This window comes from Enterobacter cloacae complex sp. ECL72, assembly GCF_019056635.1.
GTDB lineage: Bacteria > Pseudomonadota > Gammaproteobacteria > Enterobacterales > Enterobacteriaceae > Enterobacter > Enterobacter hormaechei_C.
Genome location: NZ_CP077659.1, coordinates 1,153,432 through 1,207,975, shown reverse-complemented (window position 1 = coordinate 1,207,975; position 54,544 = coordinate 1,153,432). Strand labels below are relative to the sequence as shown.

Annotated in this window: 56 protein-coding genes, 4 tRNA genes, 1 pseudogene and 1 riboswitch (2 of these 62 running past the window's edge); of the genes and pseudogenes, 35 read left to right on the top strand and 26 right to left on the bottom strand. The window is 56.4% G+C overall.

Features of this window, described 5'->3' with window-relative positions; all coding sequences use genetic code 11:
* The 4 genes in view from csgD to csgG are tightly spaced (at most 26 nt apart) and all read left to right on the top strand, a layout consistent with a single transcriptional unit that may run on beyond the window.
* On the top strand, window positions 1-403 hold the 3' portion of the coding sequence (csgD, locus tag KTH07_RS05655) for a biofilm master transcriptional regulator CsgD (RefSeq protein ID WP_017384754.1). 248 nt of this gene lie to the left of the window's left edge; the window shows 403 of its 651 coding nt (coding positions 249-651); its start codon lies off the left edge, out of view; it ends in the stop codon at window positions 401-403.
* A gap of 4 nt (window positions 404-407) precedes the next feature.
* Complete coding sequence (csgE, locus tag KTH07_RS05650; protein WP_032619945.1) at window positions 408-797, top strand: curli production assembly/transport protein CsgE; 390 nt, start codon at window positions 408-410, stop codon at window positions 795-797.
* Between the two features lie 26 nt (window positions 798-823).
* Window positions 824-1,240, top strand: coding sequence for a curli production assembly/transport protein CsgF (csgF, locus tag KTH07_RS05645; protein WP_003858054.1), 417 nt, complete (start codon window positions 824-826; stop codon window positions 1,238-1,240).
* Between the two features lie 26 nt (window positions 1,241-1,266).
* On the top strand, window positions 1,267-2,100 hold the full coding sequence (gene csgG / locus KTH07_RS05640; protein ID WP_003858055.1) for a curli production assembly/transport protein CsgG: 834 nt from the start codon (window positions 1,267-1,269) through the stop codon (window positions 2,098-2,100).
* Between the two features lie 43 nt (window positions 2,101-2,143).
* Here the strand turns inward: csgG and KTH07_RS05635 are convergent, their stop codons facing one another.
* From KTH07_RS05635 to ghrA, 4 genes are all read right to left on the bottom strand, one after another.
* Window positions 2,144-2,626, bottom strand: coding sequence for a DUF1097 domain-containing protein (locus tag KTH07_RS05635; protein ID WP_072159654.1), 483 nt, complete (start codon window positions 2,624-2,626; stop codon window positions 2,144-2,146).
* A 96-nt stretch (window positions 2,627-2,722) separates the two neighbouring features.
* Complete coding sequence (locus KTH07_RS05630) at window positions 2,723-3,277, bottom strand: molecular chaperone (RefSeq protein ID WP_023303414.1); 555 nt, start codon at window positions 3,275-3,277, stop codon at window positions 2,723-2,725.
* Between the two features lie 19 nt (window positions 3,278-3,296).
* On the bottom strand, window positions 3,297-4,034 hold the full coding sequence (locus KTH07_RS05625; RefSeq protein WP_003858061.1) for a phosphatase: 738 nt from the start codon (window positions 4,032-4,034) through the stop codon (window positions 3,297-3,299).
* 84 nt (window positions 4,035-4,118) lie between these two features.
* On the bottom strand, window positions 4,119-5,057 hold the full coding sequence (gene ghrA / locus KTH07_RS05620) for a glyoxylate/hydroxypyruvate reductase GhrA (RefSeq protein WP_017384758.1): 939 nt from the start codon (window positions 5,055-5,057) through the stop codon (window positions 4,119-4,121).
* Window positions 5,058-5,286: 229 nt separating this feature from the next.
* On the opposite strand from ghrA, the gene KTH07_RS05615 reads away from it, so the two are divergent.
* Window positions 5,287-5,374: transfer RNA gene (locus KTH07_RS05615), tRNA-Ser, on the top strand.
* Window positions 5,375-5,505: 131 nt separating this feature from the next.
* On the opposite strand, the gene KTH07_RS05610 is transcribed toward KTH07_RS05615, so the two are convergent.
* Window positions 5,506-6,411 carry a LysR family transcriptional regulator gene (locus tag KTH07_RS05610; RefSeq protein ID WP_017384759.1) on the bottom strand — a complete coding sequence of 302 codons (906 nt, stop codon included), beginning with the start codon at window positions 6,409-6,411 and terminating at the stop codon, window positions 5,506-5,508.
* 109 nt (window positions 6,412-6,520) lie between these two features.
* On the opposite strand from KTH07_RS05610, the gene KTH07_RS05605 reads away from it, so the two are divergent.
* The 3 genes from KTH07_RS05605 (at window position 6,521) to KTH07_RS05595 (ending at window position 8,303) form a co-directional block, all read left to right on the top strand.
* Entirely contained in the window at window positions 6,521-7,381 is an 861-nt protein-coding gene (locus KTH07_RS05605; RefSeq protein WP_015570855.1) for a pirin family protein, read from the top strand.
* 19 nt (window positions 7,382-7,400) lie between these two features.
* On the top strand, window positions 7,401-8,078 hold the full coding sequence (locus KTH07_RS05600; RefSeq protein ID WP_003858068.1) for an isochorismatase family protein: 678 nt from the start codon (window positions 7,401-7,403) through the stop codon (window positions 8,076-8,078).
* Between the two features lie 137 nt (window positions 8,079-8,215).
* Window positions 8,216-8,303, top strand: a tRNA-Ser gene (locus tag KTH07_RS05595).
* 244 nt (window positions 8,304-8,547) lie between these two features.
* Here KTH07_RS05595 and KTH07_RS05590 read toward each other — a convergent pair.
* From KTH07_RS05590 to efeU, 5 genes are all read right to left on the bottom strand, one after another.
* Window positions 8,548-10,053 carry a sodium:alanine symporter family protein gene (locus tag KTH07_RS05590; RefSeq protein ID WP_017384761.1) on the bottom strand — a complete coding sequence of 502 codons (1,506 nt, stop codon included), beginning with the start codon at window positions 10,051-10,053 and terminating at the stop codon, window positions 8,548-8,550.
* A 418-nt stretch (window positions 10,054-10,471) separates the two neighbouring features.
* Window positions 10,472-11,263 (bottom strand): phosphate starvation-inducible protein PhoH, encoded by a 792-nt coding sequence (gene phoH, locus KTH07_RS05585; RefSeq protein ID WP_017384762.1) that lies wholly within the window; start codon window positions 11,261-11,263, stop codon window positions 10,472-10,474.
* A 500-nt stretch (window positions 11,264-11,763) separates the two neighbouring features.
* The gene (gene efeB / locus KTH07_RS05580; RefSeq protein ID WP_032619947.1) at window positions 11,764-13,047 is read right to left on the bottom strand and encodes an iron uptake transporter deferrochelatase/peroxidase subunit; all 1,284 of its coding nucleotides are present in this window, start codon (window positions 13,045-13,047) and stop codon (window positions 11,764-11,766) included.
* Between the two features lie 3 nt (window positions 13,048-13,050).
* Window positions 13,051-14,178 carry an iron uptake system protein EfeO gene (gene efeO, locus KTH07_RS05575; protein WP_023303411.1) on the bottom strand — a complete coding sequence of 376 codons (1,128 nt, stop codon included), beginning with the start codon at window positions 14,176-14,178 and terminating at the stop codon, window positions 13,051-13,053.
* 40 nt (window positions 14,179-14,218) lie between these two features.
* Window positions 14,219-15,052 (bottom strand): iron uptake transporter permease EfeU, encoded by an 834-nt coding sequence (gene efeU, locus KTH07_RS05570; protein WP_023303410.1) that lies wholly within the window; start codon window positions 15,050-15,052, stop codon window positions 14,219-14,221.
* A 251-nt stretch (window positions 15,053-15,303) separates the two neighbouring features.
* On the opposite strand from efeU, the gene KTH07_RS05565 reads away from it, so the two are divergent.
* Entirely contained in the window at window positions 15,304-16,488 is a 1,185-nt protein-coding gene (locus tag KTH07_RS05565; RefSeq protein WP_017384766.1) for a NupC/NupG family nucleoside CNT transporter, read from the top strand.
* A gap of 72 nt (window positions 16,489-16,560) precedes the next feature.
* Here the strand turns inward: KTH07_RS05565 and KTH07_RS05560 are convergent, their stop codons facing one another.
* Together KTH07_RS05560 and putP are read right to left on the bottom strand one after the other, a co-directional pair.
* Window positions 16,561-16,980, bottom strand: coding sequence for a DUF3574 domain-containing protein (locus KTH07_RS05560; protein WP_023296292.1), 420 nt, complete (start codon window positions 16,978-16,980; stop codon window positions 16,561-16,563).
* A gap of 72 nt (window positions 16,981-17,052) precedes the next feature.
* On the bottom strand, window positions 17,053-18,561 hold the full coding sequence (gene putP, locus KTH07_RS05555; RefSeq protein WP_017384768.1) for a sodium/proline symporter PutP: 1,509 nt from the start codon (window positions 18,559-18,561) through the stop codon (window positions 17,053-17,055).
* Window positions 18,562-18,983: 422 nt separating this feature from the next.
* On the opposite strand from putP, the gene putA reads away from it, so the two are divergent.
* A complete protein-coding gene (putA, locus tag KTH07_RS05550; RefSeq protein WP_032619949.1) occupies window positions 18,984-22,946 on the top strand; it encodes a trifunctional transcriptional regulator/proline dehydrogenase/L-glutamate gamma-semialdehyde dehydrogenase in 3,963 nt (1,320 codons plus the stop codon).
* 100 nt (window positions 22,947-23,046) lie between these two features.
* Window positions 23,047-23,442 carry a lysozyme inhibitor LprI family protein gene (locus KTH07_RS05545; RefSeq protein WP_017384770.1) on the top strand — a complete coding sequence of 132 codons (396 nt, stop codon included), beginning with the start codon at window positions 23,047-23,049 and terminating at the stop codon, window positions 23,440-23,442.
* Here the strand turns inward: KTH07_RS05545 and rutR are convergent.
* On the bottom strand, window positions 23,439-24,077 hold the full coding sequence (gene rutR / locus KTH07_RS05540; protein ID WP_003858090.1) for an HTH-type transcriptional regulator RutR: 639 nt from the start codon (window positions 24,075-24,077) through the stop codon (window positions 23,439-23,441). The genes KTH07_RS05545 and rutR overlap by 4 nt on opposite strands.
* Window positions 24,078-24,322: 245 nt before the next feature.
* On the opposite strand from rutR, the gene rutA reads away from it, so the two are divergent.
* From rutA to rutG, 7 genes are read left to right on the top strand one after another with little or no spacing between them, the layout of a single operon-like run.
* The gene (gene rutA / locus KTH07_RS05535; protein ID WP_003858092.1) at window positions 24,323-25,414 is read left to right on the top strand and encodes a pyrimidine utilization protein A; all 1,092 of its coding nucleotides are present in this window, start codon (window positions 24,323-24,325) and stop codon (window positions 25,412-25,414) included.
* Entirely contained in the window at window positions 25,414-26,103 is a 690-nt protein-coding gene (rutB, locus tag KTH07_RS05530) for a pyrimidine utilization protein B (RefSeq protein ID WP_032619950.1), read from the top strand. Before rutA ends, rutB begins: the two co-directional genes overlap by 1 nt.
* Before the next feature lie 11 nt (window positions 26,104-26,114).
* Window positions 26,115-26,501 (top strand): pyrimidine utilization protein C, encoded by a 387-nt coding sequence (rutC, locus tag KTH07_RS05525; protein WP_015570870.1) that lies wholly within the window; start codon window positions 26,115-26,117, stop codon window positions 26,499-26,501.
* A 7-nt stretch (window positions 26,502-26,508) separates the two neighbouring features.
* A complete protein-coding gene (gene rutD / locus KTH07_RS05520; RefSeq protein ID WP_217310895.1) occupies window positions 26,509-27,309 on the top strand; it encodes a pyrimidine utilization protein D in 801 nt (266 codons plus the stop codon).
* A 9-nt stretch (window positions 27,310-27,318) separates the two neighbouring features.
* The gene (locus KTH07_RS05515) at window positions 27,319-27,909 is read left to right on the top strand and encodes a malonic semialdehyde reductase (RefSeq protein WP_032619952.1); all 591 of its coding nucleotides are present in this window, start codon (window positions 27,319-27,321) and stop codon (window positions 27,907-27,909) included.
* 13 nt (window positions 27,910-27,922) lie between these two features.
* Window positions 27,923-28,417 (top strand): NADH-dependent FMN reductase RutF, encoded by a 495-nt coding sequence (gene rutF, locus KTH07_RS05510; protein WP_032619953.1) that lies wholly within the window; start codon window positions 27,923-27,925, stop codon window positions 28,415-28,417.
* 21 nt (window positions 28,418-28,438) lie between these two features.
* Window positions 28,439-29,761 (top strand): pyrimidine utilization transport protein G, encoded by a 1,323-nt coding sequence (rutG, locus tag KTH07_RS05505; protein WP_017384776.1) that lies wholly within the window; start codon window positions 28,439-28,441, stop codon window positions 29,759-29,761.
* Window positions 29,762-29,871: 110 nt separating this feature from the next.
* Here rutG and KTH07_RS05500 read toward each other — a convergent pair whose 3' ends face one another.
* On the bottom strand, window positions 29,872-30,792 hold the full coding sequence (locus KTH07_RS05500) for a DMT family transporter (protein WP_075606868.1): 921 nt from the start codon (window positions 30,790-30,792) through the stop codon (window positions 29,872-29,874).
* Between the two features lie 116 nt (window positions 30,793-30,908).
* Window positions 30,909-31,079: a general stress protein gene (locus KTH07_RS05495; RefSeq protein WP_001273664.1), complete on the bottom strand. Its 171-nt coding sequence runs from the start codon at window positions 31,077-31,079 to the stop codon at window positions 30,909-30,911.
* A 391-nt stretch (window positions 31,080-31,470) separates the two neighbouring features.
* Between KTH07_RS05495 and wrbA the strand changes: the two genes are divergently transcribed.
* Both wrbA and KTH07_RS05485 read left to right on the top strand, forming a co-directional pair.
* Window positions 31,471-32,067 carry an NAD(P)H:quinone oxidoreductase gene (gene wrbA / locus KTH07_RS05490; RefSeq protein ID WP_006809323.1) on the top strand — a complete coding sequence of 199 codons (597 nt, stop codon included), beginning with the start codon at window positions 31,471-31,473 and terminating at the stop codon, window positions 32,065-32,067.
* An 18-nt stretch (window positions 32,068-32,085) separates the two neighbouring features.
* Complete coding sequence (locus KTH07_RS05485; protein WP_032634012.1) at window positions 32,086-32,313, top strand: YccJ family protein; 228 nt, start codon at window positions 32,086-32,088, stop codon at window positions 32,311-32,313.
* Between the two features lie 32 nt (window positions 32,314-32,345).
* On the opposite strand, the gene agp is transcribed toward KTH07_RS05485, so the two are convergent.
* Window positions 32,346-33,587: a bifunctional glucose-1-phosphatase/inositol phosphatase gene (agp, locus tag KTH07_RS05480; RefSeq protein WP_017384778.1), complete on the bottom strand. Its 1,242-nt coding sequence runs from the start codon at window positions 33,585-33,587 to the stop codon at window positions 32,346-32,348.
* 152 nt (window positions 33,588-33,739) lie between these two features.
* Here agp and KTH07_RS05475 point away from each other — a divergent pair.
* Window positions 33,740-33,847 (top strand): annotated as a pseudogene (locus KTH07_RS05475) (winged helix-turn-helix transcriptional regulator); the annotation flags it as partial.
* A 66-nt stretch (window positions 33,848-33,913) separates the two neighbouring features.
* Here KTH07_RS05475 and KTH07_RS05470 read toward each other — a convergent pair.
* Window positions 33,914-34,273 carry a helix-turn-helix domain-containing protein gene (locus KTH07_RS05470; RefSeq protein WP_017384779.1) on the bottom strand — a complete coding sequence of 120 codons (360 nt, stop codon included), beginning with the start codon at window positions 34,271-34,273 and terminating at the stop codon, window positions 33,914-33,916.
* 100 nt (window positions 34,274-34,373) lie between these two features.
* On the opposite strand from KTH07_RS05470, the gene KTH07_RS05465 reads away from it, so the two are divergent.
* The gene (locus KTH07_RS05465; RefSeq protein ID WP_017384780.1) at window positions 34,374-35,123 is read left to right on the top strand and encodes an SDR family oxidoreductase; all 750 of its coding nucleotides are present in this window, start codon (window positions 34,374-34,376) and stop codon (window positions 35,121-35,123) included.
* 1 nt (window position 35,124) lies between these two features.
* Here KTH07_RS05465 and KTH07_RS05460 read toward each other — a convergent pair whose 3' ends face one another.
* Window positions 35,125-35,628, bottom strand: coding sequence for a DedA family protein (locus tag KTH07_RS05460; RefSeq protein ID WP_017384781.1), 504 nt, complete (start codon window positions 35,626-35,628; stop codon window positions 35,125-35,127).
* A gap of 159 nt (window positions 35,629-35,787) precedes the next feature.
* Window positions 35,788-35,957, top strand: a riboswitch (M-box (ykoK) riboswitch).
* A 60-nt stretch (window positions 35,958-36,017) separates the two neighbouring features.
* On the opposite strand from KTH07_RS05460, the gene KTH07_RS05455 reads away from it, so the two are divergent.
* The gene (locus KTH07_RS05455) at window positions 36,018-37,019 is read left to right on the top strand and encodes a magnesium transporter (protein ID WP_015570882.1); all 1,002 of its coding nucleotides are present in this window, start codon (window positions 36,018-36,020) and stop codon (window positions 37,017-37,019) included.
* Window positions 37,020-37,061: 42 nt separating this feature from the next.
* Here KTH07_RS05455 and KTH07_RS05450 read toward each other — a convergent pair.
* Window positions 37,062-37,149: transfer RNA gene (locus KTH07_RS05450), tRNA-Ser, on the bottom strand.
* Window positions 37,150-37,403: 254 nt separating this feature from the next.
* Here KTH07_RS05450 and KTH07_RS05445 point away from each other — a divergent pair.
* Complete coding sequence (locus KTH07_RS05445; protein WP_023303404.1) at window positions 37,404-37,922, top strand: LuxR C-terminal-related transcriptional regulator; 519 nt, start codon at window positions 37,404-37,406, stop codon at window positions 37,920-37,922.
* A gap of 40 nt (window positions 37,923-37,962) precedes the next feature.
* On the opposite strand, the gene KTH07_RS05440 is transcribed toward KTH07_RS05445, so the two are convergent.
* Window positions 37,963-39,576, bottom strand: a complete 1,614-nt coding sequence (locus KTH07_RS05440; RefSeq protein WP_017384783.1) for a mechanosensitive ion channel family protein — start codon at window positions 39,574-39,576, stop codon at window positions 37,963-37,965.
* A 173-nt stretch (window positions 39,577-39,749) separates the two neighbouring features.
* On the opposite strand from KTH07_RS05440, the gene KTH07_RS05435 reads away from it, so the two are divergent.
* Genes KTH07_RS05435 through KTH07_RS05425 form a run of 3 tightly spaced genes read left to right on the top strand, consistent with a single transcriptional unit; the run spans window position 39,750 to window position 42,543 of the window.
* Entirely contained in the window at window positions 39,750-40,757 is a 1,008-nt protein-coding gene (locus tag KTH07_RS05435) for an ABC transporter substrate-binding protein (protein ID WP_063161984.1), read from the top strand.
* Window positions 40,754-41,785, top strand: coding sequence for an iron ABC transporter permease (locus tag KTH07_RS05430; RefSeq protein WP_063161983.1), 1,032 nt, complete (start codon window positions 40,754-40,756; stop codon window positions 41,783-41,785). The genes KTH07_RS05435 and KTH07_RS05430 overlap by 4 nt, the downstream gene beginning before the upstream one ends.
* Window positions 41,782-42,543 (top strand): ABC transporter ATP-binding protein, encoded by a 762-nt coding sequence (locus tag KTH07_RS05425; RefSeq protein WP_015570887.1) that lies wholly within the window; start codon window positions 41,782-41,784, stop codon window positions 42,541-42,543. The genes KTH07_RS05430 and KTH07_RS05425 overlap by 4 nt, the downstream gene beginning before the upstream one ends.
* Window positions 42,544-42,603: 60 nt before the next feature.
* Here KTH07_RS05425 and KTH07_RS05420 read toward each other — a convergent pair.
* A tRNA-Ser gene (locus tag KTH07_RS05420) sits at window positions 42,604-42,691 on the bottom strand.
* 144 nt (window positions 42,692-42,835) lie between these two features.
* Window positions 42,836-44,464, bottom strand: coding sequence for an ABC transporter substrate-binding protein (locus KTH07_RS05415; protein ID WP_017384786.1), 1,629 nt, complete (start codon window positions 44,462-44,464; stop codon window positions 42,836-42,838).
* 270 nt (window positions 44,465-44,734) lie between these two features.
* Here KTH07_RS05415 and yccA point away from each other — a divergent pair, with 270 nt between their 5' ends.
* Both yccA and tusE read left to right on the top strand, forming a co-directional pair.
* The gene (yccA, locus tag KTH07_RS05410; RefSeq protein WP_003858127.1) at window positions 44,735-45,394 is read left to right on the top strand and encodes an FtsH protease modulator YccA; all 660 of its coding nucleotides are present in this window, start codon (window positions 44,735-44,737) and stop codon (window positions 45,392-45,394) included.
* Between the two features lie 88 nt (window positions 45,395-45,482).
* Window positions 45,483-45,812 (top strand): sulfurtransferase TusE, encoded by a 330-nt coding sequence (tusE, locus tag KTH07_RS05405; protein WP_003858129.1) that lies wholly within the window; start codon window positions 45,483-45,485, stop codon window positions 45,810-45,812.
* On the opposite strand, the gene yccX is transcribed toward tusE, so the two are convergent.
* Window positions 45,809-46,090, bottom strand: a complete 282-nt coding sequence (gene yccX, locus KTH07_RS05400; RefSeq protein WP_017693676.1) for an acylphosphatase — start codon at window positions 46,088-46,090, stop codon at window positions 45,809-45,811. The genes tusE and yccX overlap by 4 nt on opposite strands.
* Window positions 46,091-46,183: 93 nt before the next feature.
* Here yccX and rlmI point away from each other — a divergent pair, with 93 nt between their 5' ends.
* A complete protein-coding gene (rlmI, locus tag KTH07_RS05395) occupies window positions 46,184-47,374 on the top strand; it encodes a 23S rRNA (cytosine(1962)-C(5))-methyltransferase RlmI (RefSeq protein WP_015570890.1) in 1,191 nt (396 codons plus the stop codon).
* A 60-nt stretch (window positions 47,375-47,434) separates the two neighbouring features.
* Window positions 47,435-47,752, top strand: a complete 318-nt coding sequence (gene hspQ, locus KTH07_RS05390; protein WP_003858136.1) for a heat shock protein HspQ — start codon at window positions 47,435-47,437, stop codon at window positions 47,750-47,752.
* A 32-nt stretch (window positions 47,753-47,784) separates the two neighbouring features.
* Here hspQ and KTH07_RS05385 read toward each other — a convergent pair whose 3' ends face one another.
* Window positions 47,785-48,198, bottom strand: a complete 414-nt coding sequence (locus tag KTH07_RS05385; protein WP_006809337.1) for a CoA-binding protein — start codon at window positions 48,196-48,198, stop codon at window positions 47,785-47,787.
* A gap of 171 nt (window positions 48,199-48,369) precedes the next feature.
* Here KTH07_RS05385 and KTH07_RS05380 point away from each other — a divergent pair, with 171 nt between their 5' ends.
* Both KTH07_RS05380 and mgsA read left to right on the top strand, forming a co-directional pair.
* Complete coding sequence (locus KTH07_RS05380) at window positions 48,370-49,032, top strand: DUF2057 family protein (protein WP_075606867.1); 663 nt, start codon at window positions 48,370-48,372, stop codon at window positions 49,030-49,032.
* An 80-nt stretch (window positions 49,033-49,112) separates the two neighbouring features.
* A complete protein-coding gene (gene mgsA, locus KTH07_RS05375; RefSeq protein WP_003858146.1) occupies window positions 49,113-49,571 on the top strand; it encodes a methylglyoxal synthase in 459 nt (152 codons plus the stop codon).
* A 53-nt stretch (window positions 49,572-49,624) separates the two neighbouring features.
* On the opposite strand, the gene helD is transcribed toward mgsA, so the two are convergent.
* Entirely contained in the window at window positions 49,625-51,679 is a 2,055-nt protein-coding gene (helD, locus tag KTH07_RS05370; RefSeq protein WP_032619959.1) for a DNA helicase IV, read from the bottom strand.
* A 122-nt stretch (window positions 51,680-51,801) separates the two neighbouring features.
* On the opposite strand from helD, the gene KTH07_RS05365 reads away from it, so the two are divergent.
* Together KTH07_RS05365 and yccS are read left to right on the top strand one after the other, a co-directional pair.
* The gene (locus tag KTH07_RS05365) at window positions 51,802-52,248 is read left to right on the top strand and encodes a YccF domain-containing protein (RefSeq protein WP_003858149.1); all 447 of its coding nucleotides are present in this window, start codon (window positions 51,802-51,804) and stop codon (window positions 52,246-52,248) included.
* Between the two features lie 18 nt (window positions 52,249-52,266).
* On the top strand, window positions 52,267-54,429 hold the full coding sequence (gene yccS, locus KTH07_RS05360; RefSeq protein WP_015570895.1) for a YccS family putative transporter: 2,163 nt from the start codon (window positions 52,267-52,269) through the stop codon (window positions 54,427-54,429).
* On the opposite strand, the gene KTH07_RS05355 is transcribed toward yccS, so the two are convergent.
* Window positions 54,386-54,544, bottom strand: partial view of a TfoX/Sxy family DNA transformation protein gene (locus KTH07_RS05355; protein WP_017384804.1) — the 3' end only. 468 nt of this gene lie beyond the right edge of the window; only the last 159 of its 627 coding nucleotides appear in the window; its start codon lies off the right edge, out of view; it ends in the stop codon at window positions 54,386-54,388. The two genes, yccS and KTH07_RS05355, sit on opposite strands and share 44 nt — an antisense overlap.

Below are 54,544 nucleotides of genomic sequence, written 5' to 3'. Positions count from 1 at the left end.
CGTATTGTTATTAAATACGCCTGATGAGTATCCTTTCCGCGATATTGAGAGCTGGCCGCATATTAACGGCGTGTTTTACGTCACTGAAGAAGAAAACCGTGTCGTGGAGGGTTTGCAGGGCATATTGCGGGGGGAGTGTTATTTCTCGCAAAAACTGGCCAGCTACCTCATTACCCACTCCGGAAATTATCGCTATAACAGTTCAGAATCTGCACTTTTGACGCACCGTGAGAAAGAGATCCTGAACAAACTGCGTATTGGTGCTTCAAATATTGAAATCGCCCGTTCGTTATTTATCAGCGAAAATACGGTTAAGACGCATCTTTATAATCTTTTCAAAAAGATAGCTGTTAAAAATCGCACGCAGGCGGTGTCGTGGGCAAACGATAACCTCAGGCGTTAATAGCATGAAACGCACCCTAAGTTGGATTGCCGCAGCAGGCATTATGCTTGCTGCCGGAAACCTTCAGGCTGTTGAGGTGGAAGTTCCCGGACTGTTGACCGACCACACCGTCACCTCTGTCGGACACGATTTTTATCGTGCCTTCAGCGATAAGTGGGAAAGCGATTATCCGGGTAACTTAACCATCAACGAACGGCCCAGTGCGCGGTGGGGAAGCTGGATCACAATAACCGCTAATCAGGACGTTATTTACCAGACTTTTTTATTCCCAACGAAAAGAGACTTCGATCAGAACGTCGCTTTCGCGCTGGCACAAACAGAAGAAGCTATTAACCGCCTACAGTTAAACAAAGCCCTTTTGAGCACAGGCGATTTAGCAAAAGATGAGTTCTAGCAACGACACCTATTTCGGAGGCTGTAATGCGTCTCGCACACACAGTGATTTCGTTAATGCTCATTGCGCCGTTGAGCTGGGCCGGAAATATGACATTCCAGTTCCGCAACCCTAATTTTGGCGGCAACCCGAATAACGGAGCCTTTATGCTTAACCAGGCTCAGGCTCAAAACTCCTATAAAGACCCCAGCTATGACGATGATTTCGGTATCGAGACCCCGTCGGCCCTGGATAATTTCACTCAGGCCATCCAGTCGCAAATATTAGGTGGCTTATTAACCAACATTAATACCGGAAAACCCGGCCGGATGGTCACTAACGACTTTATCGTCGATATTGCCAATAAAGACGGGCAGCTTCAGCTAAATGTGACAGACCGAAAAACCGGTAAAACGTCGACAATCCAGGTTTCCGGTTTGCAGACCAGTTCAACTGATTTCTAAACAACCCCGAAATAAGGACAATTATTATGCAGCGCTTTTTTATTTTAGTTGCAGTGTGCTTATTAAGCGGTTGTTTAACTGCCCCGCCAAAAGAAGCCGCTAAACCCACCCTAATGCCTCGTGCCCAGAGCTACCGGGATCTGACGCATCTGCCGGTCCCTACCGGGAAGATATTCGTCTCGGTCTATAACATTCAGGATGAGACGGGCCAGTTCAAACCGTATCCGGCCAGTAACTTCTCGACGGCCGTACCGCAGAGCGCCACCGCGATGCTGGTCACCGCCCTGAAAGATTCTCGCTGGTTTATCCCGCTGGAACGTCAGGGGCTGCAAAACCTGCTTAACGAACGAAAAATCATTCGTGCCGCGCAGGAGAATGGTACCGTTGGCGTCAATAACCGCATGCCGCTACAGTCTCTCACCGCAGCCAATATCATGGTGGAAGGCTCGATTATCGGCTACGAAAGTAACGTGAAATCGGGCGGCGCGGGTGCGCGTTACTTTGGCATCGGGGCCGACACGCAGTATCAGCTGGATCAGATTGCCGTCAACCTGCGCGTGGTTAACGTGAGCACGGGTGAGATATTATCCTCCGTGACCACCAGCAAAACGATTCTCTCTTATGAAGTGCAGGCCGGGGTGTTCCGCTTTATCGATTACCAGCGTCTGCTGGAGGGTGAAATTGGCTATACCTCTAACGAGCCGGTCATGCTGTGTCTGATGTCGGCCATCGAAACCGGCGTGATTTTCCTGATTAATGACGGTATCGATCGCGGCTTGTGGGATCTTCAGAATAAAAGTGACGTGAGTAATGCGGTGCTGGTGAAATACCGAGAGATGTCGGTGCCGCCAGAGTCATAATCGGCGGCGCATAAAAAAGGCGAGATTTCCGTCTCGCCTTTTTTTATTTACTTACCGCAGGAACGCTCTGGCTCTTCTCGCGTCGGGCCGCAAGCCAGAGGCCGCTGTTCTTCATGGCGTAGCCAAACAGTAATCCCAGCATGAGCGAAGGGACCACAAGCTTCCAGTCCCCCTGCCCCGCAAAGGTCGCGCAGGCACCCATGAACGTGCCGGGCACAAAGGACAACAGCAGATGTTTTGCCTGAACGCACATCAGGAAGGCCACAATGCCGGTGATGGCGTACCCCAGGATTTCCACATGCGGCGCCAGCGCGCTGCCTTTCATAATGACCAGCGCCCAAATCACACCGCTCATCAGAGTACAGCCGGAGATGAAGAGCCCTTTGAGACCACCCTGCGGGCAGGCGAAATAGGCCGTGCAGCCAAGAAAACCAGCCCAGCTCAACAAGCCGAGAGAGACAGCCACCCAACCCCAGAGGCCGGAGAGGATGCCAGTCGTGATTGCAATACAAAGTAGTATGTTCATGGTGCGCATCTTAGCAGATGCGCACCATAGAAATGAGATCAGAAGCACATTACGTGCAAGTTGAAATGTATCGTTGCAGGATTTTTGTGATTCAAATCACTCTTCGTTCTCTTCTTCCAGCTCGTCCCACATGGCAGCGATGGCGTCACGCGTCAGCGGAGCCAGCGTTCTCCAGAACGGCGAGGTGGCGTGGGCTTCAACTTTACCCAGGAAGGTGCCAACCCACGGAAGCAAATACGTTTCGAACAGGGTTTCAATCGCCTCGTTCTCATCATCACCTGCATTATCTTCAATCCAGGAGGCCGCCAGCAGCAGGGTACCGATATGATCGGCAGGCATATCCGTCAGCGGCATGCCGCGTTCTGACAGAAACGCCCGAACTTCCGCTTCGGTCGTACCTTCCTGCCAGGCAGAACGATACGGCGACACGCGACATTCTTCTCCCACAAACAGCGCGTTGTAATCCGTTGAAATCTGCTGCATATCGCAGCTTTTTTGCAAGCGTTCCAGCAACTCATCCTGTTCCAGCGGCCAGCTCTGCGCCAGTTTACCTTCACGAATCAGGGTAAACAGCGGAACCAGCAGCGGATCCTGCGGCTGGCGGTAATATAAGGTGCCCAGCACGCGGCAAAGGATGGAAAACTCATTCATGTTTTTATTCCGTTATTAATTAAAGATCGGCAAATTCATCAATCGGCGCCATGCCGCGCGACTCAAGGAAGTCGAGCATACGACGCGGCGTGACGTTCAGGATCTGTTCTTCCGGGAAATTCACGTCCCGCAATATTTTCAGGCACTCGCTAAAATCACCCAGCGTGAAGGCCGTGTGTGAATCAGAGCCCAGCGCCACCATGCCGCCCGCGTCACGCACGGCCGCCGCCACTTCGCGGCAGTTGGCTTCACTGCCCTTACGCGAGTGAACAAAGGAGGAGTTGTTAATCTCCAGCGCCACGCGGTGCTTCGCTGCCGCCTGCGCCACGGCCTGAATATCAATCGGGTATTTCGGATTTCCCGGGTGGCTGATAATGTGCACGTTGCCGCTGGCAATAGTGGCAATCATCGCTGCGGTGTTGGTCTCTTTATCCTGGGGCGCAAAGACCGGCTCGTGGAAGCCGGCGAGGATCAGATCTAAGGAGGTCAGCATCGGGCCGGTGCAGTCAATCTCACCGTCAGTATTTTTGATGTTCGCTTCGATGCCGCGCAGTATCCCGATACCGTCCACCAGGCGTGGCCAGATACGCATATTCACAAAATGCCAGTAGTGCGGCGCATCCGCCATATCCGGACCGTGATCGGTTATCGCAAACAGTTTAATGCCTTTCAGCTTCGCCTGAGCGATATAATCATGGAGGTTACTGTAAGCGTGGGTACTGGCGACGGTGTGCATATGCAGGTCAACGGGATACATCTTTCTCTCCTCTGCGGTTTTTCCAAAGGATAGCAGTTATCAGCGGCGAATATTAGCAAAAACCCGGCGAACGCCGGGTTTCTCTCAGTAGCCTCGCTGTCTGTCGACCTGTCCGGTCACCGCGTTGCCCTTCTCTATTTCGCTGATGGTATGCGAGATGTACGCCACGGCCTCCGCCGGTCGCGTCACGGCCGCAATATGAGGCGTCATCGCCACGCGCGGATGTGCCCAGAGCGGGCTGTCTGTCGGCAGCGGTTCGCGGCTATAGACATCCAGCATTGCGCCTTTCAGTTTACCGCTATCCAGCGCTTTCAGCAGATCGTCTTCCACAACGTGTACCCCGCGCGCCAGGTTCATTAAGTAGCTGTCTTCTGCCAACTGGTTGAGGAGCGTGCCATTGATAATGCCGACCGTTTCCGCCGTATTCGGCAGCAGGTTAATGAGGACGCGAGTCCCTTTCAGGAACGCCGGGAGTTCGTCCGTTCCGGCAAAGCTCTCGACGCCTGGATAATCCTTACGGCTCCGGCTCCAGCAGCGCAGTGGGAAGCCCCACGGCGCGAGCGCTTCGGCGACTTTCGAACCCAGTACACCCGCGCCGAGGATGCCGATGGTGAAATCTTCATGCTGATAATCCGGAAGCGGTTCCCAGTGGGATTGCTGTTTAAACGCTTGATAATCGTCGAAGCGGCGGAACCAGTGCAGCACCTGGCTCACGGCATATTCCTGCATCTGCTGCCCCATACCGGTATCTTCCAGACGAAACAGGGGAATATCCTCCGGCAGCATTTCAGGGTGTGCCTTCAGCTTACTGAGAATGGAATCCACACCCGCACCAAGAGCAAACACCGCCTTCAAACGGCGTCCCTGAAGCATTTCGACCGGGGGATGCCAGACCAGCGCGTAGTCGGCATGTTCATTATCGCCCTGTTTCCATTCGCGAACGCGTGCGCCAGGCAGTGCCGCCGTGAGCGCGTTAATCCAGTAAGCCGTATCAAAAGTGGGGTGATAGAAGATAATATCCATAGTCATTGCCTTTTATTGCGCTGTTTTATTTTCATTTTCAACTGGCTTGCCAGCATAACAAATTTATCGCTAAACCGCGTTGCTGATAAAAGAGGCGCATTTCGCACATTTCGGAATCAGGTTGCCTGAAGTTTGTCTAAACACGCTAAATTACTGAAAAAGTGGGTTGACGGCAGTACGGCTTTTCCTTACATTAGCGCCCGTCCCGACAACAACGGGATGACAATATGGTGAGGTGTCCGAGTGGCTGAAGGAGCACGCCTGGAAAGTGTGTATACGGCAACGTATCGGGGGTTCGAATCCCCCCCTCACCGCCATATTTCAAGAAGAGCTTGCATGAAAATGCGGGCTTTTTTTTCGCATGTTGCACGCCTGTGGGGGATTCGAACTTTGCAGCCTCTGCGGTAATTGTGTCGGGTGGCGCTACGCTTACCCGACCTACAAAAAGCTAGTCCTCAACCATCTTTGCATACTCTTCAGTCAGAAAATCCACCAGCGTCCTGACCGATGGCAGCAGGCCGCGCCGGGATGGATACACCGCGTGGATCACTTCCCGTCTGGGTTCCCAGGCATTCAGCACCCGAACAAGTTCACCTGAAGCCAGCTGATCCTTCACCATCAAAATGGGCAGCTGTACCACGCCCACGCCCGCCATCGCCGCCTCCCGCAGCGCCAGCATGTCGGTAGTCACCAGGCGCGGCGTGAAGTGAATTTCTGCCTTTGCGCCCTCCGGCCCGCTCAATTCCCACTTATGCAGGTGCTTGCCCGCCCCCATACTTAACCCCGGCCACTCGCTGAGTTCAGAGGGCATCGCCGGGTTGCCCATCCGTTCAATCAGTGCCGGCCCGGCAACCAGACAGTGCCCCCTGTCCGCCAGCACCCTTAATACCAGATCGCTGTCATCAAACGGGCGCGGACGAACGCGGATCGCCACATCCACCCCCTCCGCCACCAGATCGACCCGGCGGTTGGTGGCTTCAAGCTGGAGGTTGATCCCTGGATAGCGCGCCATAAACCGTGCCAGCATGGGCCCCACGTGAACGTGCAGCAAGGTGACAGGACAGGTGATCCGGACCATACCGCGCGGCTCAGCCTGTAAAGCAGCCACCGCCTCCTCCGCAGCTTCAGCTTCCACCAGCATGGCTTTACAGTGCTGATAGAATGTCTGCCCCACCTCCGTCACCGCAAACTGCCGCGTGGTACGTTGTATCAACCGAACGCCCAGGCGTTCTTCCAGCTGCGCAATCCGACGGCTCAGTTTCGACTTAGGCTGATCGAGCGCCCGCCCCGCCGCCGCAAAGCCGCCATGCTCCACCACCTTCACAAACCATACGAAATCATTGAGATCCTGCATACGCCTCCATTGTTCCATTTAAGGAACAGTGAATGTCATTTTTGCTATCTACCGGGATATTAGCCCTGAATATAAGCTAATTCCATCAACAGGACATCAGGAGTTAATCATGAAAAACGTAACAGGCGTGTATACCGCACCTCGTCCGCACTGGGTCGGTGACGGTTTTCCGGTTCGTTCGATGTTTTCTTACCAGACGCACGGCGAGCCCCTGAGCCCGTTCCTGCTGCTGGACTACGCCGGACCGCATACCTTCCCGGCGGACGGCGCGAAACGCGGCGTGGGCGAGCATCCTCATCGCGGTTTTGAAACGGTGACCATCGTCTACTCAGGCGAAGTGGAGCACCGTGATTCCACTGGCAGAGGCGGCGTTATTGGCCCAGGCGATGTGCAGTGGATGACGGCAGGCGCAGGCATTTTGCACGAGGAGTTCCACTCCAGCGCGTTTTCGCAGAAAGGCGGTGAACTGAAAATGATGCAGCTGTGGGTCAACCTGCCCGCTAAAGACAAAATGGCGACGCCTGGCTACCAGAGCATCACTCAGTCGGATATCCCGGTGGTCACCCTGCCGGATAACAGCGGAACATTGCGCGTGATTGCTGGCCGTTTTGGAGAGGTAACCGGCCCGGCGCATACCTTCTCACCGCTGAACGTGTGGGATCTCGCGCTGCGCCAGGGTAGCCATCTGACGCTCAATCAGCCCGAAGGCTGGAGCACGGCGCTGGTTGTCGTTGAAGGCAGCGTGACGGTGAACGGCACCACGCCTGCCGGTGAGGCGCAACTGGTCGTGCTGAGTCAGAGCGGTGACAAACTGCATCTCGAAGCCAGCAGCGATGCCAAAGTGCTGCTGATGGCCGGGGAGCCGCTGAATGAACCCATCGTGGGCTATGGCCCGTTTGTGATGAACAGTAAAACCGAAATTGCCGAGGCTATTCGCGATTTCAACTCCGGCCGCTTTGGCCAAATCTAAACGTAATAAGGAGCGCATTATGTCTACCCCTGCAAACTTCAACGGTGCACGTCCCGTTATTGACGTAAACGATGCCGTTATGCTGCTTATCGATCACCAGAGCGGGCTGTTCCAGACCGTAGGAGACATGCCAATGCCTGAGCTGCGCGCCCGTGCAGCAGCGCTGGCAAAAATCGCCTCGCTGGCGAAGATCCCGGTGATCACCACGGCGTCGGTTCCACAGGGACCGAACGGCCCGCTTATCCCGGAGATCCACGCCAACGCGCCGCACGCACAGTATGTGGCACGCAAGGGTGAGATCAACGCCTGGGATAACCCGGAGTTCGTGGCGGCGGTGAAAGCCACCGGGCGCAAAACGCTGATTATCGCGGGGACGATCACCAGCGTCTGCATGGCCTTCCCGTCCATCAGCGCGGTGGCGGACGGATATAAAGTGTTTGCGGTGATTGATGCCTCCGGCACCTACAGCAAAATGGCGCAGGAGATCACCCTGGCGCGCGTGGTGCAGGCAGGCGTGGTGCCGATGGACACGGCTGCTGTTGCTTCCGAAATTCAGCGCACGTGGAACCGTGAAGATGCGGGTGAATGGGCTGAGGTGTACACACACATCTTCCCGGCCTACCAGCTGCTGATCGAAAGCTACAGCAAAGCGCAGGACGTGGTGAAAAATAGCGAAGTGCTCGATTCGCAGCGTTAATCCTGCGCGCTGCGACATAAGCTGATTAAGGCTTAACCGAACAAGCACGAATGCTGAAAATCTGCTTGACCGTTTTAGCGCAACTCCCTATAGTAGCGCCCCGTTGCCCCCCAAGCGGTCAGGCAGCAAAACAATATGGTGAGGTGTCCGAGTGGCTGAAGGAGCACGCCTGGAAAGTGTGTATACGGCAACGTATCGGGGGTTCGAATCCCCCCCTCACCGCCATATTTGAAGAAGAGCTCGCATGAAAATGCGGGCTTTTTTTTTCGCATGTTGCACGCCTTTGGGGGGGATGAGAACCCCGACCGGGGTTCGACAACTGGCGGCAGCCAGTTGGACAGACTGAGAGCATAGCGAACAGGCTGCCCGCAGGGCGAGCGAAGCGAGTCAATCCCCCCCGGTGCGACACGAGCTGCCTCACCTACAAAAAAAAGCCCGTACAAAAGCACGGGCCTGTCTCAACCATTCCTCAGCTATTCAGCTTTCCAGCCGGTTGCTTTCCCTCGGGAGCAAGTCTCTGGCCAATATTCAAACCCGCTTCATCCTTACGCTCCTCCAGCCAGTAATCCGCATTTTTAATCCCCAGCCGAACCGGGTCAAAGTGTGGATCCAACCCCTGTGCATTCTGGATTTCATAATCCTTCAGGCTGGCAAACGCTTTTTTATGCAACAGAACGATGGCAATAATGTTGAGCCATGCCATCAGCCCTACGCCGATATCCCCTAATCCCCAGGCCAGATCCGCGGTGCGTACCGTGCCATATACCGTCGAAGCCATCAGACACAGCTTGAGCAGGAACGTCAGCCACGGGCGATGAATCTTACGGTTGATGTAGGCGATATTCGTTTCAGCGATGTAGTAGTAAGCAATGATCGTGGTGAAGGCAAAGAAGAACAGCGCGATGGCAACAAAGTAATTACCGAAGCCCGGCATCATACTTTCCATTGCCGTCTGGACATATCCCGGTCCTGCGGCCACGCCTGCTATTCCGGTATAGAGCGCTGCGCCGTCGACGCCCTGCACGTTATACAGCCCGGTGATCAACAGCATAAACCCGGTCGCGGAGCAGACAAACAGCGTGTCGATGTACACGGAGAACGCCTGAACCAGCCCCTGTTTCACCGGATGGCTTACGGCCGCCGCCGAGGAGGCATGTGGCCCGGTACCCTGCGCCGCCTCGTTGGAATAGACGCCACGCTTCACGCCCCACATGATGGCCTGGCCCAGAATAGCGCCAAACCCAGCTTCAAGGCCAAAAGCACTTTTCCAGATCAGCAATATAACTGAAGGAAGCTGATCAATATTGATAGCGATAATCACGCACGCGACAATAATATAGCCGAGCGCCATAAACGGAACCACCATGCTGCTAAAGCTGGCAATCCTTTTTACGCCGCCAAAAATAATAAAACTCAACAGCACAGCAAGTAACGCCGCCGTGACATTTGGGCTCAGACCAAAGGCAATATCCAGGCTCGCACCAATAGAGTTTGCCTGCACACCTGGCAGTAATAATCCGCAGGAGAAAATCGTTACGATGGCAAATAACCATGCGTACCACTTCACGCCTAACCCTTTCTCAATATAAAAGGCAGGACCACCACGATATTCGCCGTTAATTTTCTCTTTATAAACCTGACCTAACGTGGATTCGACAAAAGCAGAGCTTGCCCCCAAAAATGCCACTATCCACATCCAGAAAAGCGCACCGGGTCCACCAAAGGTAATGGCGGTCGCTACACCGGCAATATTCCCTGTCCCCACGCGGCCCGCCAGCGTCATCGTCAGCGCCTGAAACGACGACACGCCTGCCTCGGTAGGACGCCCCTGAAACATCAGGGTAATCATAAGTTTTATATGCCGTAATTGCAGAAAGCGACTACGCAGCGAGAAATAGAGGCCGACACCCAGACATAAAAATATTAACGCCGGGCTCCAGATAACACCATTAATTGCACTAACCAGTTCGTTCATGTATGACCCTTAGCGTGATGTTCCAGAGGAAACGATCCCCTGGCGAGTTTCTTTTTAGAATTTTGTCTGAACAAGTACGAAACATAGATAATTACCCAAAAGACACCAACTTAATTTTTACTGCTTAGTCATGTTCTGTGACAACATTCACGTTTAATTTTAAACCAATAATTAGCATGATCATTATATTCATAGATATTTTGTGGGTATTATAAATACATATCACATTTTCGTGACCTGTATAAAAAGCGTTCGCAGCAAATTAACAGTAATATTATTATTACCGCAAAACGGGGCGTAAATCCTGTTGAATGCTATAGGAAATAAATATGATTTAAAAAAGCCACGCGTGCAGAGGGAATAAAGGAAGCTTCCCGGCATAACGCCGGGAAGAAATGACTTAAAATGTGAAATGATCTTAGTCGGAGTACACTTCCAGCGTTCGTTGGCACAGCGCTGAGCGGACGCAGTCCTCTTTTGTGAAGCGGACCACCCCTATCATCTCATCTTCCTCAAAACGTGACATGGCATCGCTCAGGCCGGACTTCACGCCCGACGGCAGGTCACACTGGGTAATATCGCCGTTGACGATAACCGTCACGTTCTCCCCGAGGCGCGTTAAAAACATCTTCATTTGCGCAGCGGTCACATTCTGAGCCTCGTCAAGAATAACGACCGCATTTTCAAATGTACGTCCGCGCATATAGGCGAACGGCGCGATTTCCACCTTGCCAATCTCTGGTCGCAGGCAGTACTGCATAAAGGAAGCGCCCAACCGCTTCACCAGCACGTCATAGACGGGCCTGAAGTACGGGGCAAACTTCTCGGAAATATCGCCGGGCAGGAAGCCCAGATCTTCATCCGCTTGCAGTACCGGACGGGTAACGATGATCCTTTCCACGTCCTTATGAATCAGCGCCTCCGCCGCTTTGGCGGCGCTGATCCAGGTTTTCCCGCATCCGGCTTCCCCGGTTGCAAAGATGAGCTGTTTACTCTCGATAGCATTCAGGTAGTGCGCCTGAGCTTCATTCCGCGCCACAATTGGCGATGCATCGCGGCTGTCCCGCGCCATGCCAATGGATTCTACGCCGCTCATCTGCACAAGCGAGGTGACCGATTCTTCTTCACGCTGCTTATGGCTACGTGAATCCCGTCTCAGCACACGTTTTGCTTCACGACGAGCTTTGATCACTGCTTTCTGTCTTCCCATGGATAGCACCTTGAGTTGTTGGTATTCATCACACGCGCCAGCATCGGCACGATTATGCGCACGAACATCAGAGGGTTGGCTTCCTTGTAAGCCATTGCTTGCATTACCGGATGACGATATACAACGGCTACGCGCACCGTTATGCACGTCGGTAGAAAAAGGTTCTTGAGGTGAAGGAGAGAATTTGGTGGTGAAGAAATCGCTGCCGGAGTCTGAGCCTCCGCGCCGGGTACTGCGGTTGATGTGTTTACCTTGTCCAGTACAGGACGCAACCATTCGCGATCTCCATAGTGAGTTAGCATCACTGCCGGGAACTACCGCTGTCTTCTCTTAAGTACATCAGGAATTATCATAAATGCAACATTTATTTTACCTGAATGCAACTTTTAGGACTGCCCCTACATGGAAAATCAGTCTTATATAGAAATATTACAGAAATATAACAATAAGATAGTCCTTCGAAAAAATAATGTCCCCGCGAACTGTCGCAGGGACGATTATCAGGCTTCTATCAGACCCTGAGCGAGCCAGGCGTTCGCGTTACGCGCGCCGGGCAGGGCAAAGAAATAGCCGCCGCCGATGGGCTTAATATATTCCTCCAGCGCTTCGCCGTTGAGCCGCTTCTGCACGGTGAGGAATCCCTTCTCCAGATCGTGCTGATAGCAGACAAACAGCAGTCCCATATCAAGCTGACCGGAGTTGGTCACCCCCAGCGAGTAGCTGTAGCCCCTGCGCATCATGAGGCTGGATTGCGTCTCTTTGGTGCGAGGATTGGCGAGGCGAATATGGCTGTCCAGCGCGATGACATCCCCGTTCGGATCGCGGGCGTAGTTGGGTTCATCGTGCTCGTGCTTCATGCCGAGCGGTGCGCCGGTTTGCTTATCGCGACCGAAGATAGTTTGCTGCTCTTTCAGCGGCGTGCGGTCCCAGAACTCCACGTGGAACTGAATGATACGCACCGCCTGATAGGTGCCTCCGACCGCCCAAGCCGGTTCGCCCTGATCCGCCGTCACCCATACCACGTTCTTCATCAACGCGGTATTGCTGCTGTCCGGGTTGGCGGTGCCGTCTTTGAAGCCCAGCAGGTTGACCGGCGTCTCTTTCCCTTTACTGCGCGCGGCGTGGTCAGAGATAAAACCTTCCCGCTTCCAGCGCACGCTCAGCAGATCCGGGGTGTGCTTGATAATATCGCGCAGGGCATGGATCACCGTATCCTGGGTATTAGCGCAGATCTGCAACAGCAGATCGCCGTGGCACAGCGCCGCGTCAAGAGAATCATTCGGGAATCGCGTCATTTTTTGCAGCGCTTTCGGCTTCTGCTTCGCCAGTCCGTAGCGATCATCAAACAGCGATTCCCCCACCGACACGGTGATGGTCAGATTATCGGGAGCGATAAACGCGCCGAGGATGCCGGAATCCATCGGCGGCAGGCGCGGATTCGGTGTTTCCGGTGCGGGACCGCCGGCGGTGAGGAAGGCAATACGCGTGGTCAACAGCCTGAACAGACGCTCAAGGTCGGCTTTATCACTCGCCAGCGAATCGAAAGCCACCAGCATCATCGAGGCCTGCTGCGGCGTCAGGATCCCCGCCTGGTGCTCACCATAAAACGGCTGCGTTTCCATACGCGCATCCGGGGAGAGCGTGCCAGGGGCGCTTTGCGGTTTTGCCGCATGCGCCACCGGACAGCCTCCCGCCAGGGCAAACGCGCCGCCCAGCGCCCCTACCCCTTTTAACAACCGACGTCGGGAAGGTTCCGCCACGTCGTATTCGTCATGCTTGTTCATCGCTTAATCCAGACCCAGTACGCCACGCAGCAGGGAGAGATCTTCCGCCAGGGTGGTTATCGGGCCTTTCAGCGCGTTACGGTCAGCATCGGTCAGCTTGTCGTAGGTTTCGAACCCGTCTTTGGTGCGGTATTTCGCCAAGATAGCGTCAACTTTCTTAAAGTTGGCATCCACTTTCGCCAGCAGCTCGCCGTTCTCTTTTTGCAGCTGAGGCCGCAGCAGATCGACAATTTTCTGTGCGCCGTCGACGTTCGCCTGGAAGTCCCACAGGTCGGTGTGGCTGTAACGATCTTCTTCACCGCTGATTTTGCTGGCGGCCACTTCTTCAATCAGGCCCGCTGCGCCACCCACCACTTTCGACGGTGGGAATGCCAGCTCGCTGATGCGTTTTTGCAGCTCCAGCACGTCGCTGTTGAGCTGCTCGGCGTATTTCTCCATCCCACTGGTGGAGTTATCGCCAAACAGGGCTTTTTCCAGACGGTGGAAGCCGGTGAATTTCGGATCGGCGGCCTTCTGCTCGTAGTCGTCTTCACGGGCGTCAATGCTGCCATCGAGGTCAGAGAACAGTTCGGCAATCGGCTCAATGCGCTCGTAGTGCTGACGGGTAGGCGCATACAGGGATTTCGCTTTTTCGATGTCGCCCGCTTTCACCGCGTCGGTAAAGGCTTTGGTGCCTGCCACCAGGTCCGCTGTCTCTTTGGTGACGTAGGCTTTATAGGCGGTAATGGCGTCGCCGAGGCTCAGCAGCGCCGTGCCTTTGGCCGCATCCGCCGTCGCTGCGCCTTTGACGATCAGCTTACCTTTCGGGTTAGTCAGCAGGCCGCAGGTCATGTCATATTCCCCGGGCTGAAGATTTGCGGTCATCTTCTGGCTGAAGCCCGGCGCGATATTCTCGCGCTCTTCCACCACCATCACGCCTTTCAGAATTTCCCACTCCAGCGCCTTCTGGCTGTGGTTCTGAATAATAAACTGCGTTTTACCGCTGTTAACCGTGATGGTCATCGGCTCGCACTGTTTATCGTTGACGGTGACTTTTACCTGCGGAATATCTGCCGCCTGAGCGGTGAAGGCAGACACGAACAGCGCGGCAATGCCTGCGCATAACGCACTACGACGGAACTGAATGGCCATGACTCTTCCCTTTAAAAGTATGTTGTAACTAAAACAGCACTTACGGCGCTACGCGCGACGTCTGCGAGCCGGTACGCGGCGGCATAGCGAACAGGATCAGCGCCGGAACCAGATAGATAAAGTACATCGCCACTTCGCTGACGCTCGGCGTTTCCTGGTAGCCGAAGATCCCTTCGAGCAGGGTACCGGTCAGTGAATGGGTCGACAGGACGTTGCTGAGATCGAACGCCACGTCCTGGAAGTGGTTCCACAGACCCGCTTCGTGGAAGGCGCGGATCGCCCCTGCCGCCAGCCCTGCGGCCACCAGCAGAATAAACAGGCTGGTCCACTTGAAGAACACCCCCAGGTTAAGACGAATGCCGCCCCAGTAGAGCAGGAAGCCAAGCACAACCGCCGTGGCCAGCCCGAGCACCGCGCCCAGTGGGGGCCAGATGCCCACGTCCTGCTGAAAAGCCGCGAGCAGGAAGAACACAGACTCCAGGCCTTCACGCGCCACGGCGAAAAAGACCATCATGATCAGCGCCCAGCCGTGGTGGTTGCCTTTTTGCAGGGCGTTATCCACCGCCTGCTCAAGCTGTACCTTCACGTTACGGGAGACCTTGCGCATCCAGAACACCATCCAGGTGAGGATCACCACCGCAATCACGGCGACGATCCCTTCAAACAGCTCCTGCTCTTTCTGCGGGAACTCCCCGGTGGTTTCGTTGATGAGGATACCGAGGCCCAGGCAGAGCGCCGCAGCAAGGAAAACCCCAACCCACATGACGCCAATCCAGCGTCCGCGCTGGGTACGCTTCAGATAACTGGCGATAAGGCTAACAATCAGGGCCGCTTCAAGGCCTTCACGTAACATAATGAGAAAAGGAACAAACATGCCGACACCTTAAATGTTTATCGCGGTCAACTGATGCAAAGAAAAGTAAATTCTTGTGATAGTGATTATCATTACGGCAACAAGAAAAACAAGCGAAATGTGTTGCGTTTTGATGACCAGATGTAAACGCATTGCGGAGTAATAATTGCCTGAGTAACCGTTACGTTTATAAGGTATAACGAAAATGCCCATTTACGGTTAACCGGGGCTGTGGCTAAATGTCCGCCTCGAAAACCAACTGAAAATAAGCCATGTTTAAAATTGTCCATTTCCTGCTGGCGCTGGTGATTATTCTTGCGCTCGCCTGGCTGGTGAGTTTCGACCGCCGAAAAATTCGTATTCGTTTCGTTTTACAGCTGATCGTGATCGAAATCGCGCTGGCGTTCTTTTTCCTCCACGCAGAAAGCGGCCTGTTTATTATTAAATACGTTTCCGGTTTCTTTGAGTCGCTGCTTAAATTCGCTGCCGAAGGGACGAATTTTGTCTTTGGCGGGATGGGTGAAAAAGGGCTGGCGTTCATTTTCCTTGGCGTGCTCTGCCCCATTATTTTTATCTCGGCGCTGATTGGTATTCTTCAGCACTGGCGTATTCTGCCGATCTTTATTCGGGTGATCGGGACGCTGCTGTCAAAACTGAACGGCATGGGCAAGCTGGAATCCTTTAACGCGGTGAGTTCGCTGATCCTCGGTCAGTCTGAAAACTTCATTGCCTACAAAGGCGTGCTGGGCGATCTCTCCTCGCGTCGTCTGTTTACGATGGCTGCCACGGCCATGTCGACGGTTTCGCTGTCGATTGTCGGGGCCTATATGACTATGCTCGACGCCAGGTTTGTCGTCGCGGCGCTGATCCTGAACATGTTCAGCACCTTTATTATTCTTTCGGTCATTAACCCGGCCCGCCCGGAAGCGGAGCCGGATATCAGGCTGGAAAAACTGCACGAATCCCAGAGCTTCTTTGAAATGCTGGGCGAGTATATTCTGGCCGGTTTTAAGGTGGCGATGATTATTCTGGCGATGCTGATTGGCTTTATCGCCCTTATTAGCGCCATTAACGCCCTCTTCTCCGGCATATTTGGCATGAGCTTCCAGCAGATTCTGGGTTATGTGTTTTATCCGCTGGCGTGGCTTATTGGTATTCCGCTGAGCGATGCCTTAAGCGCGGGGAGCATTATGGCAACTAAACTGGTGGCGAATGAATTTGTGGCGATGATCGAGCTGCAAAAAATAGCCCATCAAATGTCACCGCGCGGGCTGGGGATTTTGTCCGTGTTCCTGGTGTCGTTCGCTAACTTCGCTTCCATTGGCATTGTGGCGGGGGCAATAAAAGGTCTGAATGAGCAACAGGGTAACGTGGTGTCGCGGTTTGGTTTACGCCTTGTATACGGGGCAACGCTGGTAAGCCTGCTGTCGGCAAGCTTTGCGGGGTTGGTGCTGTAAGTTTTGTGCCCGGCGGCGCTTCGCTTGCACGGGCCTACGATACAACAACGGCGGGTTATCCCGCCGTTTTCATTAAAACTGCACGCACACCGGCTGGTCGACCCGCATCACCGACTCCTGCGCGAAGCGTGATTTATAAATTCCGCGCAACGCTTCGATGTTCTTCTCGCTCTGCGCATCTTTACCGTGGATCAGCATCAATGCCTTGCTCGGCTCGCGCGCCACTTTTCCATCATTCCCCAGCCACTGACCGCGCGCATCAAATACCGTTAAACCATCGCGAAAGCGTGGCGTCACGTCCTGGTCGACAAACTGCTGCCATTCGTTGCCTGTGATTTGCGCCCCGGCAGGACGGTTTAAGCCGAAATAAAGCGTGGTCTGCTGCATCTGATTTTCTGCTTTGCAGGTTTCCACCGCCGCGTGCTGTGCGGGTGCGCTACAGCCCGCCAGCATCACGAATGCTGCCACCATTAACCCTGTTTTAATTCTCATTGATGAAGACTCACATAGGTGAAAGGACTATCCCCTCTCCCCACCGGGGAGAGGGTTAGGATGAGGGGTAAATTACTCAGCCTGGAGCTTAGACGGCGGCGCTGAGTGATAGTGCGCGTCCGCCTCCGCAAAGCGTTTCTGCATAGACGCAGACGGCGCTTTACCCAGCAGGCTAAACACCACGATACCGAGGCTGCCGAAGATGAAGCCCGGAATGATTTCGTACAGGCCCAGCCACGCGAACTGTTTCCAGACGATAACGGTTACCGCACCGATAATCATCCCCGCCAGCGCGCCGTTGCGGGTCATGCGTGACCACAGTACAGAGAACAGCACCACCGGACCAAATGCCGCACCGAAGCCCGCCCAGGCGTAGCTCACCAGCCCCAGGACGCGGTTTTCCGGGTTTGCCGCCAGCGCAATCGCCACCAGCGCAACCACCAGCACCATAAAGCGCCCTACCCACACCAGCTCTTTCTGGCTCGCGCCCTTACGCAGGAACGCTTTGTAGAGGTCTTCGGTGATGGCGCTGGAGCACACCAGCAGCTGACAGCTCAGGGTGGACATCACCGCCGCGAGGATCGCGGAGAGCAGAATACCGGCAATCCACGGGTTGAACAGGATCTGCGCCAGCTCGATGAATACGCGCTCGGCGTTCTGGTTCACCGCGCCCGCCTGCGCCGGGTTGTTGTTGAAGTACGCGATACCGAAGAAGCCGACCGCACACGCCCCCGCCAGACACAGGATCATCCACGTCATGCTGATGCGACGCGCGTGAACGATGGTGTGGTGAGAATCCGCCGCCATGAAGCGCGCCAGAATGTGCGGCTGGCCGAAGTAGCCCAGGCCCCAGCCCATCAGAGAGACGATGGCGACGAAGTTCAACCCTTTCAGCATATCGACGTTTTCGATGCTCTTCTGCTTGATCACTTCCAGCGATTCGCCAAAGCCGCCGACGGTGAAAATGACAATCACCGGAGTCAGGATCAGGGCGAAGATCATCAGGCTCGCCTGCACGGTATCGGTCCAGCTTACCGCCAGGAATCCGCCCACGAAGGTATAGAGGATGGTTGCTGCGGCGCCGGCCCACAGGGCGGTTTCATAGCTCATGCCGAAGGTGCTTTCGAACAGGCGCGCGCCCGCCACGATGCCGGAGGCACAGTAGATGGTGAAGAACAGCAGGATCACCACCGCGGAGATAATGCGCAGGATACGGCTGTTATCTTCAAAGCGTCCGGTGAAGTAGTCCGGCAGCGTCAGGGCGTTGTTGTTGGCTTCGGTGTGCACGCGCAGACGGCCTGCCACCAGCTTCCAGTTAATCCACGCGCCAACGGTCAGGCCGATGGCGATCCAGCTTTCGGAGATACCGGAGATGAAAATCGCGCCCGGCAGCCCCATCAGCAGCCAGCCGCTCATGTCGGAAGCGCCCGCAGAGAGTGCGGTGACCATCGGGCCTAAGCTGCGCCCGCCGAGGATGTAGTCGTCAAAGTTTTTAGTGGAACGCCATGCCAAAAACCCTATCAGGATCATGCCAAAAATATAAACGAGAAATGTCACCAGCATCGGTGTGCTAATAGCCATTCAAATTCTCCAAAATGTCGAGCGACAACCGTCCGGGTTGCCTTGTTATGTCATCACCGGAACGTAGTGATGTGTGTATGTGTTTCCGTTGGGCGCGCTATCCTGCCGTATACGCATCCCACTGACAAACGATTTAACACTGCATTTACATGAATTTCATCCCTGGTTTTATACGTCTTTCCTATAGGTTGCACTCGCTCACGCTTTTACGGGTTGCACCTTTAAAAAGTGTTAAGCACCGCATAAAAACTGGGCTCAGAAACCGCCGCACGTTCTTTTTCACAGCTAACTAATCGTTAACAATCCATTCATTTTCCAGCTTGCAGACCAGGTCACATTTAACACGGTTGCACAAAGTTGCAACATGGTGGATATTTCACGCTATCAACAGAACGCTATTACAGAACAACAGGAGTTTTGGCATGGGGATGACCACCATGGGGGTTAAGCTGGATGACGCTACCCGCGAACGGATTAAAACCGCTGCGACCCGCATCGACCGCACACCGCACTGGTTAATCAAGCAGGCGATTTTTAACTATCTGGAAAGACTGGAGAGTGAAGAAGGTCTGCCGGAGCTGCCTGCCCTGCTGGCGGGTGCAGCGAACGAAAGCGAAGAGGCCGCGACGGCCGTTGAAGAGAACCACCAGCCGTTCCTGGAATTTGCCGAGCAGATCCTGCCGCAGTCCGTCAGCCGTGCCGCCATTACCGGCGCCTACCGCCGTGCCGAAACCGACGCCGTGCCGATGCTCCTGGAGCAGGCGCGCCTGCCGGAAGCCGTTGCCGCTCAGGCGCACAGCCTCGCGTATCAGCTCGCCGACAAGCTGCGTAACCAGAAAACCGCCAGCGGACGCGCCGGTATGGTGCAGGGTCTGTTGCAGGAGTTCTCCCTCTCCTCGCAGGAAGGCGTGGCGCTGATGTGTCTGGCGGAAGCGCTGCTGCGTATTCCGGATAAAGCCACCCGCGATGCCCTGATCCGCGACAAAATCAGTAACGGCAACTGGCACTCCCACATTGGCCGCAGTCCGTCCCTGTTCGTTAACGCCGCCACCTGGGGCCTGCTGTTTACCGGCAAGCTGGTCTCCACCCATAACGAAGCCAACCTGTCGCGCTCTCTGAACCGCATCATCGGCAAGAGCGGCGAGCCGCTGATCCGCAAGGGTGTGGACATGGCGATGCGCCTGATGGGCGAGCAGTTCGTCACCGGGGAAACCATTGCCGAAGCGCTGGCGAACGCCCGCAAGCTGGAAGACAAAGGCTTCCGCTACTCCTACGACATGCTGGGTGAAGCGGCGCTGACCGCCGCCGACGCGCAGGCCTACATGGTCTCTTACCAGCAGGCGATCCACGCCATCGGTAAAGCGTCCAACGGTCGCGGTATTTATGAAGGTCCGGGCATCTCTATCAAGCTTTCCGCCCTGCACCCGCGCTACAGCCGTGCGCAGTACGACCGGGTGATGGAAGAACTCTACCCGCGCCTGAAGTCCCTGACCCTGCTGGCGCGCCAGTATGACATCGGCATCAACATCGACGCCGAAGAGGCGGACCGTCTGGAGATCTCCCTCGACCTGCTGGAAAAACTGTGCTTCGAGCCGGAGCTGGCGGGCTGGAACGGGATTGGTTTCGTTATCCAGGCCTACCAGAAACGCTGTCCGTTCGTCATTGACTACCTGATTGACCTGGCCAGCCGCAGCCGTCGCCGCCTGATGATCCGTCTGGTGAAGGGCGCCTACTGGGACAGCGAAATCAAACGCGCCCAGATGGAAGGTCTGGAAGGTTATCCGGTCTATACCCGCAAGGTCTATACCGACGTCTCTTACCTCGCCTGCGCGAAAAAACTGCTCGGCGTGCCGAACCTGATTTATCCGCAGTTCGCCACCCACAACGCCCACACCCTGGCGGCGATCTACAGCCTCGCGGGTCAGAACTACTATCCGGGCCAGTACGAGTTCCAGTGCCTGCACGGCATGGGTGAACCGCTGTACGAGCAAGTGACCGGTAAAGTGGCCGACGGCAAGCTGAACCGTCCGTGCCGAATCTATGCCCCGGTAGGTACCCACGAGACCCTGCTGGCCTACCTGGTGCGTCGTCTGCTGGAGAACGGGGCGAACACCTCCTTCGTTAACCGCATCGCCGATACCACCCTGCCGCTGGACGAACTGGTGGCCGATCCGGTACAGGCCGTTGAGAAGATGGCGGCGCAGGAAGGCCAGATTGGTCTGCCGCATCCGAAAATTGCCCAGCCGCGCGAGCTGTACGGCGCGGGCCGCGTCAACTCGGCGGGTCTGGATCTGGCGAACGAACACCGTCTGGCGTCGCTCTCTTCCGCCCTGCTTAACAGCGCATTGCAGAAGTGGCAGGCCAGGCCGATCCTTGAGCAGTCCGTTGAGGACGGTGAAATGCAGCCGGTGATCAACCCGGCAGAGCCGAAGGATATCGTCGGCTACGTGCGCGAAGCCACGGAAACGGAAGTGGAGCAGGCCCTGGAGAGCGCGGTGAACAACGCGCCAATCTGGTTTGCCACCCCGCCGCAGGAGCGTGCCGCCATTCTGGAACGCGCGGCGGTGCTGATGGAAGATCAGATGCAGCAGCTTATCGGCATTCTGGTGCGTGAAGCGGGTAAAACCTTCAGCAACGCCATCGCCGAAGTGCGCGAGGCGGTCGACTTCCTGCACTACTACGCCGGTCAGGTGCGCGATGATTTCGACAACGAAACCCACCGTCCGCTCGGCCCGGTGGTGTGTATCAGCCCGTGGAACTTCCCGCTGGCGATCTTCACCGGCCAGATTGCCGCGGCGCTGGCCGCAGGCAACAGCGTTCTGGCGAAACCGGCAGAGCAGACCCCGCTGATTGCCGCCCAGGGCATTAGCATTCTGCTGGAAGCGGGCGTACCGGCGGGCGTGGTGCAGCTGCTGCCAGGGCGCGGTGAAACGGTCGGGGCCAAACTGACCTCCGATAACCGCGTACGCGGCGTGATGTTTACCGGTTCTACCGAAGTGGCCTCCCTGCTACAACGCAACATCGCCACCCGTCTGGATGCGCAGGGCCGTCCTACCCCGCTGATCGCTGAAACCGGCGGCATGAACGCCATGATCGTGGACTCCTCCGCGCTCACCGAGCAGGTCGTCGTTGACGTGCTGGCCTCTGCTTTCGACAGCGCGGGCCAACGCTGTTCCGCCCTGCGCGTACTGTGCTTACAGGATGACGTGGCTGACCACACGCTGAAGATGCTGCGCGGTGCGATGGCGGAATGCCGCATGGGCAACCCGGGCCGTCTCACCACCGACATCGGGCCGGTGATCGACGCGGAAGCCAAAGCCAACATCGAAAACCACATTCAGACCATGCGTGCCAAAGGCCGTCCGGTGTTCCAGGCGGTGCGCGAGAACAGCGAAGATGCCCGCGAGTGGCAGACAGGCACCTTCGTGCCGCCAACGCTGATTGAGCTGGCAAGCTTCGACGAGCTGAAAAAAGAGGTCTTCGGTCCGGTACTGCACGTGGTGCGCTACAACCGTAACAACCTCAACGAGCTGATAGATCAGATCAACGCCTCGGGTTACGGCCTGACGCTTGGCGTGCATACCCGTATCGACGAAACTATTGCCCAGGTGACCGGCAATGCTAAAGTCGGCAACCTGTACGTCAACCGCAATATGGTTGGCGCGGTCGTGGGCGTGCAGCCATTCGGCGGTGAAGGTCTCTCCGGCACCGGCCCGAAAGCGGGCGGTCCGCTCTATCTGTACCGTCTGCTGGCAAACCGTCCGGAAAATGCGCTGGGCGTGACGCTGGCGCGTCAGGACGCGGAATATCCGGTGGATGCGCAGGTGAAAGCCGTGCTGACCCAACCGCTGGACGCGCTGATTAAGTGGGCTGAAAATCGTCCCGAGCTGCATGCGATTGCACAGCAGTACGGCGAGCTGGCGCAGGCGGGAACACAGCGTCTGCTGCCGGGTCCTACCGGTGAGCGCAACACCTGGACGCTGATGCCGCGCGAGCGTGTGCTGTGCGTGGCGGATAACGAGCAGGACGCGCTGGTGCAGCTGGCAGCCGCAACGGCAACGGGCTGTGAGGTGCTGTGGCCGGAAGATGCCCTGCATCGCGACCTCGCCAAACAGCTGCCAAAAGCGGTCTCGGCCCGCATTCGCTTTGCGAAAGCCGATGCCCTGCTGACCCAGCCGTTTGACGCGGTGATCTACCACGGTGATTCCGACCAGCTACGCGAACTGTGCGAGCAGGTGGCGGCCCGCAGCGGCGCGATTGTCTCGGTGCAGGGCTTCGCCCGCGGGGAGACCAACCTGCTGCTGGAGCGCCTGTACGTTGAGCGCTCGCTCAGCGTCAACACCGCGGCGGCGGGAGGTAACGCCAGCCTGATGACAATCGGTTAATCGTGTAAACTCTCCCCGGTGACGCTACGCTTACCGGGGCTACAAAATAGCCCAGGCCGGATAAGCACAGCGTATCCGGCTTTTTTACATGGAGGGGATGATGAAAAGAGTATTTCTCGCAGGTGCAGCCCTGCTCATGAGCGCCAGCGCGCTGGCCGACGAGTGCGATAACGCGACCACCCAGCTTGAACTGAACACCTGTAGCGCGCAGCAGTACCAGGCCGCCGATAAAAAGCTCAACGAGACGTATCAGGCCGCCATCAAACGTGCGGCAGCGCCTCAGCGCGATCTCCTGAAAAAGGCGCAGCAGGCGTGGATTAGCCTGCGCGACGCGGACTGTGCGTTTATCGGTTCGGGTACGGAAGGCGGGAGCGTTCAGCCAATGATTGTTAACCAGTGTCTGGCGGAGAAAACCGCGGAGCGCGAAGCGTTTCTGGCCACGCTGATGCAGTGTGAAGAGGGCGACTTAAGCTGTCCTCTTCCGCCGGGAAACTAGCGCACGCGGATCCCTTCGATAATCATCCGCTGTACGTTTTCCAGGGTGCTCTGGAAAAACGCCTCGTCCTGGAGCGTTTTACCGGTCACCGCCTCGACCTGGGCCGCGAAGTCAGCGTAGTGCTGGGTTGAGGCCCAAATCATGAAGATCAGATGATGCGGATCGACGGGCGCCAGTTTTCCGCTGGCGACCCATCCGGCAATAATGGCCGATTTATCGTCCACCAGCTGCTTTAAATCGCCGGTCAGCTCCGCCTGCAACAGCGGCGCGCCCTGCAACATCTCCAGGCAGAACAGCCTTGATGCCTGCGGGTAATCACGCGATACCTCCAGCTTCAGGCGTATGTACTCCTCTATCGCCACCAGCGGGGCCAGCTCTTCGCGAAACGCCTTGAGAGGTGCCAGCCAGATATCGAGGATCTGCTGCATCACCGCGATATAGAGCGCCTCTTTTGACGGGTAGTAGTAGAGCAGATTGGTTTTGGACACCCCGGCCTGCTCCGCCACCTGCTCAAGGCGCGTACCGTGAATACCAAACTGCGAAAATGTCTCCAGCGCAGCGCTGAGGATCGCCTGTTTCTTGGCGCTCACCGCCTGCGAACGTTTACCGGGTGTTTTCACTGCGCCTTGTGTCATTTTCGCTCTCCATTTTCTGTCCTGCGCTCAGCATAGCAAAACCCCCGTCTCGCCACGACCTTCTGCACCCTCAGCGCGCATGAGTGCCTGTTTTCTGTGCAATGATTTTGACCATCCAGTCCACATTTTCGCTGTTAATTTTAACAACCATCATTTAACACATTAATAACAAAGTGATTTTCAAAACTGGCACTGCCTTTGCAAAAACATCGTGACACCTGCGACGTAATGAAGAGAGGTTCGTGATGAAAATTGGCGTATTTGTACCGATCGGCAACAACGGCTGGCTTATCTCGACCACTGCCCCGCAATACATGCCGACCTTTGAGCTGAATAAAGCCATCGTGCAGAAAGCGGAGCACTACCACTTCGACTTTGCGCTCTCGATGATCAAGCTGCGCGGTTTCGGCGGTAAGACCGAATTCTGGGACCACAACCTGGAGTCTTTCACCCTGATGGCGGGCCTGGCGGCGGTAACCTCGCGCATCCAGATTTACGCCACCGCCGCCACCCTTACCCTTCCCCCGGCAATCGTGGCGCGGATGGCCTCCACCATCGACTCCATCTCCGGCGGGCGCTTTGGCGTTAACCTGGTCACCGGCTGGCAAAAGCCGGAGTACGAGCAGATGGGGATCTGGCCGGGGGACGATTACTTCTCCCGTCGCTACGACTACCTGACTGAATATGTGCAGGTGCTGCGCGATCTGTGGGGCACCGGCAAAAGCGATTTCAAAGGCGACTTCTTCACCATGAACGACTGCCGCGTCAGCCCGCAGCCGTCGGTGCCGATGAAGGTGATATGCGCCGGACAGAGCGACGCGGGAATGGAATTCTCGGCGAAATACGCCGACTTCAACTTCTGCTTCGGCAAAGGCGTTAACACCCCGGCCGCCTTCGCGCCCACCGCGGCACGCATGAAAGCGGCCGCCGACAAAACCGGGCGCGACGTGGGCTCCTACGTGCTGTTTATGGTGATTGCCGACGAAACCGACGACGCCGCGCGCGCCAAATGGGAACGATACAAGGACGGCGCGGATGACGAAGCGCTGAGCTGGCTTACCGAGCAGAGCCAGAAGGATACCCGCTCCGGCGCGGACACCAACGTTCGCCAGATGGCCGACCCGACGTCTGCCGTCAATATCAACATGGGCACCCTGGTTGGCTCGTATGCCAGCGTCGCCAGAATGCTCGACGAAGTGGCTGCCGTGCCCGGCGCCGAAGGCGTGCTGCTGACCTTCGATGATTTTCTCACCGGCGTGGAAACTTTCGGCGAGCGCATTCAGCCGCTGATGCAGTGCCGCGCCCACATCCCTGCCGTGACGAAGGAGGTGGCGTAATGACGACCCTCAACGCTCGCCCGGAAGCCATTACCTTTGACGCGCAGCGCAGCGCGCTGATCGTGGTGGATATGCAAAACGCCTATGCCAGTAAAGGCGGGTATCTGGATCTGGCCGGGTTTGACGTCTCCACCACGCAGCCGGTGATTGAGAACATCAAAACCGCCGTGAGCGCCGCGCGTGCTGCGGGCATGCTGATCGTCTGGTTCCAGAACGGCTGGGACGAGCAGTACGTCGAGGCTGGCGGTCCCGGCTCACCCAACTTTCACAAATCCAACGCCCTGAAAACCATGCGCCAACGGCCCGAACTCCAGGGCACGCTGCTGGCGAAAGGCGGCTGGGATTATCAGCTGGTGGATGAGCTGGTACCGGAACCCGGCGATATCGTGCTGCCGAAACCGCGCTACAGCGGCTTTTTCAATACCCCGCTCGACAGCCTGCTGCGCAGCCGGGGCATTCGTCATCTGGTCTTTACGGGCATTGCCACCAACGTGTGCGTGGAGTCGACCCTGCGCGACGGCTTTTTCCTCGAGTATTTTGGGGTGGTGCTGGAGGATGCCACCCATCAGGCCGGGCCGGATTTTGCCCAGAAAGCCGCCCTGTTCAATATCGAAACCTTTTTTGGCTGGGTCAGTAACGTCAATGATTTCTGCGACGCGCTGGATCCCCCGCTCGCTCGCATCGCCTGAGGAGAACCGCTATGCCGAAATCCGTGATTATTCCGCCGGGCACCAGCACCCCGATTGCCCCGTTTGTCCCCGGCACCCTCGCTGACGGCGTGGTGTATGTCTCGGGCACGCTGCCGTTTGATAAAGATAACAACGTGGTGTTTATCGATGACCCAAAGGCGCAAACCCGCCACGTGCTGGAGACGATCAAAACCGTGATCGAAACGGCGGGTGGGACGATGGAGGACGTGACCTTCAACAGCATCTTTATCACCGACTGGAAAAACTACGCCGCGATTAACGAAATCTACGCGGAGTTTTTCCCCGGCGATAAACCGGCGCGGTTTTGCATCCAGTGCGGGCTGGTAAAGCCCGAAGCGCTGGTTGAAATTGCCACCGTTGCGCACATTGCAAAGTGAGGCGGCCATGAAACTGTCCATTTCCCGGCCCCCCTTTGCGGGTGCGCCCGTGGTGGTGCTGATTGCCGGGCTCGGCGGCAGCGGCAACTACTGGCTGCCTCAGCTCGCCGTGCTGGGGCAGGAGTATCAGGTGGTGTGCTACGACCAGCGGGGCACGGGGAATAATCCGGATCCCCTGCCGGAAGACTACACCCTCGCACACATGGCCGACGAGCTCGCGCTGGCGTTAGCCGGGGCCGGGATCGCCCGTTACTGCGTGGTCGGTCACGCGCTGGGGGCGCTGGTCGGCCTGCGGCTGGCTATCGATAAGCCCGACGCCCTCACCGCGCTGGTCTGCGTCAACGGCTGGCTGACCCTCAATGCCCATACCCGCCGCTGTTTTGACGTTCGCGAACGCCTGCTGCATGCGGGCGGCGCGCAGGCGTGGGTAGAGGCGCAGCCGTTGTTCCTCTACCCGGCAGACTGGATGGCCGCCCGCGCCCCGCGGCTGGAGGCCGAGGACGCGCTGGCGCTGGCCCACTTTCAGGGCAAAGCCAATCTGCTGCGCAGGCTACATGCCCTGAAGCAGGCCGATTTTAGCCGCCACGCGGCACGCGTTCGCTGCCCCGTGCAGATTATCTGTTCCACCGACGATCTGCTGGTGCCGTCCGTCTGCTCCGCTGAACTGCACGCCGCCCTCCCGCACGCCCGCAAAACGGTCATGCGCCAGGGCGGGCATGCCTGCAACGTTACCGCGCCGGACACCTTTAACACTCTGCTGCTGAACGGGCTTGCGAGCCTGCTGCACAGCCCAGAACCCGCTTTGTAAGGAGCTTGAATGAGCGAAGCCATCACGCCCGCCGCGCTGGAAACGCTGTTTACCGGCGCACGTACCCATAACGGCTGGCTGGATATACCGGTCAGTGACGAGACGCTGCGCGAGATTTATGACCTGATGAAATGGGGGCCGACGTCCGCCAACTGCTCACCGGCGCGCATTGTGTTTGTGCGAAGCCCGGAAGGAAAAGAGAAGCTCCGCCCGGCGCTTTCCAGCGGCAACCTGGAGAAAACGCTCACGGCCCCGGTCACGGCGATTGTCGCCTGGGACAGCGAGTTTTATGAGCGCCTGCCTGAACTGTTCCCGCACGGCGATGCCAGAAGCTGGTTTACCGCAAGCCCCGCGCTGGCGGAAGAGACCGCCTTTCGCAACAGCTCAATGCAGGCCGCGTACCTGATTTTCGCCTGCCGCGCGCTCGGGCTGGACACTGGGCCGATGTCGGGTTTTGACCGGGAAAAAGTGGACGCGGCCTTTTTCACGGGCACGCTGCTCAAAAGCAATCTGCTGATTAACATCGGCTATGGCGATATGAGCAAACTGTACGGACGCCTGCCGCGTCTGGCCTTTGACGATGCCTGCGGGCTGGCGTAAATAAGGAGCCATCATGACGACCCTCGATCAACAAACGTTCCGTGATGCCATGGCCTGCGTCGGTGCGGCAGTCAATATCATCACCACCGACGGCCCGGCGGGAAAAGCGGGCTTCACCGCCAGCGCGGTATGCAGCGTAACCGATACCCCGCCCACTCTGCTGGTTTGCCTCAACCGTGGCGCGTCCGTCTGGCCGATTTTCAGCGAGAACCGCACCCTGTGTGTTAATACGCTGAGTGCCGGACAGGAGCCATTATCCAACCTGTTTGGCGGGAAAACGCCGATGGCGGAACGCTTTGCCGCCGCTCGCTGGCAGACAGGCGACACGGGCTGCCCACGTCTGGAAAATGCGCTGGCCTCGTTCGACTGCCGCATCAGCCAGGTGGTGAGCGTTGGCACTCACGACATTCTGTTCTGCGACATTGTATCCATCGTACGCCACCCGGCGCCGCAAGGGCTGGTGTGGTTTGACCGCGGCTATCACGCACTTATGCGACCCGCCTGTTAATCCGCATTCAGGAGACAGATCATGTTCGGACTTCCCCACTGGCAGTTGAAATCGACCTCCACAGAAGCAGGCGTGGTCGCGCCGGATGAAAGGCTCCCGCTCGGGCAGACCATGGTGATGGGCGTGCAGCATGCGGTCGCGATGTTTGGGGCGACGGTGCTGATGCCCATGCTGATGGGGCTGGATCCTAACCTCGCCATTTTGATGTCGGGTATGGGTACCCTGCTGTTCTTTTTTGTCACCGGCGGGCGTGTGCCCAGCTATCTGGGCTCCAGCGCCGCCTTCGTTGGGGTGGTCATTGCAGCGACCGGGTTTAACGGTCAGGGTATTAACCCCAACCTGAGCGTGGCCCTCGGCGGCATTATCGCCTGTGGGCTGGTCTACACCCTGACCGGTCTGGTGGTGATGAAAGTCGGCACGCGCTGGATCGAGCGAATGATGCCCCCCGTCGTCACCGGGGCGGTGGTGATGGCGATAGGCCTGAACCTCGCGCCGATTGCGGTGAAGAGCGTATCCGGCTCGCCGTTTGAAAGCTGGATGGCGGTGATAACGGTGCTGTGCATCGGCGTGGTGGCGGTCTTTACGCGCGGCATGATCCAACGGCTGCTGATCCTGGTCGGGCTGATTGCGGCCTGTCTGGTCTACGCGCTGCTGGCGAACGTGTTCGGTCTCGGCAAACCGGTTGATTTCACACTGATTCACCAGGCCGCCTGGTTCGGCCTGCCGCAGATGACCTCCCCCACCTTTAACGCTCAGGCGATGATGCTCATCGCGCCTGTCGCGGTGATTCTGGTGGCTGAAAACCTGGGCCACCTGAAAGCCGTAGCGGGAATGACCGGGCGCAATATGGATCCGTATATGGGGCGGGCGTTTGTGGGAGACGGTCTGGCGACCATGCTCTCCGGCTCGGTCGGCGGCAGCGGCGTGACGACCTACGCGGAAAACATCGGCGTGATGGCTGTGACCAAAGTCTACTCGACGCTGGTCTTCGTGGCGGCGGCGGTGATGGCGATGCTGCTCGGCTTTTCCCCGAAATTCGGCGCATTGATCCACACCATCCCGGCCCCCGTGATTGGCGGCGCCTCGATTGTGGTATTTGGTCTGATTGCCGTGGCGGGGGCACGCATCTGGGTGCAGAATCATGTTGATCTGAGCCAGAACGGTAATCTGATCATGGTGGCGGTGACGCTGGTGCTGGGGGCGGGTGATTTCGCCCTGACGCTGGGCGGGTTTACGGTGGGCGGGATTGGCACGGCGACCTTCGGCGCGATCCTGCTCAACGCCCTGCTGAGCCGCCGGAAAAGGGATGTACCGCAAGGAAAAGCCATCACCCCCTCCACCTGAAATACGTGCCGCTTTCTTGCCGGGTGACGCTACGCTTACCCGGCCTACAATTGGCAAGTAGGCCCGCGCAAGCGAAGCGCCGCCGGGCTAAACGGGCAGGCTGCGCGTTATTAGCTATCTGCCCCTTGTTCAGCGCTCAATCCGGCAGTCGCCTTACGTCGTTTTTTTAACTTCAACTCGCTCACCAGCACCCCGGCGATAATAAACGCCGCGCCCACCAGCGCCAGCAGGGGCATACGCTCCCCGGCGAGTCGCCCGAAAATACCCGCCCATACCGGTTCACCGGTATAAATGACCGTCGCCCGAGTTGGGGATACGCTGCGCTGCGCCCAGTTCATGGTGACCTGGATAATGGCGCTGAAAATGCCCAGCCCCAGCGCCACGACGATAAGCCCGGTAGACATCGGCGGGACGGACTCCCCTGCCGGCACCATCGTCGCGAACGCCACCAGCGACGCGGTGGTAAGCTGCACCACCGTCACCCGCTTGACGTCCACTTTTCCTGCCCAGGCGCTAATCAGGATAATTTCTGCCGCAATGGCGACGGCCCCCACCAGAGTGATGATCTCCCCCGGCCCCAGCGCCAGCAGATTATTTTCCGGCCCGGCTAATAAAATAAGGCCGATGAACGCCAGCACGATGCCAATGCACGACATCAAGCCCGGCATTCTGCCGAGGCACAACCACTGCAACAGCGGCACCAGCGTTACGTACATGGCGGTGATGAAGGCGGATTTACTGCTGGAGATAGACTGGAGCCCCCACGTTTGCAGGCTGTAGCCCATGGCAATCGCCACGCCAATGGCGACACCCGCTTTAAGCTCTCTCAGGGTCAACCCGCGCAGGGTTTTCAGCGAAATAAGCGCCACGGCAATCGCCGCGGTTGCAAAGCGCAGCCCCACGAAGAAAAACGGATCGCTCATCGTGACCGCGTACTGAACGGCAAGAAAGGTTCCGCCCCAGAACATGGTGATCAAAATCAGGATGGCTTCCTGAGGCTTAATGGAGAAGGTAAAACGGGAAACGGACATGGGACACCAGCACGAAGAATCAATCCTGTAGTGTGCGATGCCTTTGATGACAGTTCAATGTAGCAGACATAAAAAAACCGCCGGGAAACCCGGCGGCAGGGAGTTAACCCGGCGTACTACTTGTTGCTGCCGTGGCTATTTTTACCCCCTTTTTTACCAGCCTCTGATGCGCGCTGAGGGTCGTTTTTAAAGTTGCCCCCGCTAGACTGGCCACCTTTACGACCTGCTTCTGATGCTCTTTCACGGTCTTCAGCGAAATTACCTGAACCACCACGATGGTTTGCCATCTCTAACCTCCAGAGTGTGAAACATTAGACATCATATTGCATTCAGTAAAAGAGGATTCTTTCACCTCGCGGCTCAAGGACAGTGCCTTTATCTGTGCCGCGTGAAACTAAGCTTAGTGTAATGCGGCTATCCGGCAAGCGAGAGGTAATATTCTGCAACATGATCTCAGCCTTTCGTATGAAATGTCGGGGAAGTCATTCATAAGCCGTTCTTATATTTTGAAAAATCCGCGCCGCGAAAGTTGTTTCATTTTGCTACAAGGCGCATAACCAAAAGATATTGTTATATATCAAAGAAATGCCGTTCATTTTTGCAGTCTGGCTGTGATGTCATATCTTTAAAGGAACGCAGCGATCCGCTGTAAGAAAAACCAACGAGGAGTGATGCAAAATGGCAAAAGTTCTGGTGCTCTATTATTCCATGTATGGACACATTGAAACCATGGCTCACGCAGTAGCAGAAGGCGCAAACAGAGTAGACGGCGTTGAGGTCGTGGTTAAACGCGTACCGGAAACCATGCAGGCGGAAGCCTTCGCCAAAGCCGGGGGGAAAACACAAAACGCCCCGGTCGCCACCCCGCAGGAGCTCGCGGACTATGATGCCATTATCTTCGGCACCCCGACCCGCTTCGGCAATATGTCCGGCCAGATGCGCACCTTCCTCGACCAGACGGGCGGGCTCTGGGCCTCCGGCGCGTTATACGGCAAGCTGGCCAGCGTGTTCAGCTCTACCGGCACGGGCGGCGGCCAGGAGCAGACGATCACCTCCACCTGGACTACCCTTGCCCATCATGGGATGGTGATTGTGCCGATTGGCTACGGCGCGCAGGAACTGTTCGATGTTTCCCAGGTTCGTGGCGGGACACCGTATGGCGCGACAACCATTGCCGGTGGGGATGGGTCACGTCAGCCAAGCAATGAAGAACTTTCAATCGCCCGCTATCAGGGTGAATACGTCGCGGGTCTTGCAAAAAAACTGAACGGCTAACCCAACAGGAGGACAAGTATGCCAACTCAAGAATCCAAAGCTCACCACGTGGGCGAATGGGCAAGTTTACGCAATACCTCTCCGGAGATTGCCGAAGCCATCTTTGAAGTCTCCAATTATGACGAAAAGCTGGCTGAGCAGATTTGGGAAGAAGGCAACGATGAAGTGCTGGTTCGCGCCTTCGAAAAAACCGACAAAGACTCGCTGTTCTGGGGCGAGCAAACCATCGAACGTAAAAACGTCTGAACGTTCCCCCCGCCCACGCGGGGGGTTATCTTCTATTTCGCCGCGTTGTTCATCACCGCATTGAATTTATCGACAGGACAGAAGCCGTTGCCATCCACCGGACAGCCCTTCAGCTCCAGCGTCACGCGCTGCGCAGGGGATTGCAGCGACAGTACGCTGGCGTTACGCAGTTGCTCTGAACTCTGGTAGACATACTCAATTTTCATCAGCTCCTGATTAGTGTTTTTGTCATGCCAGCGCTGGAAGACAATTTTACCGCCAATCGGGGTTCTTTCCTGCTGGTCGTGCAGCTGATAAGGCCTGAAGTCCAGCGCGGTCAGCAGCGAGGCGATGTTAGAGTCGTGCCCCACCAGCAGGGTGATTTTTGGCGCTTTTGCCTGGTCGGTCACCAGCGCTTTATCAATGTACTTCACCAGCGGTTTAGCCACGTTCTGCGCCACCTCCGTCGACGTAAACAGCGAGTCCTGATAGCCGTTTTTCAGCTTCGACAGCACGCGCCACTGCTGATCGGTTTTGATTTCCCCCCAGGCCACCTGGTCTGTCGGGAAGCCTTCGTAATACTGTAGCGTGAACGCATCCACCAGCGAGTTACCCACCTTCAGCGGCCCGGAGACGCCCGGTTCTTTTTCATAATCGGCGCTGAACGTATCTTTCGCCTCCGTCAGGGAGCAGACTTTTTTCTCCTTGCAGGACGGCGAGTCGCTGTAGTTTGTCAGCTGTTCCAGCAGTTTGTAGCTTTCATCCAGCTGCATTTTCTGCCGTTCCGTCTCCATCGCTTTCAGCGCTTTCTCGCGAAACTCAGGGGAGTTATCGGTAATGACCGGATTGAAGGTGGGGTCCATGGTGCCCATTTTTTCCTGGTGATGCACAGGAACATCGCACCCGGGGAACGCGCCGGTGATAAAGAACTGTGCGGTCGCCACGGTGCGCTGGAGGCTGTTGGCGTAGGCATAGACGGTATCCGCTGGCGGGCATTCACCCGTCTTCACCATCCCCTGCTCTGCCAGCCACTCGCGCATATAGTGACCCATATACACTTCCAGTACGCCACCTTTGGTGGTGAGCTGTCCACCCGGGACGTCCCACTCCGGCCACTGCTTCGGCGTGGACTGCTCCAGCACGCTGCCGTTATTGGCAAGCGGCGCGCGCAGGTTGTGGCGGCTCATGATGAGCACCTGTTCCAGCTGATAGCCGTCCGGCGTGTCCTGCGCCTGTGCGCCAAAGGTCACGGAAAGGGTACATGCCACGGCAACTGCGAGTAGTGCTTTTCTCATCCCTAATTCCTCACACGTTTTTAATGTCGCCCTGAGTGTGACAGATCCGTGACAGGTTTTTCGGGAAGCATTTCTCAAACTGATGATTAACGTGCTTACGGCGTGTGCCGATGAGTTTTATAAAAAAACCATACCCCACCGGAGAATTCGCTGTGAAACGTACCCGCCTTGAAGAGAGCACCTGCCCCGTCGCCCGTTCGCTGGATATTATCGGCGACTGGTGGTCGCTGCTGATTGTTCGCGACGCGCGCTACGGGGTCGCAGTCGATATTCTGGTGGCCTATCTCACCGATAAAGCGGGGATCCGCGCTACGTAAAACAGTAGCCTAACGCTGAAGCTGGTCACCGTATTCGCTCATCCAGGCGGCCAGCGGCGAGAGTGCGTCCTGAAGGGTTAGCCCCAGCTCGGTGATCTGATACTCCACGCGCGGCGGGATCTCCGGGTAGACCGTTCGCGTCACCAGACCGCGCTGCTCAAACAGGCGCAGCTGCTTCGTCAGCTCTTTCTGGGTGATGGGGGCAGCGGCACGCAGCAGATCGCCAAAGCGAACGGGCGTATTGAACACAATCAGGCGATAGAGAATGGGGATCGCCCACTTACCGGAAATCAGATTCACAAACTGCGTCATCGGGCAGGTATACGCCTCAGATTTTTTTTCGCAGCACGCTTCCAGCAGCTCTGCCATTTCACACCTCTTGCCTCGTTAGTATCCAGTTGGTACCTGGTTTCCTTTCGATACTAACGTTTCTATAGTGCTTTCTCCAGAGACATTTCAGGAGAAGAACATGGGTCGTTTAACCGATAAGTATACGTTGATTACCGGCGGCACCAGCGGTATCGGTCTCGCCACCGCGCAGGCGTTTATCGCCGAAGGGGCGCGCGTCGCCGTGACCGGACGCAACCCGGATACCCTCGCCGAAGCAGAGCGCATTCTGGGCGATAAGGCCTGGGTGATCCCAACCGACGCAGGCGATATTTCGTCGCAAAAAGCGCTGGCGGAGTCCCTCACCGCCCGCTGGCCACGCCTGGATGCGGTCTTTCTCAACGCCGGTGACGTAACGCACGCGCCGCTGGAAGTCTGGCAGGAAGAGGCCTGGGACCGTCTGATGAACATCAACCTGAAGGGACCGTTCTTTTTAATTCAGGCGCTGCTGCCGCTGCTGAATAACCCATCCTCGGTGATCCTCTGCGGCTCCGTGAGCGCGCGCATCGGCCTGCCCACCAGCAGCGCGTATGCCGCGAGCAAGGCCGCCCTGCTGTCGCTGGCGCGTACACTGTCGGCGGAGCTGCTGCCGCGCGGGATCCGCGTCAACGGTCTGAGTCCCGGTCCGGTGGAAACCCCGGCGTTTACGAAAACGGGCTTAAGCGACGAGGCGCTTAACGCGATGATGGCAGAGGTCATTAAGCTGGTGCCGCTGGGCAGAATGGGCTCGACGACCGAGCTGGCAAAAGCCGCACTCTATCTGGCCTCCGACGAGTCGAGCTACACGGTGGGAACGGAACTGCTGGTGGACGGCGGAATGGGGAGCCTGTAATTCAAAAGGCGCTGATGCCGGTGACCGCGCCGACATACAGCGCCGCCCACGCACAGGCGGAAAGCAGGCTGACGGCGTAGACCTTGACGGCGTTCAGCCTGAGCATCCCGGCCGCCAGCGGAACGATGTAACGCAACACCGCCAGGAAGCGCGACGTAAAAAGCACGATGACCCCGTTCTTTTGCAGCTGATGCTGGACCCGCAGGAACTTATTGGCATGCTTTGAGGTGAAGCGCGTGACCATCCGGGTATGCCCCATCAGTTGGCCGATATGGTAATTCAGCATCGAACCTGCCGTTGCCCCCATCACTACGGCGAGCCACGTCAGCGCAGGATGCATGCTCCCCTGGCTGACGGTAATACCCGCCAGCAGCATCACCGACGCAGGCGGCAGCACGGAGGAGATCAGCACCGTCGATTTGCTCAGCGCCATCACGAATAACAGCACAAACAGATGTGCCGGATACAGCGCAAAATGATTCAGCAGGTTATCAACCCATGCCATTTTCCCTTCCCCCGCTAATAATTTAATTGTCCATTTAAAATGAATAACCTTAAATAAACCCTCAACATTTTATTAATAAGATTTACCTAAACCGTTCTTAAACATTATTTAATTTTCTGAGCACTAAATTTAAACAGGCGTATTATCCCTCTCGTTTTACAACGATCTCGTTATGGCGAGGCTCCTGTACAAATACACGTTATCGCTCTGGTGGGTTCGAGAGAACCGGCACAGGGTAAAACAGGCACTGTCGAATCAAGGCTTTGTCAGTATAACTTCCCTTGTGGGATACGGTGTACAGTGCTGAACCCAGGACGTGGGGATCTCCTTTCCGACATGCCCTGTCTTGCTCGCCCCTGAGAGATTTTATTATTCAAAGGGAATTTACTATGTCTTACGCTATTCACAACCAAAACCTGGCTTTTAATGACAGCGCCATCGCGCAATATATGAATACCGATTTTATCGTTATCGATATTTCATTATGCGTAGCTCTGGCACGCGAGCAGTTCTTTGAAAAATTAAAAGATGATGATATTCCGTCGCATATTTTTATCGAAGATAACGGTCGCCTCGCGGGTTTAATCGCCGTACGCAAATTATTGCAGGCCACGGACACCGTGCAGCCTGTTAAGGGGTTGATGATATCGGATTTTATTCAGCTCAAACCGGAAGATGAGCGGGCGGATGTCGCCGGGCTGCTGGCGCACGCGGGTGCGGATGTAGTGCCGGTGGTGACCCACGGCAAGCTGGTGGGCTGCCTTACCGAGCGTGAAATCGCCCATCTGCTGGAAGATGACGTTACTGAAGATGCCCAGCTTCAGGGGGCGACGCTGCCGCTGGAGAAGCCCTATCTGGAAACCAGCGCCTTCAGCCTGTGGAAGAAACGCTCCGTCTGGCTGCTGCTGCTGTTTGTTGCGGAAGCGTATACCAGTTCGGTGATCCAGCATTTTGAAGAGGCGCTGGAATCTGCCATCGCGCTGGCGTTCTTTATTCCGCTGCTGATTGGCACCGGCGGAAACAGCGGGACGCAGATCACCTCGACGCTGGTGCGCGCCATGGCGCTGGGTGAAGTCCACCTTCGCGATGTGGGTCGCGTGCTGCGCAAAGAGATCAGCACCTCGTTAATGATTGCCGCCACGCTGGGTCTGGCGGGCTGCGTTCGCGCCTGGATGATGGGTATTGGGATGGAAATCACGCTCATCGTCAGCCTGACGCTGGTCTGCATTACGCTGTGGAGCGCCATCGTCTCGTCGGTGATCCCGATGGTACTGAAACGCTGCAAAATCGATCCAGCGGTGGTCTCCGCACCGTTTATCGCCACGCTAATCGACGGGACCGGGCTGATTATCTACTTCAAAATCGCGCAGTATACGCTGGGGCTGGAATAACGAAAAAACCCTGCGATATTGCTATCGCAGGGTTTTCGAATTTGGCGGAAGCGTAGAGATTCGAACTCTAGAACCCTTTCGGGTCGCCGGTTTTCAAGACCGGTGCCTTCAACCGCTCGGCCACGCTTCCAAAGTGAGGCGCACTATAAACATCTCTGAGCATGATGTAAAGCACGAAATTGCATAACATTACACGTCTTCCGTCCTCCCCTTCCGCCCCGCTGATTTCTTCGTCATCGGCTGGCTAAAATGTAAACATTTATTTTTACATTCATAACGTTTATTAGATTCGCAGGTGGTCATTTAGACTCTTTTTCGTACAACACCCATTAACCGTGGATCACTGCGATAAGAGATTAGCCATGACTTTATTTAACGACGATTATGAATTTTTTATTTATCAGTGATAACTACTACCTTTGCCAGGGTGTATCAAGCTCCCTGACATCAACCCATTTGATTCGCGATGACGCGGATATTCACGATCTTGATGGGGTCGATCAGGCGATGGATTTTATCATTGCGATTGAACAGGATAAGTTACGCAATAAAACCATTCGGCAGGTCAAAAAAGTTAAGCGTGATTACATTGTCCTGATGCATGAGATAGAAGCCAACCGCGCAGTGAGAATCGATAATATTATCTATTCGTCGATGCATTTTACTGCTCACCCTTTTCAGCAGCTGATGCGCTTTTACCGGGCGCTCAGAACACACTCCTTTACGCGACGCGAATATGACGTGCTGAAGCTGTTTCATTTGGAAAACCATGAGATCGCGAAAAAGCTGCAATTGTCACAAAAAACGACCAGCACCTACCGCGTGAGGATCCTCGAGAAATTAAATATGCGCTCAAAAAACATTCTGGCGATGACCCGTGTAAAATCGGCGATCGTCGATTAAAAGCTGTGACATTTTGCCTTGCCACGGAAAAACCGGGCCGTCACGTTTCGCCCTGAGGGGGTTTGGCTGGCGCGGTATACCAGTTCTCTTTGGCAACCATTACGCTGCCCTCTGGCTGCATAACAAAATTCGGGGACATGATCTGCACGTTAAATTCGTTAAACACATCCTGTATCTGGCTATGCAGTTCATTGCGGGCAACCGCGAGGGACTGTTCGGGCAGCAGACGGACCTGCAATTCGTAAGCGATATACCAGTCCATTAACCCTAACTGGCGTACCAGCGGCGGCTCGGAAAGGTCAATCCCTTTTGCCCGTTTCGCGGCCAGCTCCAGCATGGCATGCACCTGACGCCATGGGGTGTCATAACCGATCGTGACGCTGACCGTCAGATTGAGGCTGCCATCGGGCTGTAGCGCGCTCAGATTGGTGATCTTACCGCTCACCACCACCGCGTTGGGCACGGTAACGACATAATTTTCCCGGGTAATAATTTTGGTCGCCAGCATGCCAATTTCACTGACCTTGCCTTCGTTATCCGCCACCCGAATGACATCGCCTTTGCGCAGAGCGCGGGAGTAAATCAGGACCAGACCGCTCATGGCATGGTTCATCACCCCTGCCGAGCCCAGCGTTAACATCAGGCCAAAGAAGACGCTAATACCTTTAAACGCCAGCGAGTTCGCACCGGGAAGAAACGGCCAGGCGGCGGAGAGAGCAAATAGCCAGACGGCAACGGAAATGAGCTTACGGGTAGCCCCCACGGTTTCCGGATGTACGCCGGGAAGTTGCAGACGACCAGCCTCCACCTGATTGAGCACCATCCTGAGAAGCTTCAGAATAAATGCGGTAATGAGGAAAATGATCAGCACAATCGTCAGCCCCGGCAAGGCCGAGACAATCGCCAGGGCGATTTGCTGCACCACGCGAAGCGTCCAGTCTCCCAGCGACGTGCCCCACACCCGCGTCCACGGAAACAGACTGAATGCCCAGCTCAGCCAGACGTAAAAGCCGATCAACCCCAGCAGGAACATCAGCAAGGCGTAAAGCCGAATCTCAATTGCGCCAATGTACCGCCGCCAGCTTTGCGGCACCCGGCTGCGATTCTCCACAATACGCCGACGGTAGACGCGCCGGAACCAGCGCCAGGATCGCCACGCGCCGTAGCAGAGCAGCAACAGCGCCAGCAGGCCAGCGGCTGTTTTTACCGTCGACAGCGCCAGCCAGCCGGTATCGTATTGATCGCGCAGCGCCATCCTTTGCGCTTCCATGCGCGCCAGCACGCGCTGTGCGGCCTGATCGAGGGTAAGATCGTCCCCTTCGTCCAAATCCCCTTCCGTCAGCAGCATCACAGGTTTCCCGTTCATCACTATTAGCCGTCCCTGCTGGTTATAGCGGGTCACGGGGACGATGCTGAGCGGCTCACGCACATCCGCCTCGGTAAAATTGCGCAGGGTGTTGCGGATGCGTAAAACGCGTTCTTCCGGCGTGGTCAGGCCAAATTTCGCCTGGAGCATGACGATGGGCTGATGGAAGATGTAGACCGTTCGGGCGCGCTCCTGCTCCGTAGGCGCCTGGCGGGGCTCTGCGGCATACGACGAGAAGGCGCTCAGGGCGGCAAAACAGAACGCAAACGCGAGCAGGATCTTTTTCATCCTTACTACCCCAGGTCAGAAATCTTGTTATTTTTCAGGCAACCCGCGAATGCCAGGTGGGTATGTTGAGAATAGTCCAGCCTTTCGTTTCTGCAACAAGCGACGGTGAGCGTGTTGCTCTCAGTCACAATATATGTATTATGTTATAACATAACAATTTTGGATTGCGTTCTATGTTACTTAAAAATGGGTTATTTCTGGCTTCACTGCTCTTCATGGCGCCTGCCACTTTCGCCGCAACCACCTGGCCCCTCACGATTGAAAATTGCTGCGTTAAGCAGACCTTTACGCAGGCTCCTCAGCGCGTCGTGACCGTGGGTCAGCATGAAACAGAATTACTGCTCGCACTGGGGCTGGAGAAAACGATCGCCGCGACGTCAGTCTGGTTCGGCAAGCTCCCACCCACGCTGGAGGATGCCGGGAAAAACCTCCCCCGGCTTGCGGATAATTCCCCCTCCTTTGAGGCCGTGGTAGGACAGAAACCTGAACTCGTTCTCGCACAGTATCACTGGCACATTGGTCCGCAGGGAGAAGTGGGAACCCGTGAGCAGTTTGCGTCGCTGGGGATTAATACGTGGATCTCCCCTGCCGACTGCACGGATAAAACGGTAACGGAAACCTCAAACGCAGACGGAGCACGTAGCGCGCCGTTTTCACTGGCGGAAATTACACGGGAAGTGACAGATCTGGCGACGATTTTTGATGTTTCCGCGCGAGGTGAGCAGCTCAATCGTGCGCTGGCGGAGCGTATTAAAAAGGCCCAGGCGCGCGCCTCCGCGAAACCGCTTAGCGTTGTATTCTGGTTCTCCAGCAGCCGTCTGAATGGCGATCCCTGGGTGGCCGGGAATTACGGCGCGCCTGGCTGGATCAGCCGCACGCTGGGGTTGAAGAACATTATTGACTCTCACGACGAATGGCCCGCTGTAACGTGGGAACATATAGCCCGCTCGCAGCCGGACGTGATTGTTATCGCCGGGATGTCCCGCAGGCTCTACCCTGCCGATGACGTTGAGGTAAAAAAAGCGTTCTTGCGCAGTGACCCGGTGACAAAGAACATGCCTGCGGTCAGGAACAACCACATCATCGTGGTGCCAGCGATGTCGTTAAACCCTTCATTGCGTAACGTCGATGCGGTTGAGCTTATCAGCGATCGGCTGGCTTCTTTCCAGGATGAACAATGAGTCATTTCGCTTTTGACCGCCGCCAGCAGGGTTTACTGGCAGCAGGTGCCATGGCGCTGCCGCTGATGCTGGTCTTTGCCGCCAGTATCGGTGATATGCCGGTGTCGTATGCCAGTACCGGGAAAGCGATCCTCAACGGACTGGGTTTGACCTCTTATGCTTTGCCGCAAACGGAGGAAGGTATCGTCTGGCAATATCGCATGAGCCGGGCAGTAATGGCCGCGTGCAACGGCGGCGGCCTGGCGTTGTGCGGGCTGGTGTTACAGTCGATCCTGCGTAACCCTCTGGCTGAGCCTTATCTGCTGGGGATTTCCGCGGGCGCATCGCTGGGGGCCGTCTGCGTGATGCTTCTCGGCATCGGGGGGAGCGTGATTGGCGTAAGCAGCGGTGCGTTTGTCGGCTCGTGCGCCGCCTTTGCGCTCATCATGGTGATTACGAACGGGATGAGTGAAAGCCCGTCGCGCATTTTGCTGGCTGGCATTGCGGGCACCCAGCTCTTCAACGCCATGACCGCGTACGTCGTCAGTACGTCCGCCAATGCCGAGCAGTCCCGTAGCGTCATGTTCTGGCTGCTGGGAAGTCTGAGCGGCGTGCACTGGCCTGACGCGCTGCTGGCGCTGGCCGTTACGCTTGCGGGTTTACTGGTGGTATTGCTCTTTTCACGGGCGCTGGACACCTTCACCTTCGGGGATGAGGTCTCCACCACGCTGGGGATCCCGGTTACCGCCGTGCGTATTGTCTTATTGCTGACCTGTGCCATTGTTACCGCAACGCTGGTGAGCGCCACGGGCGCAGTGGGGTTTGTCGGGCTGGTCATTCCCCATGTAACGCGCATGCTATGTGGGCCGGGCCATCGTCTATCTATCCCGCTGACGTTTCTTATCGGCGCCCACTTTATGATCCTCGCCGATATCGTCTCACGCACGCTGATTGTGCACCAGGTTCTGCCCATCGGGGTGGTGACTGCGCTGGTGGGCGCCCCCGTCTTTGTGGCGTTGCTTTATCAAAACCGAAAGGAGCATCCATGAATATTACTGTGGCCGGGTTAACCGTAACCCGACAAGCGCAGACGGTGCTTAAGGATATCGATCTCGACCTGCCATCCGGGCAGATTATCGGCCTGTTAGGGCCAAACGGCTCGGGCAAGTCGACGCTGCTGCGCTGTCTCGCCGGGCTGTTTCCACGACTCAGTGAACGCGTGGCGCTTAATGGCACAACGCTAGGCATGATGCCGCTGAAAAAACGCGCGCAGCACATGGCGTTTGTCCCGCAACATGCTGAGGTCGACGGAGAACTGACCGTTGAGGACATTGTCAGACTGGGGCGTACGCCCTACCGGAAAACATTCCAGAAAACCTCGCGCGACGATGAGGCTGCGGTTGAGCAGGCGATTGGCCTGATGCAGTTATGCCGCTTACGCCAGCGGCGATGGCACTCTTTGTCTGGCGGAGAACGCCAGCGAAGCCAGATAGCCCGCGCGCTGGCCCAGCAGCCGCAGGTGCTGTTGCTCGATGAACCGACAAACCACCTGGACATTCAGCACCAGCTGGAGCTGATGCGGCTCGTTTCACAGCTGCCGCTTACGGTGGTGGTTGCACTGCACGATCTCAATCTTGCGGCCAATTATTGCCAGCGTCTGATCCTCCTGAAGGCCGGGCAGATCGCCGCCACGGGCGCGCCCGAAGCGGTTCTGACGCCGGCAAACATCGAGGACACCTGGTGCGTAAAAGCTCAGGTCTGCAAGGCCGACGCCGGGATCACGATAAGCTACAACATGGTGGCATGACGGAAGACTGGCGCAAAACCAAAAACCCCTGCGATATTGCTATCGCAGGGGTTTCGAATTTGGCGGAAGCGTAGAGATTCGAACTCTAGAACCCTTTCGGGTCGCCGGTTTTCAAGACCGGTGCCTTCAACCGCTCGGCCACGCTTCCTAAGTGAAGCGAACTATAAACACCTCACCGCGCGCTGTAAAGAGTGCGCGCATTCGTTCGCTTTAAAAATAGCCAAAATGCGTTTAATCGGTTGAATAGACGACAGATTGGCCGTTTTGGCAGCATAATATCCACCGCGGATCGTTAGTGCTTTTTGATGTACATATCTTTGGTGTAGTAATACCCGAGCTTGTCTGGCGTGAAGCCCCCTACCCACGGTTTCACCAGGTGCGTGCGCACGTAATGATAGACCGGGATCGCCGGGACATCGCGTCCCAGCAGATCTTCTGCCTGCTGGTAGAATTTACCGCGCTCCTCCGCCGTTTTCGATTTCGCCGCGTTCACCAGTGCCCGATCGTAGTCCGGATTGCTGTACTGAGTGGTGTTTTGGCTGTCCCCGGTACGGAAGTTGTTCAGGAAGGTTGCCGCATCGTCGTAATCGGCAATCCAGGCGTAGCGTACCGCGTCAAAGTTATGGGTGTGCATGGTATCAAGCATGGTTTTCCACTCCTGATTTTGCAGCTTCGCCTCCACGCCGAGGTTCTTCTTCCACATTGAGCTGGCGGCAATGGCAATACGCTGGTGCGATTCCGAAGTGTTATAGAGAAGATTAAAGCTGAGCGGATGGCTGTCGTTAAATCCGGCTTCGGCCAGCAGCTTTTTCGCCTCGGTAATGCGTTTATCCATCGGCCAGCTGGCGTAATCCGGGTTCTGAAGCTTGACGCCGCCAATATTCGGCTGGCTGATCAGCCATGCCGGGCGCTGACCCTGCCCTAATACTTTATCGGCGATGATGTCTTTATCCAGCGCCAGGTTCAGCGCCTTGCGCACGCGGGCGTCGTTGAACGGCGGCCGGGTAGTGTTGAACTGATAATAATAGGTGGCAAGCTGCGGTGAAACGTCCAGCTCGCTCCCCAGCGTTTTCTTCAGCTGAGCAAACTGGTTGATCGGCACCGTGTAGACAATGTCGATTTCGCCCGCTTTGTAGCGGTTGACGTCAGCAGCTTCAGAGGAAATGGGCAGATAGGTCACCTTCTTGATGACGGTATGTTCGTTATCCCAATATTTCGGGTTACGCACCGCCACAATGCGTTCGTTAACCACCCACTGTGACAGTTTATAGGCCCCGCTGCTGACGAAGTGCTCCGGTTTGGTCCACTTATCACCGAAACGGCCTACCAGGACTTTATCAATTGGCACCAGAGACGGGTGAGCCAGCATCGCCAGGAAAGCGGCGTTAGGTTGCGTGAGCGTAACTTCCAGCGTGGTGTCATTGATGGCTTTCACCCCCAGCGACTCGGGCGCTTTTTTGCCTTCTGCGATATCAGTGCCGTTGACGATACGCATACTACCGGGATAGCTGGCATACGGAGAGGCGGTTTTCGGGTCGACCAGCCGCTGCCAGCTCCAGACAATATCTTCCGCGGTGATGGGGGTTCCATCGCTCCAGGTAATGCCCGGACGCAGATGGAACGTCCAGACGGTGTTGTCTTTATTTTCCCATTTCTCCGCCAGGCGCGGCTGGATTTCACCTGCCGGAGAGACGCTGACCAGCCCGTCGAATAAATCGCTGATAATATTGAATTCGACATCGCTTTCGACTTTATGCGGGTCGAGCGAGGCGGGTTCACTGCCGTTGTTCCTGACCAGTTCCTGCTTATCTGCCAGCTGGGTTCCTGCCGGCACGTTAGCCGCCCAGGTTGCCGTGCTGGCGCACAGGATCCCTGCGGTTAACAAAGAGAGTGTAAAGTGCGTGCGTGTTTGTGGTTTCATTTCCTTCGCCTTATTGTCTGTTTTTATGACGATCCGGAAATAACTCTTAGCGGCCTTAGGGAAATAACGCAATATTTTTCAGTGACCTATAAGAGGTTGATCTGAATACGCCCTACAAACCGCACTTCATTCTGAGTACAAAGGCTTTGCCAGAATAAAAAACCAGCATAATCCCTAAGGGGCTGAGTAAAGATGGGTAAAACCACTTTGCCTCTGCCGCGCCGTTTCCTATTCTTTGCGCTAATTACATCTGTCATAAGAGAGTGACTCATGGATCGTATAATTACTTCTTCACGCGACCGCACATCGCTACTCAGCACCCATAAGGTGCTGCGCAATACCTATTTCATGCTCAGCCTGACGCTGGCGTTTTCGGCGATCACCGCGACGGCCAGCACCGTACTGATGCTGCCTTCTCCGGGCCTGATCCTCACGCTGGTAGGTATGTACGGTCTGATGTTCCTGACCTACAAAACCGCGGATAAACCGGTGGGTATTCTCTCCGCGTTCGCCTTTACCGGCTTCCTGGGCTACATTCTGGGGCCAATCCTGAATGCCTATCTGTCTGCCGGAATGGGCGACGTGATTGGTATGGCGCTGGGCGGTACCGCGCTGGTGTTCTTCTGCTGCTCGGCCTACGTGCTGACCACCCGTAAGGACATGTCCTTCCTTGGCGGTATGCTGATGGCAGGTATCGTGATTGTGCTGGTCGGTATGCTGGCGAACATCTTCCTGCAATTGCCTGCGCTGCATCTGGCAATCAGCGCGGTGTTTATCCTGATTTCATCCGGCGCAATCCTGTATGAAACCAGCAACATCATTCACGGCGGTGAGACGAACTATATCCGCGCCACTGTGAGCCTGTATGTGTCGCTGTACAACATTTTTGTCAGCCTGCTGAGCATCCTGGGCTTCGCCAGCCGCGATTAACTCACCGTGCTGTGAACAGGGCCCCGCTTATGCGGGGCTTTGTTTTTTTGGTAGACTTAGGCGGTTTTTGACTAACGTGTGAATGAATATGTTGAGTTTTGAAGGCAAAGAGATCGAAACCGATAACGACGGTTATCTGAAAGAGAGCAGCCAGTGGAGCGAAGCGCTGGCGGAGAAAATTGCGGAAAACGAAGGAATTACTCTCTCCCCGGAACACTGGGAAGTGGTGCGCTTCGTGCGAGAATTTTACCTTGAATTCAACACCTCGCCGGCTATCCGCATGCTGGTCAAAGCCATGGCGAATAAATTTGGCGAAGAGAAAGGCAACAGCCGTTATCTGTATCGCCTGTTTCCGAAAGGCCCGGCTAAACAGGCGACAAAAATCGCCGGCCTGCCAAAGCCGGTAAAATGCATTTAATAGCGAATACTGAAGTCAGCGTATTCCCGGTCGGGTTGATGCGGTTCCGTTAGCACCTTATCAACCCGCGCGCTGCGCGGTCCGCCCGCTTTCAGCCACGCCACCAGCTTCTCAACCCGATCCGCCTCACCGCAGGCCACAACCTCCACGCTGCCATCATCCATGTTACGCGCATACCCTGTCAGCCCGAGCTGAAGGGCTTCGCGCTGGGTGCTGTAGCGGAATCCGACGCCCTGTACAAGGCCATGAACCCAGGCAATGGTGCAAACATTTGACATCATCCTTCTCCTTATCCGACTGGCGCGTTGCATTTCCTCACTGAAGTCGGGAAAATGGCGGCCATTTCATTGGAATCGACAGAATAGCAAATTATGAGTGTACGTTTAGTGTTAGCCAAAGGGCGCGAGAAGTCATTACTGCGCCGTCATCCCTGGGTCTTTTCCGGCGCGGTTGCTCGCATGGAAGGTAAAGCCAGCCTCGGTGAAACCATCGATATTGTTGACCATCAGGGGAAATGGTTAGCACGCGGCGCATACTCGCCAGCATCTCAGATCCGCGCGCGCGTCTGGACGTTCGATAAAGAAGAAACCATCGATATAGACTTCTTTGTCCGTCGTCTGCAACAGGCGCAGCAGTGGCGCGAGTGGCTGGCAAAGCGTGACGGGCTGGACAGCTATCGTCTGATTGCCGGAGAGTCCGACGGGCTGCCGGGCGTGACCATTGACCGCTTCGGCAATTTCCTGGTGTTGCAGCTGCTGAGCGCCGGGGCGGAATACCAGCGTGCCGCGCTGATTAGCGCCTTGCAAACCCTGTTCCCGGAATGTGCCATTTACGACCGCAGCGACGTGGCGGTACGTAAAAAAGAGGGCATGGAGCTGACGCAAGGCCCGGTCACCGGCGAACTGCCGCCTGCCCTGCTGCCTATCGAAGAACATGGCATGAAGCTGCTGGTGGATATCCAGGGCGGCCATAAGACCGGTTATTACCTCGACCAGCGTGACAGCCGTCTGGCAACGCGCCAGTACGTTGCCGATAAACGCGTGCTGAACTGCTTCTCTTATACCGGCGGCTTTGCGGTCTCTGCCCTGATGGGCGGCTGTGCTCAGGTGGTGAGCGTCGACACCTCACAGGAAGCGCTGGACGTGGCGAAGCAGAACGTTGAGCTGAATAAGCTGGATCTGAGCAAAGCGGAGTTTGTGCGCGACGACGTATTCAAACTGCTGCGTAAATACCGCGACCAGGGCGAGAAATTTGACGTAATCGTGATGGACCCGCCGAAGTTTGTTGAAAACAAAAGCCAGCTGATGGGCGCCTGCCGTGGCTATAAAGACATCAACATGCTGGCGATCCAGCTGCTGAACCCGGGCGGCGTGCTGCTGACGTTCTCCTGCTCTGGCCTGATGACGACAGATTTATTCCAAAAAATCATCGCCGATGCCGCAATAGATGCGGGTCGTGATGTACAATTTATAGAGCAGTTCCGTCAGGCCGCCGATCACCCGGTGATCGCTACCTACCCGGAAGGGCTGTATCTGAAAGGGTTTGCCTGTCGCGTCATGTAACTTGAAAAGAGAAATATTGCCCGCACATAGTGTGTATGTAATGTTTCCCGGGAGGTGACTATGATTGCCAGCAAATTCGGTATCGGCCAGCAGGTCCGCCACACCTTGCTTGGATATTTGGGTGTGGTCGTGGATATCGACCCGGAGTATTCCCTTGATGAACCGTCAGCAGACGATCTGGCCGTTGACGCAGAGCTTCGCGCCGCGCCCTGGTATCATGTGGTTATGGAGGGCGACGATGGTCAGCCTGTCCATACCTATCTTGCCGAAGCGCAGCTGAGTGGTGAACTACAGGATGAGCATCCGGAACAACCCACTATGGACGAGCTTGCTCAGACCATCCGCAAACAGTTACAGGCACCAAGACTGCGCAACTAAAGGTGTAAAAAAGCCCGTCAAACGGGCTTTTTTTATTTTGCCAGCCCCAGACGGGGAATATCGATTGCCGGACAGCGATCCATCACCACCTTCAGCCCGGCATCGCGCGCCAGCACGGCCGCCTGCTCATTAATCACGCCCAGCTGCATCCACAGCGTTTTCGCGCCAATGGCAATTGCCTCCTGCGCCACGCCCCAGGCCGCCTCTGAATTACGAAAAACGTCCACCATATCCACCTTTTCCGGCACGTCCGCGAGCGTCGCATAGCCCTGCTGGCCCAGCAGCGTTTTCCCCGCCACCTTCGGCGAGACCGGGATCACGTGATAACCCTGATCCAGAAGGTATTTCATGACCCGATAGCTTGGGCGATCCGGTTTATCGCTCGCGCCGACCAGCGCGATAGTGCGCGTGGACGTCAGAATCTCGACAATGTCGTTCTCTTTCATGCTCTTCCTCCTGGCTTTTTTCAAAGTGTACGTCAAAGCGGACATCTCAACCACGCATCCCATACAGAAGTATGAGGGCAAAACGGCAGAATATGTCTATATGTTAGTAAACGTGTTTGTCGAAAACTTTTGATACATTCTTACCGGGTAGTTTGTCTACAGGAGTCTGCTATGAAAACCGGCATTGCCTGGGCTATGGTTGCGTTAATCATGCCGGTTTGTGTTTTCGCAACCACTCTCAGACTCTCAACCGACATTGACCTGCTGGTGCTGGACGGGAAAAAAGTCTCCAGCTCCCTGCTGCGGGGTGCAGACAGTATCGAGCTGGATAACGGCCCGCACCAGGTGGTTTTTCGGGTGGAAAAGACCATTCGCCTCGCCGACAACGAACAGCAGGTGTACATTTCGCCTCCGCTGGTGGTCAGCTTTAATACCCACCTTATCAGCCAGGTCAATTTTCGTCTCCCGCGCCTTGAGACAGAAAAGGAGTCACTGGCATTTGATGCCTCGCCGCGCATTGAACTGGTGGACGGGGACTCCATGCCCATCCCGGTAAAACTGGATATTCTGGCGCTGACAAAAAGGTCAAAGGGAACAGACTATGAAGCGGACACCGAGACCTACAACTGGGCCAGCAGGCGCGCCTCGCTGCCCCAGTTCGCCACCATGATGGCGGATGACAGTACCCTGCTTTCGGGCGTATCGGAGCTGGATGTACTCCCCCCTCAGTCGCAGACCCTTACTGAGCAACGCCTCAAGTTCTGGTTCCAGAATGCCGATCCGGACACGCGCGCCCGTTTTCTGCAATGGGCGAAGCAACAACCTTCGTCGTAAGCCACATTTTTTCGTCCTTTCTCTTGCAGCATCAGCCAGTTCCCGTCATCGTGTAACGAGGTAACCTCACGGATAAGATTATGGAACTGACAACACGCACACTTCCGGCGCGCAAGCACATTGCTCTGGTTGCGCACGATCACTGTAAACAAATGCTGCTTAACTGGGTTCGTCGCCATCAGCCTCTTTTACAGCATCATGCCCTTTCTGCCACGGGAACAACCGGCAACCTGATCCACCGCGAAACCGGTCTGGAAGTGAATGCCATGCTGAGCGGCCCGATGGGGGGTGACCAGCAGGTAGGTGCTCAGATTTCAGAAGGTAAAATTGACGTTCTGATTTTCTTCTGGGATCCGCTGAACGCGGTTCCGCATGATCCGGACGTTAAAGCGCTGCTGCGTCTGGCGACGGTGTGGAACATTCCGGTAGCCACCAATCTTTCAACGGCAGATTTCATCATTGAATCGCCGCAGTTTAACGATCCGGTGGAGATTTTGATCCCGGATTATCAGCGTTATCTTGCGGAGAGACTGAAGTAGTTTTTTGCCCGGTGGCGCTGCGCTTACCGGGCCTACAGAATTTGCCCGGCGCGTTACGGCTTTCTCGCCACCGGCACGTCAATACTTTTCAAAATATCGACAAACACCGACGGCTCCTCTTTGTTGAACAAGAGCCACACGCGATGGCGCGCGCGGGTTATCGCCACGTACAGTAAACGCCGCTCCTCTGCATCCGGGAAATCTTCCGGAACAGGTAATAACGCCTCTTCCATCACGGATTCCCGCGCCGGTGCAGGGAAACCGTCGCTCCCCTCTTTTAGCCCCACCACAATCACGTAGTCGGCCTGCTGCCCTTTACTGGCGTGAATGGTCATAAAATCGAGCTGAAGTTTTGGCCAGCGCGTCGCCGCTTTTTCTAGCGCCGTCGGCTTGAGGTGATGATAACGCGCCAGCACCAGAATACGCTCATCCGGTTTCGCATAGCCGCTCAGTTTATCCAGCAGCGGTTCCAGCTGATCGTCCGCCAGCAGCGTGACGGCCTTTTTATCCCCCGACGTCAGGCTGTTAAGCGGTTTCGACAGCTGGTGCGGGTTCTGCTGAATAAAACGGTTGGCTATTTCGCCAATCCGCGAGTTGAAGCGGTAGGTGGTGTCCAGATCGCTGCGATCGCCTTCCCCAAAATAGTGGTGGAAGGCCGTTGTGAGGGATAGTTGCGCCCCGCTGAAACGGTAGATAGCCTGCCAGTCATCGCCCACGGCAAACAGCGACGTGTGTTTATTATGCGCCCGCAGCGCCGAAAGCAGCGCAGCGCGCTGCGGCGAGATATCCTGAAACTCATCCACCAGGATGTGTTTCCACGGGCTGACGAAGCGCCCTTTCTCCAGAATGATAATGGCCTGATGGATCAGCCCCGAAAAATCGACCGCGTTTTCGTCTTTCAGCACGGTTTTCCACGCTTTCAGCATCGGCGCCATCAGCTTAACCCGTTTAGAAAACACAGCGCGGATCGACTCCGGTGCGCTTTCTATCATCTCCGCCTGAGAGCCGCCGTGCATGCGCATCAGGCTTACCCACCGGTCGAGACGAGAGCCCAGCCGGCGCGCCAGCTTTTCATCCTGCCAGAAGCTGCCCTCCGGCACCTCCCAGCTGAGTTCCTCTTCAAGCCACTGACGCCAGCCTTTCGCCTGCGCCTTTTTTTCACTGCACTGCTGACGCCATGCCTCGATAAACAGCGCCTGGCGAGCCTGAGCGTCGTTCTCCAGCTTGCTGACAACAGGAACTTTTTTGCTGCCCTGTTGAATGATGTGTAAAGCGAGGGAGTGGAACGTGCGCGCCGAGATATCCTGGGTATGCAAACGCGCCTGAATGCGCTCATCCATCTCCTGCGCAGCCTTGCGACCAAAGGCCAGCAGCAAAATCTGGTCTGCAACCGCCTCGCCCGTTGTCAGAAGCCAACCCGCGCGCGCCACCAGCACCGACGTTTTGCCGCTCCCGGCACCTGCCAGCACCAATAAAGACTGTTCGCCATTCACCACGGCGCGCGCCTGGGCAGGATTGAGGGGCGATGACTCCACTGTACTGAAGAAGTCGGCATATTGCGTAAGCATCGCCTCAGTCCAGGCCTGGTTATGCGCCAGACGGCTTTTCTCGATATCGCTCAGCCAGGCCTGGCACTTCCGCCACGCGTCGCGGCAGTTATCAAATTCCTCAAGCCGCGCCACCGGTAAAGGCAATGCCGTCAGCGCCTGGGCGATTTTTTGCTGAAGCCCGGCGGTTTGCTGGCGCGTCAGCCACTTCTGCTGCGTATTGCTTAGCGCGATATCGTCCAGCACCTGTTGTAGCACCTGTGCGGCTATCACGCTCATCTCCTGGCTCCACTGCTGCCAGCGCGTGTTCAGATGATGGTGGAAGCGTTGGGTTTCCGCCCACTCGGTCCCGTGGAGTCGCACCACTTTGTCTGCCGGCAGGACGAACTCCAGCTCCCCCCATACCAGCCCTCGTTTACAATGAATGGCCAGTAGCTGATTAAACGGAATAAGGTATTCGTGGCGTTCCCCGGAGACTTTCACTCCCGCATTGAGAAGGACAACCTTGTCGTAAGGGTGCTGCGCCAGGCGTTTGCCCATTGAAGTTGCTTTCAGTTCCATATCCTGCCGGATCCACGAGGTCATAATTTGTCAGACAGTTTAACTGCCAGTTTTAAGGTGCTCCAGCCCAAAAAAACGTTACAATCACCGGGCGTTAATCATATCGAAGGAAATGAGGGTTTATGCGTACCGTTCTGAATGTGTTGAATTTTGTCCTTGGCGGTTTTGCCACCACCCTTTCCTGGCTTTTTGCCACTCTGGTGAGCATCGTGCTCATCTTCACCCTTCCGCTGACGCGCTCCTGCTGGGAAATCACCAAACTGTCCCTCGTTCCTTATGGAAATGAAGCCGTACACGTGGATGAGCTGGAGCCGGAAAGAAAAAATGCCCTGATGAATACCGGCGGCACGCTGCTGAATATTTTATGGCTGATCTTCTTTGGCTGGTGGTTGTGTCTGATGCATATCTTCGCTGGTATCGCCCAGTGCATCACGATTATAGGCATTCCGGTTGGCATCGCTAATTTCAAAATTGCTACCATCGCCCTGTGGCCGGTAGGACGCCGTGTTGTCCCGGTCGAAGTCGCGCAAGCCGCGCGTGAAGCCAACGCCCGTCGCCGTTTTCAGTAATAAGGACTGGCCGCACTCATGCTAAGCCCCCTGCTTCGTCGCTATACGTGGAACAGTAACTGGCTGTATAACGTCAGGATCTTTATCGCCCTCTGCGGCACCGTCGCTCTGCCGTGGTGGCTAAATGACGTGAAGCTCACCATCCCCCTCACGCTTGGGGTGGTGGCCGGTGCGCTGGCGGATCTCGACGACCGCCTGGCCGGTCGTTTGCGTAATCTGGTCATCACGCTGGTCTGCTTCTTTATTGCTTCCGCCTCCGTTGAGCTGCTTTTCCCCTGGCCCTGGCTGTTTGCCTTAGGGCTGACGGTGTCCACCAGCGGCTTCATTTTGCTCGGCGGCCTCGGGCAACGCTACGCCACTATCGCGTTTGGCGCCCTGCTGATTGCCATTTACACCATGCTGGGCGTCTCTCTTTACGATCAGTGGTATCAGCAGCCGGTCCTGCTGCTGTTGGGCGCTATCTGGTATAACCTGCTGACCTTAACCGGACATCTTATTTTTCCGGTTCGTGCCTTACAGGACAACATTGCCCGCAGTTACGAACAGCTGGCCCACTATCTGGAGCTGAAATCCCGGCTGTTTGATCCGGATATTGAAGAGGACAGCCAGGCGCCCCTGTACGATCTGGCGCTGGCAAATGGCCAGCTGGTCGCCACGCTAAATCAGACCAAAGCGTCTCTGCTCACCCGTCTGCGCGGCGATCGCGGTCAGCGCGGTACCCGGCGCACACTGCACTACTACTTTGTCGCCCAGGATATTCACGAGCGCGCCAGCTCCTCGCATGTGCAGTACGCTGACCTGCGCGAGAAATTCCGCTACAGCGACGTGATGTTCCGTTTCCAGCGCCTGCTGTCAATGCAGTCTCAGGCCTGCCAGCAACTTGCGCGCTCAATACTGCTGCGCACGCCCTATCAGCACGATCCTCGCTTTGAACGCGCATTCAGTCATCTGGATGCGGCCCTCGATCGCGTTCAGGCCAGTGGGACATCGCCGGAACAGTTCAAAGCCCTGGGATTCTTGCTCAACAACCTGAGAGCCATCGATGCTCAGCTCGCCACCATTGAGTCTGAACAGGCGATGGCAATGCCGGGCAATGACGCCGACAACCAGCTTGCCGACGACAGTCTCAACGGTTTCAGCGATATGTGGCTGCGCCTGAGCCGTCATTTTACGCCGGAATCCGCCCTCTTTCGCCATGCGGTAAGGATGTCGCTGGTTCTGTGCGTCGGCTACGCGTTTATCCAGATAACAGGATTGCACCACGGTTACTGGATCCTGCTGACCAGCCTGTTTGTCTGCCAGCCGAACTATAACGCTACCCGCCATCGGCTCGCGCTGCGTATTGTCGGGACATTAGTCGGGGTCGCCATCGGGCTGCCGGTGCTCTACTTTGTGCCATCCGTAGAAGGGCAACTGATCCTGATTGTGATTACCGGTGTACTGTTTTTCGCCTTCCGCAATGTGCAGTACGCCCACGCCACGATGTTCATCACGCTGCTGGTGCTGCTCTGCTTCAATCTGCTGGGTGAAGGCTTTGAAGTGGCCCTCCCCCGCGTGATCGACACGCTAATCGGCTGCGCCATTGCCTGGGCGGCGGTGAGCTTTATCTGGCCGGACTGGCGTTTTCGTAACTTACCGCGCGTGTCCGACAGAGCAATGAACGCCAACTGCCGCTATCTGGATGCTATTCTTGAGCAATACCATCAGGGTCGCGATAACCGTCTGGCCTATCGGATTGCCCGTCGCGATGCGCATAACACGGACGCAGAGCTGGCTTCCGTTGTCTCGAATATGTCAACTGAGCCGCGCGCCACGGCAGAAATCCGGGAGACAGCCTTCCGCCTGCTGTGTCTGAACCACACGTTCACCAGCTATATCTCTACCCTTGGCGCCCACCGTGAGAAACTGACAAATCCGGGCATCCTGGCGCTGCTGGACGACGCCGTTTGCTACGTTGATGATGCGCTTCATCATCAACCTGCGGATGAGCCACGGGTTCACCAGGCACTGGATGAACTGGTGCAACGTATCGCACACCTTGATCCTGGCACCGACAACAAAGCTCCGCTGGTCCTACAGCAAATTGGCCTGCTTATCGCTTTGCTGCCGGAAATTTGTCGGCTGCGACAGAAGATCGCTACCTGGCGGAATGATGGCCCTGCGACTCAGGCAGCGCATTAAACCACTCCATAAGCTCCCGGCGAATATCCGCCGGGAGTGCCGCTTCATGTAACCCTTCGATGGCGCCTTCAAGCGCGAACAATACCCGGATACTCAGCGCTTTATTCTTAGAGCG

What these genes read in the sequence shown, in the direction of transcription:
- csgF (WP_003858054.1), top strand. Translation starts at nt 824, where the DNA reads ATGCGTCTCGCACACACAGTGATTTCGTTAATGCTCATTGCGCCGTTG.
- KTH07_RS05485 (WP_032634012.1), top strand. Translation starts at nt 32,086, where the DNA reads ATGCCAACTCAAGAATCCAAAGCTCACCACGTGGGCGAATGGGCAAGT.
- KTH07_RS05635 (WP_072159654.1), bottom strand. Translation starts at nt 2,626, where the DNA reads ATGAACATACTACTTTGTATTGCAATCACGACTGGCATCCTCTCCGGC.
- rutD (WP_217310895.1), top strand. Translation starts at nt 26,509, where the DNA reads ATGAAACTGTCCATTTCCCGGCCCCCCTTTGCGGGTGCGCCCGTGGTG.
- KTH07_RS05465 (WP_017384780.1), top strand. Translation starts at nt 34,374, where the DNA reads ATGGGTCGTTTAACCGATAAGTATACGTTGATTACCGGCGGCACCAGC.
- KTH07_RS05495 (WP_001273664.1), bottom strand. Translation starts at nt 31,079, where the DNA reads ATGGCAAACCATCGTGGTGGTTCAGGTAATTTCGCTGAAGACCGTGAA.
- rlmI (WP_015570890.1), top strand. Translation starts at nt 46,184, where the DNA reads ATGAGTGTACGTTTAGTGTTAGCCAAAGGGCGCGAGAAGTCATTACTG.
- KTH07_RS05380 (WP_075606867.1), top strand. Translation starts at nt 48,370, where the DNA reads ATGAAAACCGGCATTGCCTGGGCTATGGTTGCGTTAATCATGCCGGTT.
- rutC (WP_015570870.1), top strand. Translation starts at nt 26,115, where the DNA reads ATGCCGAAATCCGTGATTATTCCGCCGGGCACCAGCACCCCGATTGCC.
- KTH07_RS05440 (WP_017384783.1), bottom strand. Translation starts at nt 39,576, where the DNA reads ATGAAAAAGATCCTGCTCGCGTTTGCGTTCTGTTTTGCCGCCCTGAGC.
- KTH07_RS05565 (WP_017384766.1), top strand. Translation starts at nt 15,304, where the DNA reads ATGTTTAAAATTGTCCATTTCCTGCTGGCGCTGGTGATTATTCTTGCG.
- KTH07_RS05605 (WP_015570855.1), top strand. Translation starts at nt 6,521, where the DNA reads ATGAAAAACGTAACAGGCGTGTATACCGCACCTCGTCCGCACTGGGTC.
- KTH07_RS05460 (WP_017384781.1), bottom strand. Translation starts at nt 35,628, where the DNA reads ATGGCATGGGTTGATAACCTGCTGAATCATTTTGCGCTGTATCCGGCA.
- KTH07_RS05455 (WP_015570882.1), top strand. Translation starts at nt 36,018, where the DNA reads ATGTCTTACGCTATTCACAACCAAAACCTGGCTTTTAATGACAGCGCC.
- tusE (WP_003858129.1), top strand. Translation starts at nt 45,483, where the DNA reads ATGTTGAGTTTTGAAGGCAAAGAGATCGAAACCGATAACGACGGTTAT.
- KTH07_RS05500 (WP_075606868.1), bottom strand. Translation starts at nt 30,792, where the DNA reads ATGTCCGTTTCCCGTTTTACCTTCTCCATTAAGCCTCAGGAAGCCATC.
- KTH07_RS05630 (WP_023303414.1), bottom strand. Translation starts at nt 3,277, where the DNA reads ATGAATGAGTTTTCCATCCTTTGCCGCGTGCTGGGCACCTTATATTAC.
- csgG (WP_003858055.1), top strand. Translation starts at nt 1,267, where the DNA reads ATGCAGCGCTTTTTTATTTTAGTTGCAGTGTGCTTATTAAGCGGTTGT.
- rutB (WP_032619950.1), top strand. Translation starts at nt 25,414, where the DNA reads ATGACGACCCTCAACGCTCGCCCGGAAGCCATTACCTTTGACGCGCAG.
- rutF (WP_032619953.1), top strand. Translation starts at nt 27,923, where the DNA reads ATGACGACCCTCGATCAACAAACGTTCCGTGATGCCATGGCCTGCGTC.
- efeB (WP_032619947.1), bottom strand. Translation starts at nt 13,047, where the DNA reads ATGAACAAGCATGACGAATACGACGTGGCGGAACCTTCCCGACGTCGG.
- KTH07_RS05430 (WP_063161983.1), top strand. Translation starts at nt 40,754, where the DNA reads ATGAGTCATTTCGCTTTTGACCGCCGCCAGCAGGGTTTACTGGCAGCA.
- mgsA (WP_003858146.1), top strand. Translation starts at nt 49,113, where the DNA reads ATGGAACTGACAACACGCACACTTCCGGCGCGCAAGCACATTGCTCTG.
- yccX (WP_017693676.1), bottom strand. Translation starts at nt 46,090, where the DNA reads ATGTCAAATGTTTGCACCATTGCCTGGGTTCATGGCCTTGTACAGGGC.
- wrbA (WP_006809323.1), top strand. Translation starts at nt 31,471, where the DNA reads ATGGCAAAAGTTCTGGTGCTCTATTATTCCATGTATGGACACATTGAA.
- KTH07_RS05365 (WP_003858149.1), top strand. Translation starts at nt 51,802, where the DNA reads ATGCGTACCGTTCTGAATGTGTTGAATTTTGTCCTTGGCGGTTTTGCC.
- KTH07_RS05625 (WP_003858061.1), bottom strand. Translation starts at nt 4,034, where the DNA reads ATGTATCCCGTTGACCTGCATATGCACACCGTCGCCAGTACCCACGCT.
- yccA (WP_003858127.1), top strand. Translation starts at nt 44,735, where the DNA reads ATGGATCGTATAATTACTTCTTCACGCGACCGCACATCGCTACTCAGC.
- efeO (WP_023303411.1), bottom strand. Translation starts at nt 14,178, where the DNA reads ATGGCCATTCAGTTCCGTCGTAGTGCGTTATGCGCAGGCATTGCCGCG.
- KTH07_RS05610 (WP_017384759.1), bottom strand. Translation starts at nt 6,411, where the DNA reads ATGCAGGATCTCAATGATTTCGTATGGTTTGTGAAGGTGGTGGAGCAT.
- putA (WP_032619949.1), top strand. Translation starts at nt 18,984, where the DNA reads ATGGGGATGACCACCATGGGGGTTAAGCTGGATGACGCTACCCGCGAA.
- helD (WP_032619959.1), bottom strand. Translation starts at nt 51,679, where the DNA reads ATGGAACTGAAAGCAACTTCAATGGGCAAACGCCTGGCGCAGCACCCT.
- agp (WP_017384778.1), bottom strand. Translation starts at nt 33,587, where the DNA reads ATGAGAAAAGCACTACTCGCAGTTGCCGTGGCATGTACCCTTTCCGTG.
- KTH07_RS05600 (WP_003858068.1), top strand. Translation starts at nt 7,401, where the DNA reads ATGTCTACCCCTGCAAACTTCAACGGTGCACGTCCCGTTATTGACGTA.
- KTH07_RS05470 (WP_017384779.1), bottom strand. Translation starts at nt 34,273, where the DNA reads ATGGCAGAGCTGCTGGAAGCGTGCTGCGAAAAAAAATCTGAGGCGTAT.
- efeU (WP_023303410.1), bottom strand. Translation starts at nt 15,052, where the DNA reads ATGTTTGTTCCTTTTCTCATTATGTTACGTGAAGGCCTTGAAGCGGCC.
- phoH (WP_017384762.1), bottom strand. Translation starts at nt 11,263, where the DNA reads ATGGGAAGACAGAAAGCAGTGATCAAAGCTCGTCGTGAAGCAAAACGT.
- KTH07_RS05415 (WP_017384786.1), bottom strand. Translation starts at nt 44,464, where the DNA reads ATGAAACCACAAACACGCACGCACTTTACACTCTCTTTGTTAACCGCA.
- rutR (WP_003858090.1), bottom strand. Translation starts at nt 24,077, where the DNA reads ATGACACAAGGCGCAGTGAAAACACCCGGTAAACGTTCGCAGGCGGTG.
- putP (WP_017384768.1), bottom strand. Translation starts at nt 18,561, where the DNA reads ATGGCTATTAGCACACCGATGCTGGTGACATTTCTCGTTTATATTTTT.
- KTH07_RS05385 (WP_006809337.1), bottom strand. Translation starts at nt 48,198, where the DNA reads ATGAAAGAGAACGACATTGTCGAGATTCTGACGTCCACGCGCACTATC.
- KTH07_RS05590 (WP_017384761.1), bottom strand. Translation starts at nt 10,053, where the DNA reads ATGAACGAACTGGTTAGTGCAATTAATGGTGTTATCTGGAGCCCGGCG.
- rutA (WP_003858092.1), top strand. Translation starts at nt 24,323, where the DNA reads ATGAAAATTGGCGTATTTGTACCGATCGGCAACAACGGCTGGCTTATC.
- KTH07_RS05425 (WP_015570887.1), top strand. Translation starts at nt 41,782, where the DNA reads ATGAATATTACTGTGGCCGGGTTAACCGTAACCCGACAAGCGCAGACG.
- ghrA (WP_017384758.1), bottom strand. Translation starts at nt 5,057, where the DNA reads ATGGATATTATCTTCTATCACCCCACTTTTGATACGGCTTACTGGATT.
- KTH07_RS05545 (WP_017384770.1), top strand. Translation starts at nt 23,047, where the DNA reads ATGAAAAGAGTATTTCTCGCAGGTGCAGCCCTGCTCATGAGCGCCAGC.
- yccS (WP_015570895.1), top strand. Translation starts at nt 52,267, where the DNA reads ATGCTAAGCCCCCTGCTTCGTCGCTATACGTGGAACAGTAACTGGCTG.
- KTH07_RS05435 (WP_063161984.1), top strand. Translation starts at nt 39,750, where the DNA reads ATGTTACTTAAAAATGGGTTATTTCTGGCTTCACTGCTCTTCATGGCG.
- KTH07_RS05560 (WP_023296292.1), bottom strand. Translation starts at nt 16,980, where the DNA reads ATGAGAATTAAAACAGGGTTAATGGTGGCAGCATTCGTGATGCTGGCG.
- csgE (WP_032619945.1), top strand. Translation starts at nt 408, where the DNA reads ATGAAACGCACCCTAAGTTGGATTGCCGCAGCAGGCATTATGCTTGCT.
- KTH07_RS05445 (WP_023303404.1), top strand. Translation starts at nt 37,404, where the DNA reads ATGAATTTTTTATTTATCAGTGATAACTACTACCTTTGCCAGGGTGTA.
- rutG (WP_017384776.1), top strand. Translation starts at nt 28,439, where the DNA reads ATGTTCGGACTTCCCCACTGGCAGTTGAAATCGACCTCCACAGAAGCA.
- KTH07_RS05515 (WP_032619952.1), top strand. Translation starts at nt 27,319, where the DNA reads ATGAGCGAAGCCATCACGCCCGCCGCGCTGGAAACGCTGTTTACCGGC.
- hspQ (WP_003858136.1), top strand. Translation starts at nt 47,435, where the DNA reads ATGATTGCCAGCAAATTCGGTATCGGCCAGCAGGTCCGCCACACCTTG.